General features: G+C 34.5%; 47 protein-coding genes, 1 tRNA gene, 3 CRISPR repeat arrays and 1 riboswitch (2 of these 52 running past the window's edge). Of the genes, 9 read left to right on the forward strand and 39 right to left on the reverse strand.

Annotation, left to right across the window (positions count from 1 at the left end):
• Positions 1–67 carry the end of a 6-phospho-beta-glucosidase gene (locus tag AC5LW9_RS09885; protein ID WP_086308982.1) on the forward strand. Its footprint begins 1370 nt before the window's first position, so the window shows 67 of its 1437 coding nt (coding positions 1371–1437); the start codon falls outside the window, past its left edge; its stop codon occupies positions 65–67.
• Between the two features lie 74 nt (positions 68–141).
• Here AC5LW9_RS09885 and dinB read toward each other — a convergent pair whose 3' ends face one another.
• The 15 genes from dinB to AC5LW9_RS09960 all read right to left on the reverse strand — a co-directional run bounded on the left by dinB (position 142) and on the right by AC5LW9_RS09960 (position 21583).
• Entirely contained in the window at positions 142–1197 is a 1056-nt protein-coding gene (gene dinB, locus AC5LW9_RS09890; RefSeq protein ID WP_493455808.1) for a DNA polymerase IV, read from the reverse strand.
• Positions 1198–1282: 85 nt separating this feature from the next.
• A complete protein-coding gene (cptA, locus tag AC5LW9_RS09895) occupies positions 1283–2995 on the reverse strand; it encodes a phosphoethanolamine transferase CptA (protein ID WP_493456617.1) in 1713 nt (570 codons plus the stop codon).
• A gap of 135 nt (positions 2996–3130) precedes the next feature.
• Positions 3131–3841, reverse strand: a complete 711-nt coding sequence (gene thiQ / locus AC5LW9_RS09900; protein WP_493455809.1) for a thiamine ABC transporter ATP-binding protein ThiQ — start codon at positions 3839–3841, stop codon at positions 3131–3133.
• The gene (gene thiP / locus AC5LW9_RS09905) at positions 3828–5396 is read right to left on the reverse strand and encodes a thiamine/thiamine pyrophosphate ABC transporter permease (protein WP_493455810.1); all 1569 of its coding nucleotides are present in this window, start codon (positions 5394–5396) and stop codon (positions 3828–3830) included. Before thiP ends, thiQ begins: the two co-directional genes overlap by 14 nt.
• A 33-nt stretch (positions 5397–5429) precedes the next feature.
• Complete coding sequence (thiB, locus tag AC5LW9_RS09910; RefSeq protein WP_493455811.1) at positions 5430–6437, reverse strand: thiamine ABC transporter substrate binding subunit; 1008 nt, start codon at positions 6435–6437, stop codon at positions 5430–5432.
• Positions 6438–6477: 40 nt separating this feature from the next.
• A riboswitch (TPP riboswitch) is annotated at positions 6478–6585 on the reverse strand.
• Between the two features lie 337 nt (positions 6586–6922).
• Positions 6923–7735, reverse strand: coding sequence for a DUF6708 domain-containing protein (locus AC5LW9_RS09915; protein WP_493455812.1), 813 nt, complete (start codon positions 7733–7735; stop codon positions 6923–6925).
• 45 nt (positions 7736–7780) lie between these two features.
• Positions 7781–8605: a DUF6708 domain-containing protein gene (locus AC5LW9_RS09920; protein WP_493455813.1), complete on the reverse strand. Its 825-nt coding sequence runs from the start codon at positions 8603–8605 to the stop codon at positions 7781–7783.
• Positions 8606–8656: 51 nt separating this feature from the next.
• Positions 8657–9469 carry a DUF6708 domain-containing protein gene (locus AC5LW9_RS09925; RefSeq protein WP_493455814.1) on the reverse strand — a complete coding sequence of 271 codons (813 nt, stop codon included), beginning with the start codon at positions 9467–9469 and terminating at the stop codon, positions 8657–8659.
• 45 nt (positions 9470–9514) lie between these two features.
• The gene (locus AC5LW9_RS09930) at positions 9515–10327 is read right to left on the reverse strand and encodes a DUF6708 domain-containing protein (RefSeq protein WP_493455815.1); all 813 of its coding nucleotides are present in this window, start codon (positions 10325–10327) and stop codon (positions 9515–9517) included.
• Positions 10328–10372: 45 nt separating this feature from the next.
• Positions 10373–11197 carry a DUF6708 domain-containing protein gene (locus tag AC5LW9_RS09935; protein ID WP_493455816.1) on the reverse strand — a complete coding sequence of 275 codons (825 nt, stop codon included), beginning with the start codon at positions 11195–11197 and terminating at the stop codon, positions 10373–10375.
• Between the two features lie 45 nt (positions 11198–11242).
• A complete protein-coding gene (locus AC5LW9_RS09940) occupies positions 11243–12070 on the reverse strand; it encodes a DUF6708 domain-containing protein (protein ID WP_493455817.1) in 828 nt (275 codons plus the stop codon).
• Between the two features lie 20 nt (positions 12071–12090).
• Positions 12091–16071, reverse strand: a complete 3981-nt coding sequence (locus tag AC5LW9_RS09945; RefSeq protein WP_493455818.1) for a toxin VasX — start codon at positions 16069–16071, stop codon at positions 12091–12093.
• A 56-nt stretch (positions 16072–16127) separates the two neighbouring features.
• Complete coding sequence (locus tag AC5LW9_RS09950) at positions 16128–17036, reverse strand: hypothetical protein (protein WP_334323901.1); 909 nt, start codon at positions 17034–17036, stop codon at positions 16128–16130.
• A gap of 2 nt (positions 17037–17038) precedes the next feature.
• Positions 17039–19699, reverse strand: a complete 2661-nt coding sequence (locus tag AC5LW9_RS09955) for a type VI secretion system Vgr family protein (protein ID WP_493455819.1) — start codon at positions 19697–19699, stop codon at positions 17039–17041.
• Between the two features lie 1812 nt (positions 19700–21511).
• Positions 21512–21583, reverse strand: a tRNA-Arg gene (locus AC5LW9_RS09960).
• 127 nt (positions 21584–21710) lie between these two features.
• Here AC5LW9_RS09960 and AC5LW9_RS09965 point away from each other — a divergent pair.
• Positions 21711–22469 (forward strand): MlaA family lipoprotein, encoded by a 759-nt coding sequence (locus AC5LW9_RS09965; RefSeq protein WP_198229098.1) that lies wholly within the window; start codon positions 21711–21713, stop codon positions 22467–22469.
• 67 nt (positions 22470–22536) lie between these two features.
• Here AC5LW9_RS09965 and AC5LW9_RS09970 read toward each other — a convergent pair whose 3' ends face one another.
• Both AC5LW9_RS09970 and AC5LW9_RS09975 read right to left on the reverse strand, forming a co-directional pair.
• Positions 22537–23385: a TIGR03915 family putative DNA repair protein gene (locus AC5LW9_RS09970; RefSeq protein WP_493455820.1), complete on the reverse strand. Its 849-nt coding sequence runs from the start codon at positions 23383–23385 to the stop codon at positions 22537–22539.
• A 3-nt stretch (positions 23386–23388) separates the two neighbouring features.
• Positions 23389–24654, reverse strand: a complete 1266-nt coding sequence (locus tag AC5LW9_RS09975) for a putative DNA modification/repair radical SAM protein (protein WP_493455821.1) — start codon at positions 24652–24654, stop codon at positions 23389–23391.
• A 293-nt stretch (positions 24655–24947) separates the two neighbouring features.
• Between AC5LW9_RS09975 and fabB the strand changes: the two genes are divergently transcribed.
• Positions 24948–26159 (forward strand): beta-ketoacyl-ACP synthase I, encoded by a 1212-nt coding sequence (fabB, locus tag AC5LW9_RS09980; RefSeq protein WP_110454832.1) that lies wholly within the window; start codon positions 24948–24950, stop codon positions 26157–26159.
• A 107-nt stretch (positions 26160–26266) separates the two neighbouring features.
• Here fabB and AC5LW9_RS09985 read toward each other — a convergent pair whose 3' ends face one another.
• From AC5LW9_RS09985 to fdrA, 8 genes are all read right to left on the reverse strand, one after another.
• Positions 26267–26989, reverse strand: coding sequence for an amino acid ABC transporter ATP-binding protein (locus AC5LW9_RS09985; protein ID WP_198229095.1), 723 nt, complete (start codon positions 26987–26989; stop codon positions 26267–26269).
• On the reverse strand, positions 26976–27737 hold the full coding sequence (locus tag AC5LW9_RS09990) for an amino acid ABC transporter permease (RefSeq protein WP_493455822.1): 762 nt from the start codon (positions 27735–27737) through the stop codon (positions 26976–26978). Before AC5LW9_RS09990 ends, AC5LW9_RS09985 begins: the two co-directional genes overlap by 14 nt.
• A 26-nt stretch (positions 27738–27763) precedes the next feature.
• On the reverse strand, positions 27764–28540 hold the full coding sequence (locus AC5LW9_RS09995; protein WP_198236913.1) for a basic amino acid ABC transporter substrate-binding protein: 777 nt from the start codon (positions 28538–28540) through the stop codon (positions 27764–27766).
• Between the two features lie 557 nt (positions 28541–29097).
• Positions 29098–30330 carry a pyridoxal-phosphate-dependent aminotransferase family protein gene (locus tag AC5LW9_RS10000; protein ID WP_493455823.1) on the reverse strand — a complete coding sequence of 411 codons (1233 nt, stop codon included), beginning with the start codon at positions 30328–30330 and terminating at the stop codon, positions 29098–29100.
• A gap of 64 nt (positions 30331–30394) precedes the next feature.
• Positions 30395–31318, reverse strand: a complete 924-nt coding sequence (allS, locus tag AC5LW9_RS10005) for an HTH-type transcriptional activator AllS (protein WP_198229091.1) — start codon at positions 31316–31318, stop codon at positions 30395–30397.
• A 3-nt stretch (positions 31319–31321) separates the two neighbouring features.
• On the reverse strand, positions 31322–32278 hold the full coding sequence (locus tag AC5LW9_RS10010) for an oxamate carbamoyltransferase subunit AllH family protein (protein ID WP_493455824.1): 957 nt from the start codon (positions 32276–32278) through the stop codon (positions 31322–31324).
• 3 nt (positions 32279–32281) lie between these two features.
• On the reverse strand, positions 32282–33538 hold the full coding sequence (locus AC5LW9_RS10015) for a YlbE family protein (protein ID WP_493455825.1): 1257 nt from the start codon (positions 33536–33538) through the stop codon (positions 32282–32284).
• Positions 33539–33551: 13 nt separating this feature from the next.
• Entirely contained in the window at positions 33552–35219 is a 1668-nt protein-coding gene (gene fdrA / locus AC5LW9_RS10020; protein ID WP_493455826.1) for an acyl-CoA synthetase FdrA, read from the reverse strand.
• 411 nt (positions 35220–35630) lie between these two features.
• On the opposite strand from fdrA, the gene allC reads away from it, so the two are divergent.
• The 5 genes from allC to allD all read left to right on the forward strand — a co-directional run bounded on the left by allC (position 35631) and on the right by allD (position 41115).
• Positions 35631–36857 (forward strand): allantoate deiminase, encoded by a 1227-nt coding sequence (allC, locus tag AC5LW9_RS10025; RefSeq protein WP_493455827.1) that lies wholly within the window; start codon positions 35631–35633, stop codon positions 36855–36857.
• Positions 36858–36869: 12 nt separating this feature from the next.
• Entirely contained in the window at positions 36870–38129 is a 1260-nt protein-coding gene (locus AC5LW9_RS10030) for an MFS transporter (RefSeq protein WP_411635854.1), read from the forward strand.
• Positions 38130–38287: 158 nt separating this feature from the next.
• Positions 38288–39067 carry a (S)-ureidoglycine aminohydrolase gene (gene allE / locus AC5LW9_RS10035; protein WP_493455828.1) on the forward strand — a complete coding sequence of 260 codons (780 nt, stop codon included), beginning with the start codon at positions 38288–38290 and terminating at the stop codon, positions 39065–39067.
• A gap of 41 nt (positions 39068–39108) precedes the next feature.
• Positions 39109–40032 carry a carbamate kinase gene (locus AC5LW9_RS10040; protein ID WP_493455829.1) on the forward strand — a complete coding sequence of 308 codons (924 nt, stop codon included), beginning with the start codon at positions 39109–39111 and terminating at the stop codon, positions 40030–40032.
• A gap of 33 nt (positions 40033–40065) precedes the next feature.
• Entirely contained in the window at positions 40066–41115 is a 1050-nt protein-coding gene (gene allD / locus AC5LW9_RS10045) for an ureidoglycolate dehydrogenase (protein ID WP_065738921.1), read from the forward strand.
• Positions 41116–41232: 117 nt separating this feature from the next.
• A CRISPR array of direct repeats spans positions 41233–41749; the repeat unit is 29 nt; unit sequence CGGTTTATCCCTGTGTATACAGGGAACAC.
• A gap of 525 nt (positions 41750–42274) precedes the next feature.
• Here the strand turns inward: allD and AC5LW9_RS10050 are convergent.
• The 8 genes from AC5LW9_RS10050 to AC5LW9_RS10085 all read right to left on the reverse strand — a co-directional run bounded on the left by AC5LW9_RS10050 (position 42275) and on the right by AC5LW9_RS10085 (position 51351).
• On the reverse strand, positions 42275–42976 hold the full coding sequence (locus AC5LW9_RS10050; RefSeq protein WP_493455830.1) for an OB-fold protein: 702 nt from the start codon (positions 42974–42976) through the stop codon (positions 42275–42277).
• A 495-nt stretch (positions 42977–43471) separates the two neighbouring features.
• A CRISPR array of direct repeats spans positions 43472–43867; the repeat unit is 29 nt; unit sequence CGGTTTATCCCTGTGTGTACAGGGAACAC.
• Between the two features lie 775 nt (positions 43868–44642).
• On the reverse strand, positions 44643–44978 hold the full coding sequence (locus AC5LW9_RS10055) for a DUF7079 family protein (RefSeq protein ID WP_198229081.1): 336 nt from the start codon (positions 44976–44978) through the stop codon (positions 44643–44645).
• Entirely contained in the window at positions 44963–45751 is a 789-nt protein-coding gene (locus AC5LW9_RS10060; protein WP_493455831.1) for an SH2 domain-containing protein, read from the reverse strand. Before AC5LW9_RS10060 ends, AC5LW9_RS10055 begins: the two co-directional genes overlap by 16 nt.
• Before the next feature lie 5 nt (positions 45752–45756).
• Entirely contained in the window at positions 45757–46353 is a 597-nt protein-coding gene (locus tag AC5LW9_RS10065; RefSeq protein WP_198236900.1) for a PAAR domain-containing protein, read from the reverse strand.
• 1239 nt (positions 46354–47592) lie between these two features.
• Positions 47593–47937, reverse strand: coding sequence for a DUF7079 family protein (locus AC5LW9_RS10070; RefSeq protein WP_039129687.1), 345 nt, complete (start codon positions 47935–47937; stop codon positions 47593–47595).
• Positions 47922–48710, reverse strand: a complete 789-nt coding sequence (locus AC5LW9_RS10075) for a hypothetical protein (RefSeq protein WP_493455832.1) — start codon at positions 48708–48710, stop codon at positions 47922–47924. The genes AC5LW9_RS10070 and AC5LW9_RS10075 overlap by 16 nt, the downstream gene beginning before the upstream one ends.
• Positions 48711–48715: 5 nt before the next feature.
• Positions 48716–49231 carry a PAAR domain-containing protein gene (locus AC5LW9_RS10080; protein WP_493455833.1) on the reverse strand — a complete coding sequence of 172 codons (516 nt, stop codon included), beginning with the start codon at positions 49229–49231 and terminating at the stop codon, positions 48716–48718.
• Between the two features lie 379 nt (positions 49232–49610).
• Positions 49611–50068: direct repeats of the CRISPR family, unit length 29 nt; unit sequence CGGTTTATCCCTGTGTATACAGGGAACAC.
• A 959-nt stretch (positions 50069–51027) separates the two neighbouring features.
• Positions 51028–51351 carry a membrane lipoprotein lipid attachment site-containing protein gene (locus AC5LW9_RS10085; RefSeq protein WP_198236702.1) on the reverse strand — a complete coding sequence of 108 codons (324 nt, stop codon included), beginning with the start codon at positions 51349–51351 and terminating at the stop codon, positions 51028–51030.
• An 847-nt stretch (positions 51352–52198) separates the two neighbouring features.
• Here AC5LW9_RS10085 and asnA point away from each other — a divergent pair.
• Complete coding sequence (gene asnA, locus AC5LW9_RS10090; RefSeq protein ID WP_198228116.1) at positions 52199–53191, forward strand: aspartate--ammonia ligase; 993 nt, start codon at positions 52199–52201, stop codon at positions 53189–53191.
• Between the two features lie 46 nt (positions 53192–53237).
• Here the strand turns inward: asnA and tenA are convergent, their stop codons facing one another.
• The 6 genes from tenA to AC5LW9_RS10120 all read right to left on the reverse strand — a co-directional run.
• Entirely contained in the window at positions 53238–53900 is a 663-nt protein-coding gene (tenA, locus tag AC5LW9_RS10095) for a thiaminase II (RefSeq protein WP_493455834.1), read from the reverse strand.
• Positions 53901–54230: 330 nt separating this feature from the next.
• A complete protein-coding gene (locus tag AC5LW9_RS10100) occupies positions 54231–54611 on the reverse strand; it encodes a DUF1161 domain-containing protein (protein WP_198228112.1) in 381 nt (126 codons plus the stop codon).
• Between the two features lie 130 nt (positions 54612–54741).
• Positions 54742–54966, reverse strand: coding sequence for a hypothetical protein (locus AC5LW9_RS10105; RefSeq protein WP_198228110.1), 225 nt, complete (start codon positions 54964–54966; stop codon positions 54742–54744).
• Positions 54967–55677: 711 nt separating this feature from the next.
• Positions 55678–55878, reverse strand: a complete 201-nt coding sequence (locus AC5LW9_RS10110) for a SemiSWEET family transporter (RefSeq protein ID WP_065739172.1) — start codon at positions 55876–55878, stop codon at positions 55678–55680.
• A 328-nt stretch (positions 55879–56206) separates the two neighbouring features.
• Positions 56207–57427: an MFS transporter gene (locus AC5LW9_RS10115; protein WP_198228108.1), complete on the reverse strand. Its 1221-nt coding sequence runs from the start codon at positions 57425–57427 to the stop codon at positions 56207–56209.
• 35 nt (positions 57428–57462) lie between these two features.
• Positions 57463–57671, reverse strand: the 3' portion of a protein-coding gene (locus AC5LW9_RS10120; RefSeq protein ID WP_493455835.1) for an aminotransferase-like domain-containing protein. Its footprint extends 1195 nt past the window's final position; the window shows 209 of its 1404 coding nt (coding positions 1196–1404); its start codon lies beyond the right edge, outside the window; the stop codon is at positions 57463–57465.

The raw sequence follows: 57671 nt of genomic DNA on the forward strand, positions 1-57671 counted from the left end.
CTATAAAAAAGATTCTTTTGATTGGTATAAACAAGTCATTAGCAGTAATGGTACTAATTTAAAATAGATTTAATATGAAGTCGTAAGTTTTGGGGGTGATGTGGTAATGCACACATCCTCTTTTTTTATCAATCTAGATAATTAAAAATTGAAGAGCAACTGTTTATCAAGTTGTGGATCGATTAAAGTGACATGAAAACCAATCAAACGCACTCCACGATCATTTCGACGTTCTTGCCAAACTTTATAGGCTTGTTCAATTAAATCCTGTTTATCAAGTTTAGACCAAACATGTTCTTGCGTAGTAAGTTGGAAATCATCAAATTTAAACTTAACACCTTGTCGAGCGATTGACAAATCAGAACGAACTTTACTCAACCGAGTTTTCAGCTCTTCAAATAACGGTTCAAACTGTAATAAACACTCATCCCAAGTATGAATATCGTTAACTAAGGTGCGCTCTACTCCTACCGATTTACGTTGCCTATCATTACAAACTTCACGTTCATCAATGCCTTGACATCGTTCATATAAGACTCGTCCAAATTTACCAAATTGATTAAGTAATTTACTCACATCATAATTAACGACATCCTGACAGGTGATTAGCCCTAATTCAGCTAATTTTTTCTCGGTCACTTTACCCACACCCGGAATTTTTTTAAGTGGTAATTGAGCGATAAAACCTGTAACAGCATCGGGTGTAATCACATATTGCCCATTAGGTTTATTCATATCTGAAGCAATTTTAGCTAAAAATTTAAGTGGGGCTACGCCTGCGGATGCGGTCAATTCAAGTTCTTTATATATCGCTTGGCGGATATCTTGAGCAATTAAAGTGGCAGAACCATGACAAAGCTTACAATCGGTCACATCTAAATAAGCTTCATCCAATGACAAGGTTTCAATTGCTTTAGTATAGCGCTGAAATATTTGATGAATTTGATTAGAAACTTCTTTATAAACAGCATGCCGACTTGGAATGACTTTAAGATTTGGGCACAATTTTAGGGCTTGTGACATCGACATCGCACTATGTACGCCATATTGACGAGCTAAATAATTTGCAGTAGCAACAACACCGCGTTTGCGAGGATCGCCCCCTACTGCTATCGGCAAATTACGATAACGGGGATTATCTCTCATTTCAACTGCGGCATAAAAACAATCCATATCAACATGAATAATTTTTCGCATAAATAACTGTTTCACTGCATTTAAAATATGACTGTATAAATATACAATATCATACCTTAAATGCTGGTGTAAACAGTCTAAAGAGTTACTTCGTTAATTTATCAAAATCAATTAAGCCATTTTTATCATAAGGATCACCAATCCAGCGTTTGCCCTCATAATAATTGGGGTTGACCAAACTTTTTTCTGGCACATATAAGTTATAATTGAGTCCAGCTAAATCAGACCAAGTATGGATCAAATCCTGAGTACTAAATTTTCGATTCACATAATCTTGATAGTGATTAAGGTGAGATCTGATCCAACTCGGTGATTGCCATAACATAAAAGGTATAGTATACATGGTGCGGGTTGGCACCTTTTCATTACGCCCTAAAATATCATGAGGAGCCGTTTGGTAGACATCTTCACCATGATCAGAAAAATACAACATAAAACCATTTTCATGACTGTTTTTAAATAGATTGAATAACGTGGTTGTCACAAAATCATTATAACTTATTGCATTATCATAAGAGTTATATTCATCCACGTTCTCATCATCAATTTTAAATGGGATACTCGCTTTGTCTTTAAATCGATCATATTCTCCATTTTCCGGATAACGGAACTCATATTTCATATGTGTACCGAGCAGATGAATAATGATAAATTTCTTTTCTTCTGGTTCAGCAAGCACTTTCACAAACGGTTCAAAGACCGATTCATCATATTGCCTTGAACTTTGATTACGATCGTTATTCATATAAAACTGTTCATCTGCTTGTTTAGAAAACATCGTCAACATAGTATTTCGTTTCGTCATTGTTTGTTGATTTGTTATCCAATAGATTTTATACCCTGCCTGTTTCATTAAATGTATTAACGAAGGTTGAGTAAGGTAAAGGTCAGGATGTTGTTCATCTGCAAAAGTTAAGGCTTGTTGTAAAACTTCTATGGTATAAGGCCTTGATGACACAACATCATTAAACACTAAAAATTCAGGATTATCCTTTTTAAATTGCTCGATTTGTGGCGTTGTATTACGTGGATATCCATAAATACTCATTCGATTACGTGTAGTTGATTCACCAATAATTAACACCAGTGTTCTGGGAGTATTACCATTGGCATCTTTTAGATTTTCAACGGGAGGTAAAGTATTTAAATGATGCATTATCTCCTCCATATTCAAAAGTTGAGTGCGATAAGCGATATAACTATTAATCAGTTGCCAAGGTACAGTGGTTTCCATTCGACCTAATAGATGTGTTATTGCTTTTTGCAATGAGGAATTTTTGATTGTAACACTAATAACCAGTGGCATAATGGCATAAATGGCAATTAATAATGATGTAACCCATTTGGTTGTGTTTTTAACATAGACAGGTCTTACTTTTCGCCAAAGATAAATACCAATCAAACAATAAATAATCACTATGGCCATTAATTTCGAACTGAAATACTGTTGAATAAACTCATTTGATTCAGTCAAATTCGATTCAGCCATGACAAAAAATACACTTTGAGAAAATTCCTGACGATAAATAATAAAATAACTTATTGAAATCAGTGATAAGCTTCCGACAATCAAACCATAGGCAGTGGCAATTTTTCGAGTCTGATTTGGAAATATTAAAACTGGAATCAACCAAATTAAACTATAGATGATTGAATCACGTAAACCTATCACATTGGCGTGTCCAGAAATGAAGATATAAAGTTGTAAACCACTTGAAAAAAAAGTAAAAAATAAAATAGTAAAGATAAGCGCTAACCAGCTAAACTTTTTGTTTTCTTTTATATTCGTCATGAAAATTTATTTGATATCATAGGTTATGGAAGTGTATAAATTACCCCTCCTACATTAATAAAACCTTAAGTGATAACAATTTTATATTTAGAAATAAATTAGCAGACAATCGTTTTATTTAGGCATTGAAATAAAATCGTTTTAGCTTTTATTTATTGGCAAACCTAATAATTGAGCAATAACCTTATTTTCAGGTTCATTAAGTTGATAAGGAGGATTATTAAATATGATCTTTCCATTATCAACAACTAAACAACGTGAAAAGTTTTCTAAAGACTCATCCAGATAATGTGAAACCATAAGTAACGTTAAATCAAATTCATCACAGATATGATTAACCAACGCTAGCATTTCAAACCGTAAAGCTTGATCTAATGCCGAAAATGGTTCATCCAATAATAAAATAGGACGATGTTGAATTAAACAGCGTGCCAAAGCAACTCGTTGACGCTGTCCCCCTGAAAGTTGATTGGGATAGCGTTCATTAAAGCCCGATAAACCAACTTTAGCCAAAATATCGGCGATATTTTGCTTCTCAAAAGTCGTTAGTTTTAATGACGGTTTAATGCCTAAAGCAATATTTTGCTCAACGGTTAAATGATCGAATAAGTTATTATTTTGAAACAGCATCGAAACTGGGCGCTTACCCGGTAAAGTTTGCGTCATATTTTGATTATTAAGAATGATTTGCCCGGAACTTGGAAAAATAAATCCTGCAATCAAGCTTAATAAGGTACTTTTACCCGCACCACTCGGTCCAACAATGACTACTTTTTCTTGGGCAGCAATTTGCATATTAAAATGCATTTTAAAATCATCATATTGATAATTAATTTGATTAAGTTCGATCATAATCCATCACAATTAATAAACTAAAAGATAAAATTAACAAAAATGCGGCCGTCACGGCACTCTCTTGATAATGATAATGAGCGATTTGTTGATACAAATAATAAGGTAATGTGGTAACGGCTTGCCCGCCAAACAACGCAATAATACCAAAATCCCCCATTGACAATAATGCCGAAAAGGCCAAGCTCAACGTAAAAAGTTTTTTTAATGATTTATATTCAATTAGATAAAAATGCCTAATACCTGCAATGTTTAATGATTGACATAATTGCCAATATCGTGATGTGACATCATACATTGGCACTTCAAGATTTTTTAAGATAAAAGGTAAGGCCATTAGAGCATTGCAAAGCATCATTAAACCACAGACAAACACGGCATTATCAGCATACTGAAATAACAAAATAAACAATCCTGATGCAAGTACCATGCTTGGAATGGTTAATATCAATGACCCCACTAACATTAAACGATTGCTCCATTGTTGCTGATTGCTAATCAATAGACGGCTATTGGTCCAAAGTATTAATAAAGCAAGTAACATAGCCACCACAGCTGAACCAAGGGCAATTATTAACGAATAGATAACCGCTTGCTGAAAAGCCCAATTTAACTGAGACCATTGAAAATAATCAATACCTTCAATCAATAACGTAATTATTGGCAAAAATATATACATTGCGCCCAAAATCACAATAACAGCACTAACCAAACCTATAGTCACAGTGTTGGGTAAACGATATTGGTAGCGAATATACTGCGCACTAAGATCGCGATAATGATTTGTTTTTCGCAGTATCCAAACAAAACTCATACAACAAATAAGCTGTATGATTGCTAACATAACAGCTTGCATCAAATCAAAATCGCGAATCGATTGGTAAATAGCAACTTCAATAGTGGTATACTTTGGCCCACCTCCTAATGCCAACACTACAGCAAAGCTGGTAAAGCAAAGCATAAAAATTAGTCCTGACATAGGTAAAAGCTGCCGACGCAATAATGGCCATTCTACTAATTTAAAATAAGTAAAATGAGAAAAATTAAGCTGAGCAGCCAGTTGCTTTTGTTCAACAGGAACACTCGTTAATGTTTGATAAAACAGACCGCTCGCATAAGGAAAATTCAAAAAAACATGAGCAAATAAAATCCCAACCAGTCCATAAATTGAAGTTGGAAAAGATAAACCTAAATAAGCAAAACACGTAGCAAATAAACCTTGTTGACCATAAACAGATAATAGCCCGGTTACAACAACTAATGTTGGTAATATAAAGGTAACGGGCATTATCCGTATCAGAAAGCTTTTTCCCCAAAAATCGATTATGGATAACGCTTTAGCCATAACAACGGCCAAAAATACCGACAAAAACGTCGATAATATCGCTTGCAAGAAAGTGATCCAAATAATGTGCAATAAATAATTATCAATATAGACCGTTAAATTATCGGACTTAATGGCTATATGACAAAGCGCAAACAATGCAGTGCCTAAAACTGCTATTATCAAACTAGCAGCGCTGATACCTGGCAGTAACGTTTTAAAATTTAACATTGCTTTTTATTATAAAATTAACAATCTTTTTTATTACTGACTAATGGCTGATTGCCATTCTCGTATCCAAGCTTTTTGATTATCAACCACGTTCTCTGCATCAAATTCAAGCGCTTTACTGACTTTATTAATCTGATCAAACGCAGGGGGTAATGGCGTATTTATAATAGGATACATAACATTTTTTTCAGCAAATTGCCGTTGTACCTCGGGTGTTAATAGATATTGTAAAAAGCGACGTGCTAATTGTGGTTGTTGACTATATTTGGTGATACCTGCTATTTCAACTTGACGATAATGGCCCTCATCAAAAATAGCGGCATTATAACGATAATCTTGATCATTAATTATATGTGCAACTGGCGATGTGCTATAACTCAGCACCAAATCAGCTTCACCTTTTAAGAACATACCGTATGCTTCACTCCACCCTTTAGTAACTGTAACAGTATTTTTAGCAATTTTTTGCCATGCAGATACCGCATCCTTACCGTAAATATTTTTTACCCAAAATAGCAATCCTAAACCGGGAGTACTGGTTCTAGGATCTTGATAAATAATTTTCCAATTGGCTTTATTGTCAACTAACTCATGTAATGAGTGGGGAGGATTCTTTATTTTTTCTTTATTATAGATAAAAGCAAAATAACCGAAATCATACGGCATAAAATCTTCATCCCACCAATCAGTGTTAAGATTGTTAGGTTTGGCTATTTGATGAGGTGCCATGATATTAGCCTGTTTAGCTTGTCCTAAAAGATTATTGTCTAAACCTAAAATAACATCAGCATTGGTTTTATTACCCTCAAGGCGAAGCCGATTTAAAATCGACACACCATCGCCTAGCGTTACAATATCAAGTTGGCAATCACACTGTGCTTCAAAGCCCTGTTTAATTGCTTCACCTGGCCCCCACCCGGAAATAAAAGAGCTATAACTATAAACAGTTAAAATAGGTTTTTCATGAATTTTAGCATTGGCAGAAGTTGCTACAAAAAATACAGAAAATAAAAATGACAGTAAGAATTTATTACAAAACATTTTGCCTCCAAAAAAGCGTATAAAAGACAAAAGGTTTGAGCAGACACGATAACTCAAATCCCTCCGCTGGCATGACCCAGTTCAGGTTCGACGAGTTGCATTAGTAAACCTAACACTCTCAGCCCTTAAGGCACCCCGTTGAGAACGATATTAGTTTAGTAGTTAGTTGGAAAATTGTAAATAAAGAAAGTGGTAAGTTATTTTTAAGGTATCATTTTCTGGTAAAAAATCATCAGAAAATCCATTATTTTTAGTTAAATTTAAATCATATCAAACATTAGTAACCAGTAGCTCCTCATCTAGGTATAAAAAAAACTTATGCTTAAAATAAAAATAGTGATTTTTGTAAAAAATATTCAGGAGTCTATACCGTTTCGTCTATTTTATTATTAAATTTATAATAGAATTTATGTGAATAAAATGACTTTTTATTACTGTTTTTATATTCAATCATCATTATCCATTCAAGTTATTTAAGTTCGTTATTATGGTTTGATATTATATTTTTGCTTAATTACAGCTAACTCTTCAAGTGATGTGGCATTAAAGGCTTCCACCATCCATTCTGGCCAACCTTCACCCTCTATTATATCTGTTTTAAATTTTCCTTCTTCATCTGTTTTGTATTCACCATCATCTATATTGGCTGATTTATAATTCACCATAAAACTATTGATCCATTCCCAAACAAAGGTACTACCTGTACCAGCGCGTGCAGGATCTAACATAACATGGTCAATAACTTGATGTGTACCGGGTTGACACACCATTAATACCGTTGAAGTTAAAGCATTGCGTGAAAAATTATGGATAATTACGCCATGCATATCATTCCAATCATACTCTTGTATTCGGCGCTTTTTCGGTTGTAAAAATACTTTTGGGTGCCGTAATACTTTAAAGTTAAAAAAGTAACTTTCATTAACATACACTTTACCCGTCTTACGATTAAATATAATGGGACTTCCAAGGCGTGAAAATGCATTTTGGTAGAATTCAGGAATAATTAGATATAAACCAAAACTACAAGTAATAAAACCAATTATTCCAATTAGTGCCAGTTCATGATCAAATCCAAAAATAAACATAACCATACCAACAATTAGAATATTCATCCCAATAATACCAGCAAAATAAAGGCATGTATAAAAAATTTGTTCATTATGTTCCTTACGAATAAATGCACAATAGTTATCATTGGCAAAAATTAAGCGATCATCATGTAGTGGTAGGCTATAAGGGCCTTTATCTAGATCTCCAAACCAACCTAAGATCTGGGGACGGTATTTTGATGGCATTACTGTTTTATTCCTTATTCCTTTGCGTTCTATTTAAGTTTGTTATTATGGCTTGATATTATATTTTTGTTTAATTGCAGCTAACTCTTCAAGTGATGTAGCATTAAAAGCTTCCACCATCCATTCTGACCACCCTTCACCCTCTATTATATCGGCTTTGAATTTTGCCTCTTCATCTGTTTTGTATTCTCCATCATCTATATCGGCTGATTTATAATTCACCATAAAACTGTTAATCCAACCCCAGACAAACATTCTACCTGTTGCAGCCCGTGCAGGATCTAACATAACATGGTCAATAACCTGATATGTACCGGGTTGACATACCATTAACACCGTTGAAGTTAAAGCATTACGTGAAAAATTATGGATAATTACGCCATGCATATCATTCCAATCATACTCTTGTATGCGGCGTTTTTTCGGTTGTAAAAATACTTTTGGGTGCCGTAGTACTTTAAAGTTAAAAAAGTAACTTTCATTAACATACACTTTACCCGTCTTACGATTAAATATAATGGGACTTCCAAGGCGTGAAAATGCATTTTGATAGAATTCAGGAATAGCTAGATATAAACCAAAACAGCAAGTAACAAAACAGACTATAACAACTAGATCAACAAACTCTATTTTAGAGTTATCATGGAGAACCGCTAGCCAAAGGCATCCAATGATAATTCCATTTGCCAAAATAATTGAGATAAAATAAAGACAAGTATAAAAAAGTTGGTCATTATGATCCTGGCGAATAAACGCACAATAGTTATCATTAGCAAAAATTAAACGACGGTCATGCAGTGGTACGCTATGAGGACCTTTATCTAGGTCGCCAAACCAACCAAAGATCTGGGGGCGGTATTTTGAGGGCATTACTATTTTATTCCTTATCCTTATTCCTTTGCGTACTATTTAAGTTCGTTATTATGGCTTGATATTATATTTTTGTTTAATTGCAGCTAACTCTTCAAGTGATGTAGCATTAAAGGCTTCCACCATCCATTCTGGCCAACCCTCACCCTCTATCATATCTGTTTTAAATTTTGCTTCTTCATCCGTCTTGTATTCGCCATCATCTATATTGGCTGATTTATAATTCACCATAAAACTATTGATCCATTCCCAAACAAAGGTACTACCTGTACCAGCGCGTGCAGGATCTAACATAACATGGTCAATAACTTGATGTGTACCGGGTTGACACACCATTAACACCGTTGAGGTTAAAGCATTGCGTGAAAAATTATGGATAATTACGCCATGCATATCATTCCAATCATACTCTTTTATGCGGCGTTTTTTCGGTTGTAAAAATACTTTTGGGTGCCGTAATACTTTAAAATTAAAAAAGTAACTTTCATTAACATACACTTTACCCGTCTTACGATTAAATATAATGGGACTTCCAAGGCGTGAAAATGCATTTTGGTAGAATTCAGGAATAATTAGATATAAACCAAAACTACAAGTAATAAAACCAATTATTCCAATCAGTGCCAGTTCATGATCAAATCCAAAAATAAATATAACCATACCTACAATTAATATACTCAACAAAATAATCGCAACAAAATAGAGACATGTATAAAAAATCTGATCATTATGCTCCTGACGAATAAAGGCACAATAGTTATTATTCGCATAAATTAACCGACTATCATGCAATGATAGGCTATAAGGGCCTTTATCTAGGTCGCCAAACCAACCAAAGATCTGGGGACGGTATTTTGAGGGCATTATTGTTTGATTCCTTATTCCTTTGCGTTCAATTTAAGTTCGTTATTATGGCTTGATATTATATTTTTGCTTAATTGCAGCTAACTCTTCAAGTGAAGTAGCATTAAAAGCTTCCACCATCCATTCTGGCCAACCTTCTCCCTCTATTATATCTGTTTTAAATTTTGCTTCTTCATCCGTCTTGTATTCGCCATCATCTATATCGGCTGATTCATAATTCACCATAAAACTGTTAATCCAACACCAAACATGCAGACTACCTGCTCCGGGTTGAGCCGGATCTAACATAACATGGTCAATAACCTGATGTGTACCGGGTTGACATACCATTAACACCGTTGAAGTTAAAGCATTACGTGAAAAATTATGGATAATTACACCATGCATATCATTCCAATCATACTCTTGTATGCGGCGTTTTTTCGGTTGTAAAAATACTTTTGGGTGCCGTAGTACTTTAAAGTTAAAAAAGTAACTTTCATTAACATAGACTTTACCCGTCTTACGATTAAATATAATGGGACTTCCAAGGCGTGAAAATGCATTTTGGTAGAATTCAGGAATAATTAGATATAAACCAAAACTACAAGTAATAAAACCAATTATTCCAATTAGTGCCAGTTCATGATCAAATCCAAAAATAAACATAACCATACCAACAATTAGAATATTCATCCCAATAATACCAGCAAAATAAAGGCATGTATAAAAAATTTGTTCATTATGTTCCTTACGAATAAATGCACAATAGTTATCATTGGCAAAAATTAAGCGATCATCATGTAGTGGTAGGCTATAAGGACCTTTATCTAGGTCGCCAAACCAACCTAAGATCTGGGGACGGTATTTTGACGGCATTACAGTTTTATTCCTTATTCCTTTGGGTTCTATTTAAGTTCGTTATTATGGTTTGATATTATATTTATGTTTAATGGCAGCTAACTCTTCAAGTGATGTAGCATTAAAGGCTTCCACCATCCATTCTGGCCAACCTTCACCCTCTATCATATCCTCTTTGAATTTTGCTTCTTCATCTGTTTTGTATTCGCCGTCATCTATATCGGCTGATTCATAATTCACCATAAAACTGTTAATCCAACACCAAACATGAAAACTACCTGCTCCGGGTTGAGCCGGATCTAACATAACATGGTCAATAACCTGATGTGTGCCGGGTTCACAAACCATTAATACCGTTGAAATTAAAGCATTACGTGAAAAATTATGGATAATTACACCATGCATATCATTCCAATCATACTCTTGTATGCGACGTTTTTTCGGTTGCAAAAATACTTTTGGGTGCCGTAATATTTTAAAGTTAAAAAAGTAACTTTCATTAACATACACTTTACCCGTCTTACGATTAAATATTATGGGACTACCAAGACAGGAAAATGCATTTTGGTAGAATTCAGGAATTGCATAATTTAAAGCAAAAAGGCTAGTAAAAAAACAGGCTATAACAACCAGATCAACAAACTCTATTTTAGAATTATCATGTAGAACCGCTAGCCAAAGACATCCTATGATAGTTCCAATCAACAAAATAATGGCAATAAAAAAGATACAAGTATAAAAAATCTGATCACTATGTTCCTTACGAATAAATGCACAATAGTTATCATTGGCATAAATTAAACGACGGTCATGCAGTGGTAGGCTATAAGGACCTTTATCTAGGTCGCCAAACCAACCTAAAATCTGGGGGCGGTATTTTGAGGGCATTACTGTTTTATTCCTTATTCCTTTGGGTTCTATTTAAGTTCGTTATTATGGTTTGATATTATATTTATGTTTAATGGCAGCTAACTCTTCAAGTGATGTAGCATTAAAGGCTTCCACCATCCATTCAGGCCAACCCTCACCCTCTATCATATCTGTTTTAAATTTTGCTTCTTCATCTGTTTTGTATTCGCCATCATCTATATCGGCTGATTCATAATTCACCATAAAACTGTTAATCCAACACCAAACATGAAAACTACCTGCTCCGGGTTGAGCCGGATCTAACATAACATGGTCAATAACCTGATGTGTACCGGGTTGACATACCATTAATACCGTTGAAGTTAAAGCATTACGTGAAAAATTATGGATAATTACGCCATGCATATCATTCCAATCATACTCTTGTATACGGCGCTTTTTCGGTTGTAAAAATACTTTTGGGTGCCGTAATACTTTAAAGTTGAAAAAGTAATTTTCGTTAACATACACTTTACCTGTCTTGCGATTAAATATGATGGGATTACCAAGACGGGAAAATGCATTGTAATAAAATTCGGGAATTGCAAGATATAAAACAAAACAACAAGTAATAAATCCAATTATTCCAACAATTGTTAATTTATCTCCGATTTCGGAATCATTAAATCCAAAAATACAAAAAGGAAAACCTATAATTAGTATAATTCCTAAAATAATTCCAACAAAATAGATACAAGTATAAAAAATTTGGTCATTGTGATCCTGACGAATAAAAGCACAATAGTTATCATTAGCATAAATTAAGCGATCATCATGCAGTGGTAGGCTATAAGGACCTTTATCTAGGTCACCAAACCAACCAACGATCTGGGGGCGGTATTTTGAGGGCATTATTGTTCTCCTTTCTAATATTAATCATCGTAAAATTTATTACTGTCTCGGTTAATTATCAATGGGATTTCGTTACAATCTGTGGTATCAGTGTAGATATTGATTTGATAACTTTTTACCAGATCACAAGCGAATGTGCCTGCTACCCATGTGATTACCGTTAAGTCACTCTTTGGCTGGTTAGGGGTTGAACTTTTCAATTCGACTTTTTCAATATCTTCAAAATTGGATTGCCATATCGCTTTACGGTTTATAATCGTTTTAAAGCTTTTACTTTCATAACGTTCAACAAAATAACTTTTTTGGGTAGTAACATAGTCTCTAATTTTTAAAGTTTCTTTATCTTTATCTTCATTTGAGTGAATTAGGATATTGTCATTTGGTACAGAGTGCTTATTTATCTTGGTGGAGTTGATATTAAAGTTGAATTCAATAAAATCGGCATTGCTTTGGTCATTTTTGCCAAATAAACGAACTGATGCCCGCAAAGATTTGTTGGAACTAGATGTGTAATCTAGGTATTGCAAATAAAAATAGATATGTCTATGATATAGCTTCATTCCATTATATAAACTTGGTTTTTTAAACATGATAAATGTATCAATGCCTGAGATTGCAACCAAGTAATCATTAACCGAATGACCAAAACCAACAAAGGAGTTTTGTTCTTCGTGATAGGCATCATACCCTAAAAAGTCAAACTCTTTTTGCACTCCAAAATAACAGCGGTTTAGCCAGTGATCGATAGGGGTAAAATTGTCATATTTTTTACTTATAGCAATTAGATATATACCAGCTAATAATAATAAAACTCCTCCGCCGATAACTAAACTTGAAGTAGATAATAAAAATATTGCCCCAAAACCTAAGGATAAAGAACCAATCAATCTAGCCACAAAATAACTTTTATCTTCCATATTCCACATGCCGAAAGCACTTTTTAATTCACCTAACGCTTCCAGTACAGTTATAAAGGCAAAAGCTCCTGCGATGCATTTGGAGATCATTTTATTTGTTTTCAACATATTTTTAATTTCGGGTACTAATGCTTTGGCAGCGGTTGAGCGCATGGCTTTTAACAATTGCATTTCCAGTTTTATGTTTTGATATATGGCAACAGTATCCACACTAAGTAACGCTAATGAGCTTAAGTCGATGGCTAGTTGAAGTTGTTTTTGTTTTTGGGTTTTACCCTCTTCAATTTTTTCCAATGCTTTAATGTCATCTAAAATATTTAGCATGGTGATAACACCCATTACCGCATTAACAGTGTAGTTAAGTTTGCCGGCTCTCGCATTTTGCTTAGTGATTTCTACTTGTTTATATTTTGCTTTACGACGCTCAATCTCAACTACTTTGTTTTCTTCTTGATTCATCGCTTCAGTTTCTTTTTTTATTTCATATTCACGAGTTTTATCATCTCTTTTATTTTGGTTTGATTGGTGAATCGCTTCATCATTGGAAGCTTTCTGCCGATTGGTGATGTCAATTTTGCCTTCTAAAACAGCTTGCCGATTGACTAAAGTGACATATTTAGGCATTTTTGTTGCTAAAAAATTCTTAAAATCATTTGGATTGACAATCTCTTTATTTTTCAAAAAACCTACAACTAAGCCTTTACTTACTTCATCAGGAAAACAAAGCGTAAATTTAAGCGTATGGGTTGTTGGTTTTTTTACACCAACATCATATTTTGCATCTGTCACATCAAATTTTTCTAAAAAAGCAATTTCTGGACCGGTCAAACTGTTTTCGCGGAAAAGCGCCCCTTGTAATTGAGTCAATAATGCATAAACTTGTCGAATCTTTTCCGGCCTAACTTTTTTGGTAAACTCAACTGGATAGGCACCAATGTCACCTAAGTAAGCAAGCGAATCAAGCTGTTTTAAACGAGGCTCAATAGGTTGGAATTGTTTATGTGTTCTTAAGACTGAATATTTTTTTAATGCTTGTTGATGCAGGTATCGATTTTTTCCTACATCTGTCATTACACTGTTTCCCTCTACCATCTCGGCTAGTTGGTGGTTGATGGATGCTAAATGCTCGTTTAATTGTTTGAGTTCTTTAATTTTTTGATCTCTTATTTTTTGTAGCTTTGCATGCTCTTGTGGATTATATTTTCGATTGTTGTTTAACTCTTCTTGTTTAGCGTTGATCTCTTGCCGTTTTTTTTCAATATCAAGTTCAACACGCTCTTTCGCTTTTTGCAGTTCTTTTTCTTTGTCGGTTTGAGTATTTTGAGTCTTTTCTGCCTGATAAGTGTTATAAGCTAAAACCAACCCCGTTGATCTACTGATTACATCACGCCATTTTAGTAATGTATTATTATCTAAATTGACAAATGCTGGCGCATCAAGATTAATCCCCTGATTATTCTGATGTTCAATTACATAAAAAATACTATTATGGTTACTCAGTAATTCGTCCCAAAGGGCGTTATCTTCATCAAGACGGACTTCCGCATGGGGAGAATCAAGCAGGATTTGCAAAACTTCTTTTATATAGCTTAGAGCTCTGATACTGGTAGAAAAATCAAATTCTTGTTGCCAAAAAGGCGCTTGATTGAACGTTGTTTGCTTTATTTTACTGTATTTTGAAACAAATTGTGCATTACCAAATAACCAACGCACATAAGTAAAATAGTCTTGCGACCATTCTTGATAATATTTTTCAATATCAGCAAAAGCGGTTTCTAATTCACCTTTGAAAGAATCAATTTTTTTATTATCAAGCTGTTCGTTTATTTTTTTTATTTTTTCGGCTTTCTCTGATTCGGCTTTTGCAATGTCATTTTGAGCTTTATCTAAAAAATCATTACCTGAATCATGTGCAGCGTCAATATCTTTTATATAGTCATACCATTCTTGTAACCGGGCAATTTCAGTGTCGTAAGCATTTTCAACTGAAGTACGGTAGTTCTCAATAAGCTGTAGGATAGTACGTTTTTTAAACATATCCGGCTGATAATACTTAAACCGTTTTTTTAAAATAGGATTAACACTTTTATACAGTTGTTCACCACGTTTTTGATAAACCTGTGTTGCATCTTTTAGAGAAACGACATCACATTGTTGGTCATTCAGATCACTTTTTTGGTTATTCTTATTGTCTTCTTGATTGGTAAAAATATGCAGTTGTGATAATCGTTGGGAGTTGAGTTCTTGAGCAATGCCAAATGTATCTTCTAATACAACACCACAAGATATCGGTTTATCCCCGCTATATAGTTGACTGGCATGTATAGCATATTTTTGTTTCTGACTTTTTAAACTTATAAAAGGATGTACCGATTCAAAATTATTAAGACCTTGCTCACCAAAACGAAACTCCAATACTTTGCTGTCGTCATTATTAGATTCTTGATAATTACTTCCAAAAATATCTTTGAATGGTACCGAACGATGACCTGTTGCTTCGGCCGGTGAGTTTTTAAATTGTTTTATATTAATTTTTGTAAAACGGGATAATATGTTGCTATCTTGTTGCTTTAAATAATCATTGATTGTTTTTTCGCTCCAAGGTTGCGAAGTGTAAGCCACCCATGCATAAGTATAATGTTCTTCAAGATTAATAAATGATGCTGGAATGGTATGACAGGCATTTTTGCATGCTTTTGATATCGGTCTTGGCTGGGTATTGGTCAATTCATAAAGTTTTTTTAATCTAAGTGCCCCTTCAATACATTCATAGGCATGAAATATTCGGCTATTAATATCATCATCAAGTTGATGCATAACGTAGACATAACCGTCACGCAAAGTACGAAGTACATAGCTATAATACTCTAATTCTATTTCTGGTTTGCGATTGTTAAAATCTAAGGTTTTAGTGTAATCGGCTAATTCTTGATAAATGGGGTCAATGCTTTTAGTTAACGAAGATTGGGTTTTTATAACTGCTTGACGCAGTAAAAATACCGGAATTCCGACTCGACCACAAGCAAGGCAATTTCCTTTTGCTTCGTTTTGATTTTCTTTAGCAATGTTTTCTGTTTTTTTCATCTTACACTCTATTATTCTTGTTTTATCTGTTTTTGCTATTCTTTATCAGAAAGTAATTAGCTTTCAAAATTAATATTGGCGTTAATAACATGTTTTGAGAATGTGCCTGGTTCTTGTTGCGCTTTCCTAATTTGCTCAAATATTTGCGGATGTTCAGTAAAAACTTGATGATACCTTAATCCGTTCAGTCCCCAAAATAAGATATCGGTAGCATGGGTTAAGCCTAATTGATAAGCCTGTTCAACCAGTTGTGTTGATTGCGAAATCACATTTTCATTAAGCGGTAAATTTTTTTGTTCATCAAATTGTGACCGGTTATTCGACCATGCATTAACAAGCGTTCGAATCATCCTGAAATTTTTTAAGCGTTGACAGTAATTTGAACTCCAACTGATTGGCGTTTCGAGTGTGTTATCAGCAGTGAAACGCATAAATTTGCCACTATCAATGGATGGATAATAGTAGTTTTCAATTTGAGAAAATTGCGCTTTTAGCCATGCATTGTCTTCTTTTGAACCCACTTCGTGTAAAAATTGCATTCGAAAAGGTTCAAAGAAAGGGTAATAAGGTTGTCGCAATGTTTGTGCGATGTTATTACCAATCTTGATCAGTTGTTTTGCCAGTACCGACGGTTTGAGATCAGAGATAATATAAGCACAAATATAACGTTTAGACCATAAACATTCAATTTTGGCTTGTTGGCTGATTTCATCAAGCATCGAATCGGCATAAAATTCATTTGGTTCAGCAAGTTTAATCAGTGTCGGGCATATACTTTGATCATAATCCAAATCTGTACGTAATACTTGCGTCAATTTTTTTTCGCCAAAGGGTTTATCTTCACCAAATAGATCTAATAATGAATCGCGTGATAATGGACTTAATGAATTAAGTACCACTAAATTATCTACTAATAAATAGCGATATTTATTAAAGTTATCTTGATTGTTTAATTCAGTTAGCATTATTAATCCGTTTCTGCACAGTGTTTAACATTCAGCTCACTTGATTTTAATGTTATCGTTCTGTTTTGAGTTGCTGGCCCCATCTTGTTCATCGCATTGCATTTCAAGTAAACGTTATTATTTGTACCCAGTTCAATCCCCGCACCGCTGATTTTTACGTATGAACCACCACATATTAAGGTGATTTCTTTTGCTGCTGACCAATCAACACTGCCATCTACACTGTCTATTTTAATATCTTGTTTGGCAGCCATATTCAGGTTGGCATTTTGTGCCTGCACCTCAACATCACCCTGATTGGCAAAGACTTTCATTCCTGATTTATGAGCAAACAGACCGATGGATTCACCGGATGAGACGGTAATGTTTTTTAACGCATTGATGTCAGTCTGGTTTTCACTGGTCACTGAAACACTATTCGACGTTGACAGTTGGATGTTTTCCGGGCTGGTTAAAGCAATGCCCTCTTGTGCATAAGCAATAATGCCACTTTGGGCTAATTGGGTTAATGTCGCTTTAAGTTGCTCTTGACTGTCGGTGTCCGCACCATGGGCTTCAGATGAGGTTGCTGCATTTTGCAGTGCTTTAGCAATTGATAACGCATTTTCAAGCTGGGTAATGGCACCTTGCATATCAAGCTGTTTACCCTGTGCCTTAGGCTCGGTCTGACTGGTCAGGTATAAGCCTTTATTGGCAGCAATTGCCCCCCACTCATCGGTGCGCAGTTCAAATCCCTCACCGCGCTGCTCTTTATTTTGGTCAACTAAATGCCCGATGTTAAGCTGGGTTTTACCGTATTCGGTCGCTAACTTGATGTGCTCTTGTCCGCGCTTATCATCCATCCGCAGTTTGTTGTTAGCAGGAGTACGAATTACATTACGGTGTTTGTTTATGGCGGTCACATGGTCAGGATGTTGACTGTCATGCATCGCATGTGCGATATAAGGTCGGTCCGGATTACCGTTAGTAAACGCTACCGCAACTTCTGTGCCGTCAATCAGTGGAAAGTGAAAACCATAGGTACTGCCCGCATACGGTTTAGCCAGTCTTAACCATAAGCTCTCTTCACCGTTTCGCCACTCTTTTAAATCAAAGTTAAATTTAACCCGATAGCGACCTTGTGTATCAATATAACCATAGGTGTCATTATTCGGACTGGTTACCCGTGCCGGTAAAGTACCGTCAATAGTCGGAAAAGGAATCGGCTCCGGGCGGTAAGGTTTTAATGGCTGGTAAGGTATAGCAGTAAAACTCAGTTCATAAGCCTCACTGCGGTTTCCCTGTCCTTGCACCGTTAATATCATTACCCCCTCATCTATTCCGGCAATCGTACTGCCTTTGATGCGGATATGTTGACCCGGGGCTAAATTGGCCTGATTACTTTTACCCCGGATAACAATTTGACGGCTAATAGCGTGTTCATGGCGAATGCGGGCATACCATTCTCCACTTTCAACACCATTACTCGCATTACCAGAATGAGTGCTAATATCACTGCTATTATCGTTATTATTGCCATTACTGTCGTCGGTATCAATATCACCACTGTTTTCATCATCATTGCCATCATTATTATTGTTGGTGTCACTATCAATTCCATTATTGCTGTCACCATTGCTATTTAACCCTTTATAGTGTTCATCATAACGGTAATCGGTGCCGTAAGTGGTGTTATCTTTCTGTTGGCTGTTAACTTCACCGAGTAAATTCGCCTGCGCATCTCGGTAGTTATAATCTTGTACTTGTACCGAAGATTCCACCATCTGACTGTGTAAGGTTATATCCCAGACACTTTCAACGCCGTTATCCAGTGTGCCGCTCGGTTGTTTATACACAATATCAGCCACCTGCTGATAACCTTGCTCATAATCACTGATGACCATCACATCACAGTTGTGTTCACCATGGGTTTCAAACCGGAAATAGACCCCCACATCAGCAAGCAGTCTTTGAATAAACTCAAGGTCACTCTCCTGCCACTGGGTGATAAATTCACGTTCAGGATATTGCTCTTTAAGTGCTAAACTATAATCAATCCCGGTATAACCATGACCACGCAAGACCTCTTCAACCACACTAATAACGCTTTGATTCTGAAAAATAGCACAGTTATGACTTAATGCCAGTTTGGCTAATTGCGAGGACAAGACAACCTGATAACGGGCCTCATCGTTACTGACTGATAATTGGCTGAACTGGGTTATCACACCATAAAGAGTGCGTGAGCCACCCTGAGATAATAGTGAATTTAACGGATTAAGCGGATTAAATTGGGTTAAAGAATTAAGCGAATCAAGTGGATTAGATTGTTTTAATGCATCTAATGGATTAGAAGAGGTTAAGGAATTAAGTGCATCAAGTCCTTGAGTTGCAAAGTCACTTAAACTACTAGAATTAGCAGGATTAAAACTCAAACGGGCATTTTGGTTAAGAAAGGATTCAACAGAAAGTTGTTTATCCGAGCTGGTGAAAGTAATCGTATAGTGCCAAGGCTGGTTAAGTTGCTCATTACCCTCAACCTGTAAGATTGAAATCTCAGCAGGCAACCCGTCCATATTTAATGTATAGCGATTGTGACCCGCGCCATTAACCAAACCATTCTTTAAACCACGACTTAAACCATTGCCTAATTGATTCACCAGATTGGTTAATCCTTTATTCATGTTATCCTCTTTTTGATACTTCATGATTACTGAAAATATTTTGTTATTGTTATAACTAATTTTTTGCATTGTTTTTTGATTGTTAGGATAATTTACAATTATCACACAAACCTTTTGATAAGTTCAGATCAAAAACAATCTAAAAAAGAGGTATAAAATACCTTTTTTTACGCAATTTGCAATATTTTTTTAAAGTTTTTATAAATTTAATTTTAATAGATAACTTACTGATATCACTAATAAATCATCAGAATATAAATAACAATTTTTCACCTAAACACTATCAAAAAAGGGAGGGTAACAAAATCTGAATTTTGGAAATTTATTTTGACTGTTTTACAAATAAATTTACATTAAGTATTTATAGCTAACATAAGATTTCTTTAAGAAATTTATAATTTTGTTGTACGAAAACTAATTTATTTATCAAATATTAGCTTTAATTTTCGATTAATTTACATTTAATGCTAAATATTTAACTAAAAAATCTTATAACTGCCCTATAAATTACATGAACATTAGGTATTAATGGATTAGCTATCAATTTCAATATTTTGAAATTTTTTTAACGATTTCTTATCAGATCAAATTTGACAAAATATCTTTAAAAATTTTATTATTTAACCACTTTCTCCTTATATGCGTCATCCCTTGCATATGATCCTCTGGTGTTTATCATCAGAGGAATTTTTCTTTCTAATCACCTCATTTAATAAAGTTTCTTATTATTACTTAACAACTTGTTACTATACAATAATTTTTATTCTATTATTTGATTTTTTTTAACAAATTCCTAAATATTATTAATTAAATTATAAGCAATCTTGATGATAGGATTACAAAACCTAGTGATAAAACTAAAATAATCTGCTCTAAAATATCATGTAATTAGATTAAAAATTAACCTTATGATAGTTAATCAACAATTAACTGCATTCTTTAAGGGTAAAAAATCAACAAAAGTTAATGCAAATTAGTAATCGGCTTTGCAAAACTAAATTTAGCTTGTATTGATAATTGTTAATTGAGTATTACACAAATTTGCGTTTATCAATAATGATTGACCTGCTTTGTAATTTCTCATATTTGGCAGAAGTACTTTTACTTAACGATTATTTTTAATACGCGATATATCCTGTTTTAACTACTGCTATGACATTACCCATACAGCAAGAACGTATTATTCAATTTCTTTACAGAGATAAAAAAAACGATAAACGATTTTGCTTATAAATTCATATCCTCCTAACAGTAGAAAATATTAAAACAAAAACTTAAAATATTTATTTTGTAATATCTTTAGCACTATTTTTAAATAAGATTAAACAATTTGCTTATTCCCTTTGATAAACGATGGTGGCTAGCCATTAAATAATACCTATAAACATTATCTACTCTTTTTAACAACTTTTCTTAAACTATAGAATTATTGATTCTATTTATCACTATGATATTGCTTACTATTTTATAATTTTTTTCAAATTAAATAATCTTACAAAGTATTAAATTGGTATGTCATATAAATAGCGTTTTTCTAAGAGAGATGAAAACACTTTTCATTAAATATACTGTTTGATGATTGACAGAAAATCAAAAAAGATGATTAAAATAGAGACAAGCAATGATAAATTATTTGGACTTCAATAGGATAATATATAAATAGAGGCTTTTTCAGTCTAGGCGTTTTTAGATTTTATGGCTTTTAGAGATTTTTGAGATTTTTGAGATTTTACAGTTCACATTTACGGTATTTTCTAAATGAGGTTAATAAAATACTGTCGTTTTCAATCGTGTAGCTTCTTTTCCTGGTTTTGACCCCAGCAGGAATCGAACCTGCAATTAGCCCTTAGGAGGGGCTCGTTATATCCATTTAACTATGAGGTCATAGTGGCAAGCATTTTAATAAATTTAAACAAACATTGCCATTTAATTCATGAAAAATTTTCTATTTTGAACAAACATGATACAATCATGCCCATTCAACACTTTATCATTTTTATTCGGTAACATTATGAAAAAAAGAATAATAGGTATGATGTTTTCGGTTTTAGCACTGACAAGTTGTGCAACCTATCAGCCTGAGACAAATAGCTACAGTGACCCATTATCTGGGTTCAATAAAACTATGTTTAATGTTAACTATTATGCGCTTGATCCTTATATTTTGCGACCTGCCGCAGTTGTTTGGAAAGATTATGTACCTACACCAATACGTAAAGGGGTTGTTAATGTTTCATCTAACCTTTCTGAACCCGCATCAATGGTTAATAGTGTGCTACAAGGTGAGGGGCATGAAGCAGGCAAACATTTAGCTCGATTCTTTTTAAATACCATTTTTGGTGTTGCTGGTTTATTTGATGTAGCCGGCATGGCTGACCCACAATTACAAAAAGGTTCTAAACAAAGTTTTGGTGATGTATTAGGCCATTATGATATGCCTTATGGTCCTTATGTAGTGTTACCTTTCTATGGTTCAGCTACCCTTCGCCAAGAAGGTGGTGATATTGTTGATACCTTGTATCCACCACTTGTCTGGTTAGATTGGGAATGGGCATTAGTTCGTGGCGTATTTGATGGTATTGAAGCACGTGCTGTAGCAATTGAGTATGAAGATTTACTCAAAAGTAGTGATGACCCTTATAACTTTATGCGTAATGCTTATTTCCAACGTAATGATTTTAATGCATCTGGTGGTAAAGTTGACGAGCAAAAACAACAGCAACGCCAAGAAAGCATTAATAGCATAATTAATGATATAGATTCTCAATAAGTTTAATTAGTTACATTCGTTAAGAAGCCGCCTTGATTGGCGGTTTTTTGTGTCTTATAAAAGCTTTTTAAATGCCGTTGTAGTCTTTTACGGCAAGTTTCATTTCGGGTAGATAGCGCCAAAACCGACTTGGCATATGTTGCCGTTGCAATTTTGGATTAATACGTTCTTTGATGGTTATTGCATTGCAATACCTTAGCCACATGGTTTGAAACAGTACCTCGTCCTCGGTTAGATAATTTTGATTAACTTGACTGTTAATAATTAAATCATCTTTATCAATCAATGATACCTGTTCTATACTATTCAAATCATAGACATAACCATATTGGCGCTTTTCATCATATATTGCCCATTTTTGGTCAGCAAAGCGTTCTTTGAAAAAAGTTAGTACCAAAGGTAGCACGTTATAAATAGGACCAATTACAGAAAAGTAGATCTTTTCGCATTCTTCGTTTTCGTCATTATCTGATGCTTGTTTATAAGGTTTGTTTAGTGGATTTTTTATAGCATTAAAACGAATAAACTCTAATATACGATGACGTTCATTACTTACTTTTTTTGCAATTTCGCGCACGATTAATACATCGGGATCGGCAAAATCAGTTTCGATAGATTTTGTGGCTTTAAATACTTTGCAAATATATCGAAAGATGATTAAGTCGCTATCGGGTAATTCAGATAACCATACATACATTAATTGTCGTAAAGCAGTTTTACTCAATTTTTTGATTAATGCAACACGCACCCGTTCATACTTAAATTCACAAAATTCTACATGATGCCTATCTGTTACAAGTAGTGGTTCTACCTGTCCTGTAGCTAATAAACATTCTGGCATTTTTTTGAGTTTAAAAGCATCAAATACCGCGCATAACACACCTTCAAAGCTTTTTTCGTAATAAAACGCTAACATACGTTACCACCCCATTACGAGTTGTTGTGGTTGATAAATTGCTTTATCTTCTAACAATGGTGTATCTTGCAAAGATAGCTTGATATATTCGGCTGATGAGTCAAGTATTTTAAATTTTTTCATATCATGACAAATAATAAAAAATTGCGCGCGCTTTAATACCACTCCGATCCGTTTAAGTGCTTCAAATGTTAACCGACGATGACGCCTTGCCATAACAATTAATTTGGCAGATTTTACACCGATACCGGGCACCCGTAATATTTTTTGATAACTATCACGATTAATATCAACTGGAAAAAACTGCGGATTACGGATCGCCCAAGAAAGTTTAGGATCAACCGTTAAATCAAGATCTGGATACCTATCATTAACAATTTCATCAACATTAAAGTCATAAAATCGTAATAACCAATCGGCTTGATACAGCCTATTTTCACGTACGCGCGGTACATCTTGCACTACTGGCAAACGTTTATCATAACCGTTTACAGGAACGAATCCTGAATAATAGACTCGTTTCATGCTCGGTCGCTTATAAAGTTTGGCTGTTAGTTGTAATATCTGTTTGTCCGATTCATCGGTTGCACCAATAATCATTTGTGTGCTCTGCCCTGCTGGTACAAATTTTGGTGTAGATTTAAATTTTTTACGATCTTCAATGTTCTCAAGTAAATTTTGATGAATTTGGCGCATAGGTTGGTAGATACTTTTATGATCTTTATCTGGCGCAAGTAATTTAAGATTTTCTTCGGTTGGAATTTCTAAATTAACACTCATTCTATCAACCAATAATCCAGCTTGATTAATGAGTTCATCACTGGCACCAGGGATCGCTTTCATATGAATATAGCCATTAAAATGATGCTCAGTACGTAGAATTTTCACTACGCGGATCATGCGTTCCATAGTGTGATCAGGACTGCGCACAATACCCGAACTTATAAATAATCCTTCGATATAGTTACGGCGATAAAATTCAATGGTCAGATCAGCCAGTTCGCGCGGAGTAAAACCCGCTCGAGGAATATCGTTACTTTGTCGGTTAATACAATAAGCACAATCAAACATACAGTAATTAGTTAACATAATTTTAAGTAACGATACGCATCGCCCATCGGCAGTAAATGTGTGGCAAAGACCACTTTTGTTTGCACTACCAATGCCTTTATTTTTATTGCCACGGGTTGATCCGCTTGATGAACACGAGACATCATACTTTGCCGATTCAGCTAATATCTCAAGCTTAGTAACCATTTTTTCATTCATTTTGAACCACCATAAACTGTATTTATATACAGTATATATTAACTGTGTTAGGCTCTGCAAGTATGTTGCGATTTAATCATATTAACTTGGTAAACTTGAGTCATTAACTATCAATAATTTAATAATTTTTAATCAATGTAAAGCTAAATTTACCTGAATAATATATTAATAATCAATTAATTAATTAAAAAAGAAAGATAAAAAAATTACTCAGGTATTGTTGAGCTTACAAGTGTACGCTATAATCACACTAATTTTTGTTAGAAGCAGATAATTTAGGAGCTAAATATTGTATGAAACGCGTTGTTATAACAGGGTTAGGAATTCTTTCAAGTATTGGAAATAATACCAAAGAAGTTTTGGAATCTTTAAAAATCGGCCGTAGTGGTATTACCTTTTCACAAGAAATGAAAGATAGCGGAATGCGTAGCCATGTTTGCGGAAATGTTAAATTAGATACGACAGGCCTTATTGATCGTAAAATAGTTCGCTTTATGAATGATGCTTCAATTTATGGTTATCTTGCTTTACAACAAGCTATTGAAGACGCTAAATTAACTCCAGAACAAGTCTCTAATCCACGTACTGGTTTAATTGCAGGTTATGGCGGTTCAACTAAAACTCAATATAACGTCGTTGCAGGTATGAAAGAAAAAGGATTACGTGGTGTTGGTCCTTATGCTGTGACAAAATCAATGTCATCGGCAATTTCAGCTTGTTTAGCTACACCATTTAAAATTAAAGGTGTGAGCTATTCTATGACCTCAGCTTGTGCAACGTCTGTGCACTGTATTGGTCACGCAGCTGAACTTATTCAACTAGGTAAACAGGATATTGTTTTTGCCGGTGGTGGTGAAGAGCTTTGTTGGGAGATGTCTTGCGAATTTGACGCAATGGGTGCGCTATCAACTAAATATAACGACTGCCCAGAAAAAGCATCACGAGCTTATGATGCTAATCGTGATGGATTTGTTATTGCTGGTGGGGCGGGTATGGTTGTCGTTGAAGAGTTAGAGCATGCATTAGCCCGTGGCGCTCATATCTACGGTGAGTTAGTCGGTTATGGTGCTACATCAGATGGTTATGATATGGTTGCACCATCTGGCGAAGGGGCAATGCGTTGTATGCAACTTGCTATTCAAGATTTAGATGTGCCAGTTGATTATATCAATACTCATGGTACATCAACCCCTGTTGGTGATGTAAAAGAGTTATGGGCGATCAAACAAGTGTTTGGTGACAATATTCCAGCAATCTCATCAACTAAGTCAATGACTGGTCACTCATTAAGTGCAACAGGCGCACAAGAACTTATCTATTCATTATTAATGCTTGAGCATGGCTTTATTACACCAAGTATTAATATTGATGAATTAGACGAAGCAGCAGTTGGCATGAATATTATTACTGAACCAACCGAACGTGAATTGACAACAGTTATGTCAAATAGCTTTGGCTTTGGTGGTACTAATGCTTCAATTGTAATGAAAAAATATAAAGCTTAATTGCTCAAATTTTATCAATAAAAAACCCCAGTAATTGGTTGTCCAACTATTGGGGGTCACTTCATGAAGAACAGTTTTTTTGTGCCAATCATTGACTACATAAACACCTAGAGTACTTTACTTAAAAATAACTGGGTACGTTCGTTTTGTGGATTTTTGAAGATCTGCTCAGGTGATCCTTGCTCTTGAATAATTCCCTGATCAATAAAAATAACTCGGCTGGACATCTCTCTAGCAAAACCCATTTCGTGAGTGACAACCACCATCGTCATACCCTCTTGCGCTAATGATTTCATAACGGTTAATACTTCACCGACCAATTCAGGATCAAGCGCTGAAGTTGGTTCATCAAATAACATCACTTTAGGATCCATCATCAAAGCTCTGGCAATGGCAACACGCTGTTGTTGACCACCTGAAAGTTGACTTGGGTAAGCATCAATCTTATCAATTAGTCCGACTTTTATAAGTAAACTTTCTGCCTTGGTAATAGCATCGGTTTTGGCCATTTTTTTGACATCACGAGGTGCTAAAATCAAATTTTCTAACACAGTCATATGTGGAAACAGATTAAAACGCTGAAACACCATTCCCACAGATTCGCGCAAGCGATTGATATTGATTTTAGGGACATGAACTTTAAAGCCATTAACTTCAATTTCACCTGAGGTGATATCTTCTAACCCATTTATGCAACGCAAAAAGGTACTTTTACCCGATCCTGACGGACCAATAATTGAAATAACCTCTTTTTCTTGGATATCGCACGTTATACCTCTTAATACATGAATATCACCAAATTGCTTTTGTAGATTATTAATGTGAATCACTTTTACCTAACCTTTTTTCCATATATTGAACCAGTAATGACAGCAAAAATGTCATAGACCAGTAAATTAAAGAGATAACTAAATAAGGTTCGGTATAGACAGCATTGGCTGCACCAGCCGTTCTTGCCGCATACGCTAAATCGATCAATCCGATAGCGGAACCTAATGAAGAATCTTTTAAAATTGCAATTGCATTATTACCTAAAGGTGGAAGCATGCGTCGAAAAGCTTGTGGTAAAATTACCTTACGCATGGTGCTACCATAACTCATGCCCAGTGATCGTGCTGCTTCCATTTGTCCTTTATCAATAGATTGAATACCCGCTCTAAAGATTTCAGAAATGTAAGCTCCAGCATTTAAAGTTATTGCTAAAACACAAGAGATAAATGCGCCATATTGCACTCGTAAAAAACGCGCGGTTTCAGGTGAGATCAAATAATCAGAGACTAAAATACCCTCTCGAGGATGTAACAGAAATGGCATGATAACAAAGTACATAACCATAATTTGTACAAATAACGGTGTACCCCGAAATGCACTTACATAAATTTTAACTGGCCATTTTACTACTAATAATAAAACATATTTATAAATGCCGTGCTTCACTTCAGCAACTCGACCAAGACCTAACATTAATCCCCAAAGTGTACCAAACACCACACAAACTATCGTACAGGTGATGGTCATTATTGCCCCATCAATAAACAGAGGCAAATAATCACTAATTACTTCCCAATTAAACTGCATAAATAAAATGATCCTGTAATTGTCGATTAATTAATGGGTAGAGTTGGTACATTTTCATCAAACCATTTAGCATAAATGGTTGCATAAGTACCATTGGCAATAATTTTTTTAAGTCCTTCGTTAATACTATTAAGTAATTTATCATTACCTTTAGCAACAGCTATACCAAAATATTGAGGCTCGAAGTTTTGATCAGCAATTAGATTGAAATCTTTTCCGGGATGCATTTTAATATAGAACTTAACCACCCCAACATCACTAACCGCAGCATCAATCCCTTCTTCATAAAGATCTTGTAATAAAAGAGGCGTATTATCAAAACGCTTTATCGCTTTGCTATTCATTCCTAAAACTTTTGAAACAACCACATCTGCTGTACTACCATTTACAACGCCTACTGTTTTGGTTTTTAAATCTTCCAATGAAGTAATACTGGAGTGTGCTTGCGTTACAACAACTTGTTCAGCAGGAAAGTAAGGTAATGAGAAATCTACCGATTTTTTACGTTTATCGGTAATAGTAATACCTGAAATAATGATGTCTCGTTCACCATTGTTCAAACTGGCAAAAATACTGTCCCAAGGTGTATTAATCAATTTGATATTAAAATTTTCCATATCAGCAATTGCTTGGATGATATCAATATCAAACCCCTCTAATTGGCGTTGAGTATTTTCATATTCAAACGGACGATATGTGCCCCCCGCACCGACGACATAAGTTATATCTTTATCAGCATAACTAAAATGACTAGTGAGTAATAAAAAAGCGGATAAAATTAACGAAAAACAAGACTTAATCATGGTTATTCCTATCTTTAAATAAATGTGAAAACCATAATAGCTTTTGAGACAAATAATGCAAATTAATATTCAGATTTTATTATACTATTTACTTTTTGAAGTGCATTAAATGATTAAAAAGTAATACGTAATCTTAGCGTGAGATCTTTTTTAAACTCAACAATAAAAAATCAGGACTTTACTTAGCACTTTGTAAAGTTACTATCTCGGAGTTTTATTGCTTCATTGTTTGGATAAAAAAGGTTAATATCGAGGATGCAATAAGTGATATCACTATAAACAAAAACGCATTATTATAGCTTCATTATAACTTCCTCCAGATTGGTCAGCTATAAAGCCAATTAATTTCCTTAAGTATAATATTATCCCTAATAAGCTGACACCAAGGGTGCTAAGCTTTTCAGTGTTCTAAAACACTATGCTTTGCCATGTAATTTTGCGATCAATAACGTTTTATGTTACGCAATGTGTTACACCATGGTTACATCCATCGCTTAGGTTGCAATGGATGTAAGGTTAACTCAAATAGATGAGCGTTTATTATCAATAGTACAATTTTACTTTTGATAAATATCCCAAGCAGCTTGTAATCCAGCGCCTTGAACGGTTTTAAAACCAACACGATTTAATACCGCTTCAAAGGCGGTTAATGTTTGTAAAACACACGGTTTTCTAGCGTTATAACCCATGGTGCCAATACGCCAAACATTACCTTTAAGAGGACCAAAAGACGCACCTATTTCAATACCAAAATCATTAAGCATTAAGTTACGCACTTCTTGATCGTTAATATGTTCTGGACGTATCACCCCAACTACATTATTCATTTTATGGTTAATATCGCCAAACAATTCAAGTCCCATTGCTTGTAAACCAGCCACCATAGCCGCACCATTTATGCGATGACGTTCTATAACATTATCCAAACCTTCTTGTAATACAATGCGAGCACACTCTCTAGCAGCATAAAGCATAGAAGTAGCTTCAGTATGATGGTTAATTCGTTCTGATCCCCAATAACGAATGATCATATCAATATCGAAATAGTTGGAATAAATCATTTCATCACTGCCACTACTATCGCCTTCAGCGCGAATACCAAGTTCAACACATTTGCGTGCTTGGATGATTTCAACCATTTTTGGACTTAACGTTAAAGGAGCCACACCCGGAGGTCCACTCAAACATTTTTGCAAACTAACAGATACCCCATCAAGTTGCCATTTATCGACTTCTAAAACGTTACCGACAATTGAAGCGGTTGCATCTACGTAAGACAGCACACCATGTCTACGACAAATTTCACCAATTTTATCTAATGGTTGAAGTAATGTAGTTGATGTATCACCTTGTACACAAAGTAGCAAACGTGGCTTAATTTTTTTAATCGCATCTTCAATTACATTAGGATCGAATATTTCACCCCATGGTACTTCGATAGTATGCACATCAGCTCGGCAGCGGTGAACGATTTCACAAAGTAATAAACCAAATCGACCAAATATTGGCACCAACACTTTATCACCTGGGCGAATTGTAGACACAAGAACGGCTTCAATCCCTGCTCTGGCTGTACCATCAATAACAAAAGTTTGTTCATTTTTGGTTTTAAAAATGTCACGATATAGCGCCATCGTTTGGTTCATATAATCAGTCATAACAGGATCGAATTGACCAATTAAAGGCGCAGCCATTGCTCGCGTTACGCGTGGATCAGCATTAATTGGACCCGGTCCCATCAATAATCGAGCTGGCGGATTAATTTGATCATATTTATCTAAATCTAACATGTGATTTTCCTTTAGTTATTTCTTGTTTATTTGTTAACAATCACGTTTAGTTGTGATGAATTATTTATCTTTTTATATCAATATTTTTTAAGAAACTACTGGCTAATGGATGGTGAAATTTAAATAAATTAACAATTTCACTCATCACTTTTCCCATATGTGACTTTTTCCAAGCTAAGGATAGAGGCGATGGTTTACGTTCATTAATCACTTGGCATTCAATTAAATCACCCGAATCCAAATACTTTTGACAAACCGAACGCGGTAAAAAACCTATCCCCAGCCCTTTTAAATGACACGATAATTTAGTTGTGATATTAGGTACAATAATTTCGGATTGGCTTGGCAGTAACCATGCTACGCGTTTATTCATATGAACTGATGTATCTTCTATATTGATTGCGGGATATTTGCGTAACGTTTCGTTTGATAACGGCCCTTCTAAATGAGTGATAGGATGATTTTTTGCGGCGACAAAAACCCAATTAATTTCACCTAATGGGAAAATATTAATCATATTATCTAATGACTCCGTTCCCGTTGCGCCAATAGCAAGATGATATTCACCATGCAATAACGAATCCCAAACGCCCATATATACCTGCCGATTAAAGGTAAAATTAGTAAATGGAAATTTTTCTTGCAAATAACTTAACAGATCCGTGACAGCATCAACATCATAGAGCAAATTATTGATGGTCAGATTGATTTTGCGTTCAACACCATCGCGGATTTGATGCAGTTCTTCTGGCATGGTGGTTAACCATAGTAGCCATTGGCTACAATGTTCATAAAGATGTTGACCGGCAAGTGTTAACGATACAGTACGTGTTGTGCGTTCAAACAATTGAGTATTAAGATCGGTTTCCAATGATTTGATGCGATAGCTAATGGCAGCGGGTGTTTTAAATAACAATTTGGCTGCTTTGGAAAAACTTTTACACTCAGCAACTTTTGTGAAAGTTCGCATAGTTTCTGTATCTAACATTATTCAGTCCTTTATAACAAAACGATCAATACCCAACCAAATCCCCAATAAAAGATCGGCGCCCGATGTGTGTCCATAATTTAAAAGATTATGAATAGCACAATGGTCATACTGATGCTGATTAAGCCGTTCAATGACATCCAAAACCGATAATGAGAATTGACCTTGTAACGCATATTTTAAAAACGTAGCACTAATTGTTGTTGTCAACGTCTCTAATGGTAAAGCCTGCATTGCTGTTTTTAGTTGTTGTATTTTGGGCTTAAAACGATGATCACTGACCAGTACCGCAATCATCCCAACAATAATATCATCAAAGCTAGGCGTTAAGCCGGGACCTAAACCAATAAATTGAGTAATATCCGCATGTTGCCCCAACATTAACTGATTCAACCTTTCACACAAAATCACCAGTTCTGGTGCGGGATTATCGACAATATTTTCTCTAAGAAAACCAAAGAAACCCGTTGGGTAATCTAGCTGCATGAATCGTTGCCTAATCGCCGTTTTATCTAATTGGGTATGTAATCTACGCTTTACCGTCATATGGCAAATATGTGTGTTATAACTTAACCGAATATCACCCAGTATTAAATCACCATTAATCTGTTGTGTTATGGTTAAATGACCATTAGCTAGCCTAGATTTAATTACATCAAAATCATTAGTCTTAAGAACCCAGCCCATAGGCGATAAGCCACTGCCATAACGATGTAAAGTGAGCAATTGTTGCTGCTGATTAATTAAATTAATGGTATGTTCATGCAAACTAAATAGCGATAAGTTGCTTTTTACGGTTGGTGCATGAGCACTAATAATTAAAGGTTTAATTTGCAGTAAGCCATTTTGGGGTAATGACAAGCAATACTGCCGATCCGCATCGGCAGTGAATGATGTTGCTGTAAGTGAAGTACTTATCGCTTTTTTTAGTAATTCATTTTCTGCATAACTACATTTCATAAATTAAACTTTAAGTTTTTTAGCTAATGCCTCAAGTGCTTTTTCAAAACAGGCTAATGGAGCACGTACCGTTCCTGCACCAATTTGACCCACACCTGCCTGTTTGTGGGCAATACCCGTATTAATCAAAGGAGTGATTCCCGTTTCAACAACACGGCGAACATCAAGCCCCAAACAACATCCTTGGAAGTTCCAAGATGGAATTTGTAACAGCATGTTATGGTCAAGATAGATTTCACTCATCTCTTCAGATACTTCATATGCAACATCCGCGCCACCAGCACCAACGAAGCGAGTTACCCCTGGCGCTGCTACCATGGCAGCACCACCGATCCCAAAGGTTTCAGTAATCGCACTATCACCAATATCTGGATTGGCTTCGTTTTGTGAATAACCCGTGAAAAATAGTCCTTGCGGAGTGTTAACTGGGGCTGTAAACCATTCATCACCTAAGCCACTCACTTTAATACCAAAGTCTTTACCATTACGTGTCATAACAGTAACAATAGTACCTTCTTGAATTTTTGCTGCACTGTCCATAACCGATTTACAATACGCCATCGCTAGGTTTAAAAAGAATTGATCAGTGACACTTAAAAAGTCGAAAATTTTCGCCATTTCTGTTTTATTACGATCAAGTAAAGCTAATTTGGGTGACAAGGTTCTAAGCAATAAAGCTGAAGCTGCAATATTACGTTGGTGAAACTCATCCCCCATAGTAATGGCTTGCGCCATTAACGCAGTAAGATCAATGCCATTTTCAAATAGTTTAAGGGCATCATTTAATGCTGGTCCTAAGGACTCTTTCATCCAATGGTGACGATTAAGCACTTCCTTACCATAGGCACCAAAGCGCATGACTTTACCAATACCTTCGTTTAAATTGCAGTATGCTTGATTACCATGAGTGATGTTTTCAACAACCAACATTGGCATATTTGCCGAAGTTATTCCTCCCATTGGTCCAACTGCATTAACGCTGTGACATGGAATGAATTCAACCTTACCATTTGCCAGTAAATCTAAAGCGTGTTTTTCATCGCTCGCCCAATTTTCAAACAAACATGCACCAATGCAAGCCCCCTGCATTGGACCAGTCATATCTTGCCAAGTAATGGGAGGACCTGCATGTAATAATTTAAAACCTTGTGCTAAAGTCGGTACAGCTTCTTTCGCAGCAACTACCCCAATCCAATGTGGTCTAGCGGCTCTAATTCGCTCAATAATGGCTTGGTTTGCTTCATTAATTGCTCTATTCATACGTCAAAACCTCTTAATTTAATTTTTTTAAAATAGCCGCTAATTTTTGATTTCCGCCAGCTATTGGCGCCCATTGATAATGCACAACAGGCACATTGGATGATTGAAGATCTTCCGCAAAACTGCGCAGTCCAGCATTGATTACACTTATATGATTAAGCAATGGATATGATTTAAGTGAACCCGTTGATTTTGTTGGCGTAATTAATTTTTTAGCTAATAATACCGCTTCTGGCAAATTGTCCATTACCACAATGTTATTTTCAGTTAAGGCAGTTATTTGTTGGCTACGGCATTGTGGATCTTGCTGTGAGCCGGTTACTGTTGCAATAGCGATTAATGGATTATCGCTTGGACGCTGTGCGCAGGCCGCTTTATAACCAGCAATAATTGATTCAGCAGGATTAGGATTAGCACCATAACCAATCACCAAATCGAGTAATACTACGCCAACTGTCTTTTGTGCCCCTAACTTACTAATTTCTTGTTCACGAATTGAGGGGTCGATCATTGGATGAGGACGCCCAACAGTATAAAAATCATCACCAAGATCAATAATTTTATGACCATTTTCATCAAGCATTATGCCTTTATCATGATTTTCATTGATTGATAAATGCAACTCCTGTGCAAGTAACATCGCGGCTTCTGACGCCAACGTTCCACCCGTATACAGTCCTGAAATCGTTTGCTTGGTTACTTTTGGTAATGCGCGTGCTGCCACTTCTACTTTGGCTAGTAGACAAGCTAAACGTGCTGCTTGATCTAATGTTTTGACAAAATAGATATTCTCATCTTGTACTTTGTCGATAGCTGATCCTAAAAACAGTGCCACAATTGGCTTATTAATCAGCTTCATGGCAGTAATAACTTTTTCACGCACACTTTCAGCAGGTGGTTTTGAAATAAAAGTAATGACTTGACTTTGCTCATCTGCAGCGAGCATCTTTAAGGCTGTCAGAGCACTTATTCCCCCTACCTCTTGTGATAAATCGCGCCCGCCCAAACCAATAGCTTGCGTAATACCTTGGTTTAATAAAGCAATTTGTGAGATGACTTCTTGAATACCTGTACCCGATGCACCAATTACACCAATATTCCCCTTGGGAATTACATTTGCAAAAGCTAGCGGTGCACCAGCAATAATAGCCGTACCACAATCAGGCCCCATCACAATCAAATCTTTACTCGAAGCCTTAGTTTTTAGGCGAATTTCATCATTCACAGGCACATTATCGGAAAATATCATGACATTTTTATTATCATCTATGGCTTGTTCGGCAAGTTCTGCTGCGTATTCACCAGCAATCGATATCAAAACTAAATTAGCATCAGGTAATTTTTGGGTCGCGCTAGCATAACGCCTTGCTTTAAGTAATTTACTGCCACCTTGTTGTTGCTGGGCGATATTTTTTAAAGCATCTTCAAGCTGTGCACTGATTAAATCCACAACATTAATTGAATCGTTATGCGTTTTAATAGCAACGCAAATATCATTGGGTGTTGCATCATTAAACTTATCACTCCAAAAACCCGTTGCTGTAAGCAAGGATTTATTGGCTGGAGTCCCCATCATGACAGAAACCTCATCAACTTCATCAAGATTACTCAGTTTTTTTGAAATTAACATTAAACTGACTGAATCTTGAAAGCTCCCTTTTTTTATGAAAGATTGAATCATGAGAATTGCCTCTCAATTATTTAGTAATTATTTATTTTTAAATATGCAATAAATCTAAAATGATAGATATCGATTACAAATGGTATTTACTATAAGTCGATAAATCGTTATACCTTTATCTATCAAATTTAAAATCACACGCTATTTATATATTACGAAAAAAACGGCGAATAAATAGGTTAAATGTCACAATTCAATAACTTATTATCAGAAAAAATTTACATAAAAATCATAATGATACTTGATTATTAAAAAATTTTTTATAATAGTAACTTATTAATTTAATTAAATTTTATAAAACTAAAAAAGAGTGTTTGATCACATTATTATTTGCTATTAATAGTATGTTACTTAGCAAACATAACCAGAATAATTCTTAAGAATAGAAAGATTAAAAACAGGTAGATGCTTATGAAAATCTTATATGATGATGTGGCAAACGCAGTGGAATGGATATCAAGTTTTGGGGGACTAGAACAAGGTGGAACCACGCGTTTACTTTATACGCCTCAATGGCTGGCAGCACAAAATGCATTGAAAGAACGCATGACCAATATCGGTATGCAAAGCTATTTTGATGATATTGGCAATTTATATGGTCGCTTTGAAGGTAGTAAATATAAAGATCAGATCATTATGTCAGGTTCGCATGTTGATACAGTTGTCAATGGTGGAAAGTTAGATGGGCAACTCGGTATTATTGCCGCCTTACTTGCCATGCAATACCTAAAAGAAAACTATGGTCAACCTCTTCGTACACTTGAGATTATCTCAATGGCTGAAGAAGAAGGCAGCCGTTTTCCATATGTATTTTGGGGCAGTAAAAATGTTTTTGCGATTGCAAACAAAAAAGATGTTGAAAATATCACTGATGTGGAAGGCGTCAGATTTGTTGATGCCATGCAAGCCTGCGGATTTCAATTCAGTACTCAACCTGCACGCAGCGATATCAAAGCTTTTCTAGAAATTCATATAGAGCAAGGCGGCGTACTTGAAAAAGAACAAAAAAGCATTGGAGTTGTGACCAGTATTGTCGGTCAGCGCCGTTATAACATCAGACTGATTGGAGAAGCCAACCATGCAGGCACGACTCCAATGGGATACCGTAAAGATGCGGTGTATGCCTTTAGTCGTATATGTCATGAATCCATTAATAAAGCACTAAAAATAGGTGATCCACTCGTGCTTACTTTTGGTCATGTTGAACCAAAACCCAATGTGGTTAACGTTTTACCAGGTGAAGTGCTATTTACCATGGATTGTCGCCATACCAATAAATCCGAATTAATTGGATTTACTGAAGAAATCGAAGCCGATATGGTGCGTATTGCCAAAGAGCTAGGGCTTGAAATTGAAATAAATTGCTGGATGGATGAAGATCCCATTCCAATGAACGACAAATTAATCCATATGTTAGAAGACATCTGCAAAGAAGAAAAGCTCAGCTATCGTGTAATGCACAGCGGTGCAGGTCATGATTCACAAATTTTTGCGCCACGAGTACCTACCGCTATGCTGTTTGTACCAAGTATCAAAGGCATTAGCCACAATACCGCCGAAGATACCAAAACTGAAGATTTAGTCGAAGGTATCAAAGCGTTAACCTATGCCCTTTATAAATTAGCTTACCAAGAGTAATGAGGAGTTGACATGACAACCGTTGACACAACAGCCAAAACAGGTGGTATCCAATACTGGCATAAAATCGTGGTATTATTATGCCTTGGTTGGACAGTGATGTGGATCTATCGTCCTGTTCTAACCGCTATTTTTCCAGAAGTTCAACAAACTATAGGTCCGCAATCCAATACTGAGTTAGGTTTAATTGCTAGTTGCTATTTTTTTGCTTATACCGCTATGCAAATCCCAGCAGGGATGTTAGTTGATAAGTTTGGTAAAAAAGCAGTGGTGATTCCTGGTTTCTTATTATTTACCATCGCCGCTTTAATCATTGGTAATGCACATTCTATTATGATGATTTATGTTGGTAGTTTATTAGCTGGCTTAGGTTGTGGCTCTTATTATGGTTCGGCTTGGTCACTTTCAGCTGAAAATATCCCATCTGAACATCGTGGCTTTGCTTCAGCTATAATCAATACTGGCTCAGCTTTAGGGATGGGTATAAGTTTACTGGCAACCAGCTTTTTAGTTAAATCATGGGGTATGCCATGGGAATACATGCTCTATATTATTGCTGCGCTGTTACTTTGTTTAGTTGCAGGCTTTGCTATTATCATCAAAGAACAACCAAAGCTTAAACAAGCAGTTCAAAATGACACAACGAATAACCAAACGACAACATCGCCAATTAAATCTGACCAAAAACATAGTTTCTTTAGTATTGAAATGATTGCCTCTTACATTATGTATTTTGCAACATGTTATGGCTACTACATGATTGTCAGTTGGTTACCAAACTTTTTAGAAACTGAACGCGGCTTTACGGGAGGCAGTATTGGCTCAGCATCATCATTGGTCGCTTTTGCAGCTATTCCGGGAGCATTAATCATTAGTAAAATATCCGATAAATTTAGAAGTAAACGTCTATTGTTTATTATCGTATTAGAACTGATTGCTGCTGGAACCTTATTTATTACCGTACAATCTGCAACCATCACTTTTTTACTTGCGGGATTAATCTTTTATGGGTTATTTGGCAAACTGACTGTCGAACCAATATTGATTTCACATGTTGCCGAAACCGCACCAAAAACCAATTATGGTACCTCCTTTGGTGTCTTTAATTTCTTTGGCATGAGTTCGTCAGTGATTGCACCACCGCTAACGGGTTATTTAGCCGATCTTACTGGCACTAAAATCACTGGTTTTTACGTAGCCATAGTTATATTGATCGTTGCTACGCTGATCTTCACGCTGATTAACTCGAAAAAAAAGGCTAACAACCAATAAACACCATTACCGGTGAGATGCCTATGACCGGTTAAACCAATATAAACAATGACTGCTTTTTACAAGTTGGGATTGCTATTACCTAAATAACGATAAACAGATAGTTTAATAACCAAAAAGTTACGTAAAAACAGCAGTATGTTACAAGGAGAATAAAAATGGGGTATATCAATAATAATACTGGTTATCCAAAAGATCTGCTTGCATCCAGAGCCATTATTAAACGCCATAACTACGCATTGATACCGCCAGATGGGTTAGTCAAAAATATCATTCCAGGTTTTGAAAACTGTGATATCACAATTCTATCCACACCCAAATTAGGGGCATCATTTGTCGATTATCTTATTACTATGCATCAAGATGGTAAAAATTTACAAGGTTTTGGCGGTAAAGAGATAGAAGTATTTGTCTATGTGATCAGTGGCGAAGTAAAGGCGAAAGCTGACGATCAAGTCTTTAGTCTAAAAACGGGTGGTTATGTTTATTGTCCAGCAGGAATTAAATTGTATTTGCAAAATGACACTGTTTTATCTCGATTATTTTTGTATAAACGTCGTTATATACCGCTCGCTGGTTATCAAGCACGTATAGTAAGCAATCATGTCGAAAAACTGGATTGTATCTGTTATGAAGATATGGATAACGTCTTTGTGCAAGATCTCCTGCCTAAAGAACTTGGTTTTGACATGAACTTTCATATATTAACTTTCAAACCTGGTGCGAGCCATGGTTATATTGAAACCCATGTCCAAGAACATGGCGCGTATTTGCTTAGTGGCGAAGGCATGTACTTGCTTGATAATGAGTGGATACCTGTCAAAAAAGATGATTATATTTTTATGGGCGCTTATGCACTGCAAGCTTGTTATTCGGTTGGTAAAGAACCATTGAGCTATATCTATTCTAAAGATTGCCATCGAGATATAGAAATATAAACAAAATACAAGACACTAAAAATCATTATCAAGGAAACAAAATGGAACTTATTGTCATTGCGTTAGGTGGTAATGCCATTGCCAAACGCAATCAACCTTTAACCGTCGATAATCAATATGAAAATATTGATACAACAACAAAAATTATTGCCAAACTTGCGGGTAAATACCGCTTAGTTGTCGTACATGGTAATGGACCACAAGTAGGATTATTGGCTTTGCAAAATCAAGCTTATTCTCAAGTACCAGCCTATCCCCTAGATATTTTAGTTGCCCAAACCCAAGGCATGCTAGGTTATATGATTGGGCGCAGTTTGCAACAACACAACAATATTAATAAAGTTGTGACGGTATTAACACAAGTCGAAGTGGATGAGCATGATCCCTCGTTTAGTCAACCAACTAAATTTATCGGGCCTATTTATCAATCCGATCAACAGCAACAATTACAAGCACAATATGGTTGGACATTTAAAAGAGATGGTCAATATATTCGCCGAGTAGTTCCATCACCAAAACCAAAAACAATACTCGAAATTGACACCATACAACAACTGCTGACCGATGATGCCATTGTGATATGTAACGGTGGTGGTGGTATACCAGTAATTAAAGATGTGAATGGTTACAAAGGTATTGAAGCAGTGATCGATAAAGATCACTCAGCTGCAATACTTGCAATTCAGCTTAAAGCCGATCATCTGATGATCTTAACAGATGCCGATGCCGTTTATGAAAACTGGGGCACACCTGATCAAACCGCATTACGCCATGTCACCCCTGAACGACTAAAACCGTTAGCGGTTGACGATGGTGCAATGGGTCCAAAAGTAAAATCTGTAATTGAATTTGTCGAAAAGACGGGAAACAGAGCTTACATCGGTACATTAACCGATATTGAAGCGTTATTAGATACCACTAAAGGCACCATTGTCAGCCCATCAAATCAACAAAGTAATGAGTGAATAGACATATCTGGAAAAGATAGGAGTTTTAATATGAGAGTTGATAGACAAACCTTACATCATTTAATCGCCAAAAAATTACATAAAGCGGGTTTAACAAGCGAACACGCGGATATTGCTGCTGATGCCCTAACTTTTGCTGATGCTCGTGGCATCCATTCGCATGGCGCGGTGCGCGTTGAATATTATGCTGAACGTATTGCCAAAGGTGGAATGACACATAACCCTAATGTCACGTACCAAGAGACAGGCCCAGCCAGTGGCATATTGGATTTCGACAATGGGTGTGGTTTAGTGGCCGCTAAAGTAGGCATGGATAAAGCGATTGCTATGGCGAAAAAAAATGGTATTGCAGTGGTAGGTATTCGTCGTATGTCACACAGTGGTTCACTTTGTTATTTTACCGAAATGGCCGCTGAACAAAATTTAATTGCGGTATCGATGTGCCAATCCGATCCAATGGCGGTACCTTATGGTGGCGCAGAAGAATTTTTTGGTACGAACCCTATCGCCTTTGCTGCACCAACAGCCGATAATCGTCTTGTTTCGTTTGATATGGCTACCACAGTACAAGCTTGGGGGAAAATATTGTATGCCAAATCCAAAGGTGTGCCAATTCCACCGACTTGGGCAGTTGACGAACAAGGTGAACCAACAACCGATCCACACAAAGTCAATGCTCTATTACCAATAGCGGATGCCAAAGGTTATGGGCTAATGATGATGGTGGATGTGTTGTCAGGCATTTTATTAGGTGTACCATTTGGCAAAAACGTCTCATCCATGTATGCCGACTTGTCTAAAGGACGCGATCTTGGACATTTGCATATTGTTATCAATCCTGATTATTTTATCGGTCTTGAAACGTTCAAAAAGAACATGTCAGCCATGCTGGATCAACTAAAACACGTTAAACCCGCCAAAGGAAATAGTGAAGTCTTTTTTCCTGGTGAACGAGGCAAAAAACGTGAAGCGGATTACTTAAAAAATGGGATAGAAATTGTAGATGAAATTTACAACTACTTAATAAGTGATGCTATCCATTACAATCGATATGATCACAAAAATAAGTTTGCAGAATAAAAATTCCCCCTGAGTAGGCATGGGGTATGAAGATTGACTTTCCAGAACTTTCTTAATAAAGAATCCCTGTATAAACAGGGAACAGAGGATAGGATTAGTACAGAATCAATTCCATTACGGTTTATCCTTGTGTGTACAGGGAACATTAGCAGGATAGGTAGCGCACCAAATTCGATCACGGTTTATCCCTGTGTGTACAGGGAACATCTGTTTTAACACCTATCGCGGTGAATGTAACGCGGTTTATCCCTGTGTATACAGGGAACACCGTCCGCCGAAATAGAAATGACCACGTCAGGTCGGTTTATCCCTGTGTATACAGGGAACACACAACAAAATCAAACCACGACTATTTAAGGCGCGGTTTATCCCTGTGTATACAGGGAACACATACGTTCAGCACATGAATAACCTGATTTGAACGGTTTATCCCTGTGTATACAGGGAACACTTGGCGACCGTTATTGGTTTAAATGAGGCAATCGGTTTATCCCTGTGTATACAGGGAACACACCCATAATTTTTACCTCATGAATTATTAATGCGGTTTATCCCTGTGTATACAGGGAACACATTTAAAACTGAGCCATTTAGCATGTCGATAACGGTTTATCCCTGTGTATACAGGGAACACTCCAATTATAACATACTGTTTTATAATTAAAATATTGACCACCAAATTTCTACCGATTTTTTTGGCTATTTTTTATCAAAATCTGTATTTATAACACTATGTTTTTATTTAATTAATTAAAATTGATGGAAATTAAAATTCGATTCTACGGAATTCTACCAATAAATTCATATTTTTCATGCAATTAAATAAATGATAAACAATGAAATATAGAATTGCGATTATTTGAATAGCAAAAAAATGCTATGTAATATTGACGCATCCCCCGATTTATCCCTGTGTGTAGGGAACATCAGACATGTGACGATGGGGGAATAACATGGCGCGGTTTATCCCTGTGAATACAGGGAATACAAAAAACCGTATATTATTATAGATAAGTGATAAATTAATGCATATGCCAATAACCTTAATTAGGTTAATTTACAAATAAAGCTGTTTTATCTATATGTATAAGAAATACTTTTCTAGACTAATCTAACGTAGAAATTAGTCTGTTTAAAATTGGATCGTTTCAGGCCTTTTTTATGGATTAGGCATTGTAAATTCTATGTATTCTTCTTTGTATTCTTCAAAGATATACGCCACAGCGTCTAAAGTCTCATACATATAATCTAGATCATTATCAAATTTTTTTTCATCTAACTTACCAGGATTTCTAATATCAAATTCTTTAAAACTCAAGTAAACATATTCAAAAAAATCTTTTGGAGTGTCCCCTACTTTTAGTTGACTCATATTATTCATTGTCATTTCAAAAAACTTCTGGAAATAACTGTCAGTAGTCACACAATCTTTTAACACAGGAAATCTAACATTATCTTTTGTACCTAAACAGATCAAGTCTAATTCACTTCCCTTTTTGATATTCGCAGCATCATCTTTATTTTTTAATTCGATGGAAACTAATTCAGATTGATTATCACCATTTACAACAATATATTGATTGCCATTTAAATCCGTTTTAACTTCTGATGCTTGTGTTATAATATTAACCAGTTGTTTACCGTATTTTTTTTCGTATTTAGTCTGATCTTTACTGAATTCTTCATTAAGAATTGATGCAGATACCCTTAATATTTTTTCACCAATCACTGATTCATCGGGTGTTCTAAAAGCAGCAATATCATCATTTATAACCACCGCAGTAAATTTTTTTGCATTATCATTAGCAAATACGTTGAAACCGATCAAAGTTAATATTGAAATAGCAATTAATTTTTTCATTCCTTACTTCCATTTATCATTGAATAATAACAGATGATAAAATAATTAAATTTTTTAATACTTTAAATTTCATTTTGGGTAATAGTATTTTATTTAGATGATTTGGGCAATAAAAAACCGCCGAAGAAGTTAAGTGAATAACTTATTAATTCCTTTTGAAAAGAAAGCTTTTTCTAGACTATTTTATGGAAAGGGATCGTAATATTCAGTTATAAACAAAACAAATTCTGTAAGCGCTATTTAGCATTATCAGTGAAATAACTAGGTATTTATGAGGTTAATTGCTTCTTCATATTAATAAGTGAAAATTCATTTACTTTATACTTTTACCATGCAATCCTTAAAAAAACTCATTAATCAGTCAAATCTGTGTCATATAAATAATACTTAGAAACCATTCTATCCTTAGAAAGTTAACAACTTCTAATCTAATATGATTTGTCCCTGTGCATACAGGGAACATCCATCTTCATTGATGTATTGGGTAGACCATTGCGGTTTATCCCTGTGTGTACAGGGAACACGCGTTTATGTCTGAGGGGTATGCTGCGCTAAAACGGTTTATCCCTGTGTGTACAGGGAACACCAGCCTGTCGATCTGGTTATTTCTATGTCGCCCGGTTTATCCCTGTGTGTACAGGGAACACGACAAATCCAGACTACGCCCTCTTGTCAGAATCGGTTTATCCCTGTGTGTACAGGGAACACATTATTTGCCATTTATATCGAACCTCATTTAACGGTTTATCCCTGTGTGTACAGGGAACACATTAAGATGAATTGTGACATAAGACTCAACACCGGTTTATCCCTGTGTGTACAGGGAACACACAACAAAATAAAACCACGACTATTCAAGGCGCGGTTTATCCCTGTGTGTACAGGGAACACACCAATTATAACATACTGTTTTATAATTAAAATAATGAACACCAAATTTCTACCGATTTTTTAGGCTATTTTTTATCAAAATCAGCATTTATAACACTATGTTTTTATTTAATTAATTAAAATTGATGGAAATTAAAATTAGATTCTACGGAATTCCACCAATAAATTTATATTTTTCATGCAATTAAATAAATGATAAACAATGAAATATAGAATTGCGATTATTTAAATAGCTAAAAAATACTATGTAACTTTGATGCATAGCCTGTTTATCCTTGTGTGTACAAGGAACATTTATCATAACTTATTATTTATTAATTAAAATAATTAAGTATAAATTTCTACCAACTTTTTTACTGTTTTTTTGCATGATTTTATTGAAATGTTTTTAATGTTTTGTTGTTATCAAAATGACTCTTTTTTTGGAGTTGTTTTCTTATTTTGCTCGGTTACAAAATTTTCATAGGTTAGATTCAAGTTGTGTTTTTTAGTTCATATAATTTCAGTAATTTTGCGTAATCCAATATATTTTTTTAATGAAAATAATTTTATAAGCGCTGTTATTTGTGATCTATTACTCAATATTAAAAATAAACGTTTATGTCAGCTCAACATGGTATTTTGTCTATAATCATAGATTTAAAATAAATTATTTATTGATTTTTATACTGAAACGTATAGGTAACCTGAAACTTTTTGACAAAGTTTTGTCCCTGTGTTTATAGAAAACTCATATTATCAATTTGATTCAAATAAGATTTTAAAACGGTAATAATCATAATAAGCTTTTTAATTTTTGCCATTCATCCTTAAATTCAAACTTAAAATAGACAGCAAAAATATGCATTTTGATTTTATTAATAAAACGATTTTCATGTTTTTTGATGTTATTAACCGCATGAATTATAGAAGTTGAATCAAAAGCCATACAATAAGAAGTGATAACATTATAATGACAAATAGGAGCAATATAATTAAATAAAACATACTCAACATGCTTTATAGGGAATTGTCTAGCTACTGAGGCAATGTTTTCATAGTTAATATTACTTGCCGCGAAAAGATCTGAAAGAGCTACATAAAGATCTTCTTCATCTAATGTATGTTCCACCTAGTAAACTCCTCTATTTCATCATCAAGGCTATCTGCGACTGCTGAACCAATCATTGATCCTCCAATACTGCCAGCTAAAACAACAGCAATAGCACAAATTGGAGCGCCTGGACCACATATTGTTGATGCACCTAACCCTGCCAACCAGCCTCCTGCCACCGCTCCTCCAATTCCCATTCCTTGTTTTATAGTTTCTTTCGGTTTATTTTCAGCATTAATAATCTCATAGGTAGCAAGCGATGCCGTCACTAAAATACCAACTTTACCTATAATTTTTAATCGTTTATTTATTGTTGTAAACTTTGGATAATCACGACCAGAAGATTCAATCAGTTCATAGTACACAAGATTTCGTTGTTTAGATGAAAGATTTTTAAAGTTTGATTTAAACTTTTCCTGTGAATATTTTTCTAATAAATCTTCAAATGATTTAGGTTTTAATTTATGTTTTTCAGCTATCGCTAATCCAGAGGCTGATGTGTATTTTCTATGCTCTGCCATAATTTGATTTCTCATTTCGTAACAAAATGTAGCAGCCTCTTTCACTGATACTTTCTTCGCGTCAACTAATCCTTTAATTTCTACGCTCATTCTTTTTATATTACTTGCATAACTCTCTCTTACTTTTGCATCGTTGATTACATCTTTTGAGAATTTCATTGCAGTATCATTCAGTGCAAACAAAGCATTGTATAATATTTGATTTGGATCTTCGATTAAATTGTCAGTTTCCGTAGGAAATTGACCACCCACCATAAGTGTAACCACCATAATTATCAACCTATTATTGTTTTTAATAAATTTTCAGTTATGCTTGATATATTATTATCATCCCCTAAATTCTCTAAACTTTCTATCTCTATTCTTGCACTATCACATTGTGTATCAATAGTTAGTCTTGCCTTATTATTTTGATCAAAAGTTCCTTTTAATAATTGACCATTATTTAAAGTAACAATGAAGTTCAAACCTGAATAATCTTTATTTGAATCTATTTGGAATCCAATCCAGTTATCAGCTATTTTTTGGTTGATTTCTTGTTTATTTATAATGGAATTTGATTGAGATGAATTCGATAGACTATTATTAGAGATATTAATATACACCGTACTTTTTAATGCAATGATTCTATGACCACCAACTGGAGTGCATTTACACGCAATAATACAACCATCATAAGCAACGGGTTTTCCGTCGATAACAAAATCGTTTGCTCCCTCTATGATTCTTCCTGTACTTCTACATTTAGGGCAAGATGCTAAATCACCCAATAAGGCGATACCATCAATACCACAATAACCGTTCCCTGAGGCTGTAATAATCCTTCCGCCATAATTGGTTACATCACCCAAAACAGCTATTTGTTGAATCATGCTATATTCTCAAGTGCTTTATATTCATTTTTAATATGGAAATATTTTATACAATATAACTATATAAATCCTATTTTTTATATTAATGAATGTAAATAGATATTTGGTTATGAACGGATATCTGAGAAAGTAAAAGATTTGACGAATCACATTTGTGCGCCTGTAATTCTTTAATGGTGATATAACATAACCGTTTTAATACTGGCGATTCTATTTTTTCTCGCAAATCATTCAACGGGTCTATGGTAATGGCTAATGTTTGTTTACAAATACTAAACAGCTGTAAGTCAGTAAGGTTAAAATTCATGTCTACAATTGATTAATCCCTGTGTGTACAGGGAACGTCTCCCGCCGATCTGACTGTAATTGAGCGTCCGCGGTTTATCCCTGTGTATACAGGGAACACTGCAGAGGTATGCTTGTTTACTGACAGTTTCAGCGGTTTATCCCTGTGTATACAGGGAACACTCCAATTATAACATACTGTTTTATAATTAAAATATTGACCAGCAAATTTCTACCGATTTTTTTGGCTATTTTTTATCAAAATCATTATTTATAACACCATGTTTTTATTTAATTAATTAAAATTGATGGAAATTAAAATTCGATTCTACGGAATTCTACCGATAAATTTATATTTTTCATGTAATTAAAAAAAGTTTAAACAATGAAATATAGAATTGCAATTATTTGAATAGCTAAAAAATACTATGTAACTTTGATGCATAGCCTGTTTATCCTTGTGTGTACAAGGAACACTTATCATAACTTATTATTTATTGATTAAAATAATTAAGTATAAATTTCTACCAACTTTTTTACTGTTTTTTGCATGATTTTATTGAAATGTTTTTAATGATTTGTTGTTATCAAATAACTCTACTTTTTAAGTTGTTTGCTTACGTAGCTTGGTTATAAAATTTTTACAAATTAATCTCAAGTACTCGTTTTTTGTAAGTGCATTTCAGTAATTTTGCGTAATCCAATATATCTTTTTAATGAAAATAATTTTATAAGCGCTTTTATTTGTGATCTATTACTCAATATTAAAAATAAACGTTTATGTCAGCTCAACATGGTATTTTGTTTATAACCATAGAGTTAAAATAAATTATTTATTGATTTTTATACTGAAACGTATAGTTAACCTGAAATTTTTTGACAAAGTTTAGACTTGTTTTTTTAGGGAATTCATATTACAAATTTAATTTAAATAAGATTTAAAAACGATAATAATCATAATAAGCTTTTTAATTTTTGCCATGCATATTTAAATCTAAACTTAAGATAAAAAGCCAAAATACGCATCTTGATTTTACTTATTGAGCGATTTTCTTTTTTTTTGATATCATCAATTGCACTCAATAACTCATCTTCATCAAAAAAGTAGCAGACAGATGGAACAGGTGTGAGCGCATTGTGGTAACAATAAGGTGCGACATAATTAAATAAAGCATGCTCAACATAGGATGTTGGAAATAATTTTGCTACTGAAGCAATATGGTTATAATCGACTTCATTATCAACAAATAGATCTGAAAGAGCTACATAAAGATCTTCTTCATTTAACGTATGTTCCACTTTGTAAACTCCTCTATTTCATCATCAAGGCTATCTGCAACTGCTGAACCAATCATCGATCCTCCAATACTGCCAGCTAAAACAACAGCAATAGCACAAAATGGAGCACCTGGACCACATATTGTTGATGCACCTAACCCTGCCAACCAGCCTCCTGCCATCGCTCCTCCAATTCCCATTCCTTGCTTTATAGTTTCTTTCGGTTTATTTTCAGCATTAATAATCTCATAGGTAGCAAGCGATGCCGTCACTAAAATACCAACTTTACCTATAATTTTTAATCGTTTATTTTTTGTTGTATAGTCTTTATTATCACGACCAGAAGAGCTAATTGTTTCATAATATATGATATTTTTTTGTTTAGGTGAAAGATCTTTAAAGTTTAATTTGAATCTTAGCTGTGAATATTTATTTAAATAATATTCATGTGTCTTAGGTCCTGATTTATATTTTTCTGCTCTCGCTAATCCATAAGCTGATGTGTATTTTCTATGCTCTATCATAATTCGATTTCTCAATTCATGACAAAATGTAGCTGCCTCTTTCACTGATACTTTCTTCGCGTCAACTAATCCTTTTATTTCTACACTAATTCTTTTTATATTACTTGTATAACTCTCTCTTACTTTTGCATCGCTGATTGCATCTTTTGCAAATTTCATTGCAGTATCATTTAGTGCAAACAAAGCATTGTCTAATATTTGATTTGGATCTTCGATTAAATTGTCAGTTTCCGTAGGAAATTGACCTCCCACCATAAGTGTAACCACCATAATTATCAACCTATTATTGTTTTTAATAAATTTTCAGTTATGCTTGATATATTATTATCATCCCCTAAATTCTCTAAGCTTTCTATCTCTATTCTTGCACTATCACATTGCGTATCAATAGTTAGTCTTGCTTTATTATTTTGATCGAAAGTTCCTTTTAATAATTGACCATTATTTAAAGTAACAATGAAGTTCAAACCTGAATAATCTTTATTTGAATCTATTTGGAATCCAATCCAGTTATCAGCTATTTTTTGGTTGATTTCTTGTTTATTTATAATGGAATTTGATTGAGATGAATTCGATAGACTATTATTAGAGATATTAATATACACCGTACTTTTTAATGCAATGATTCTATGACCACCAACTGGAGTGCATTTACACGCAATAATACAACCATCATAAGCAACGGGTTTTCCGTCGATAACAAAATCGTTTGCTCCCTCTATGATTCTTCCTGTACTTCTACATTTAGGGCAAGATGCTAAATCACCCAAAACAGCTATTTGTTGAATCATGCTATATTCTCAAGTGCTTTATATTCATTTTTAATATGGAAATATTTTATACAATATAACTATATAAATCCTATTTTTTATATTAATGAATGTAAATAGATATTTGGTTATGAACGGATATCTGAGAAAGTTAGAGATTTGACTAACCACATTTGCGCACTCTGTCATTCTGTAATGGCAATAAAGCATAACCGTTTTAACACTGGCGATTCTGTTTTTTTCTCGCAAATTATTCAACTGGTCGATGAAAGTGGCTAATGTTTATTTACAAATACTAAACAAGTGTAACTCAGTAGGGTTAAAATTCATGTCTACAATTGATTAATCCCTGTGTGTACAGGGAACGTATCTCCCGTAACGTGTCACCGAGAATGTCCCCCGGTTTATCCCTGTGTATACAGGGAACACAATACTCATCGAGATAAACATTCCCATGATAACGGTTTATCCCTGTGTATACAGGGAACACTATTACGTTACGCCACAGGGAATAATCTAGACCGGTTTATCCCTGTGTATACAGGGAACACTTATTATTTTTTATCGATAGCTACTCTGTGGGCGGTTTATCCCTGTGTATACAGGGAACACACAAGGCACGGCGGCGACAGTTGGATCATCTTCGGTTTATCCCTGTGTATACAGGGAACACAAATTTAACCGATCTCTGTTTGATTTAATCCCCGGTTTATCCCTGTGTATACAGGGAACACTGTTTGACCTAACGCGTCCCGCCGCCTGATTTGCGGTTTATCCCTGTGTATACAGGGAACACTGATAAACCTTGATGACGCTCTTGAAAATTGTCGGTTTATCCCTGTGTATACAGGGAACACTCCAATTATAACATACTGTTTTATAATTAAAATATTGACCACCAAATTTCTACCGATTTTTTAGGCTATTTTTTACCAAAATCTGTATTTATAACACTATGTTTTTATTTAATTAATTAAAATTGATGGGAATTGAAATTAGATTCTACGGAATTCCACCAATAAATTTATATTTTTCATATAATTAAAAATTGGAAAACAATGAAATATAGAATTGCGATTATTTGAATAGCAAAAAAATGCTATGTAATATTGACGCATCCCGGATTTATCCCTGTGTTTACAGAGAACATGTCAACCCTGCCACAATATTATCTTGGCGACCCGGTTTATCCCTGTGTGTACAGGGAACATGTTTCAAGCTTCTCTTTAGCCTCTCGGTGAGACGGTTTATCCCTGTGTATACAGGGAACACATATTAATCATTGATTCCACACCGTCTGAATCCGGTTTATCCCTGTGTATACAGGGAACGTTCTCCTAATAATAGTGATTCGGGAAAAGAGCGGTTTATCCCTGTGTATACAGGGAACACCAATTATAACATACTGTTTTATAAATAAAATATTGACCACCAAATTTCTACCGATTTTTTTGGCTATTTTTTATCAAAATCATTATTTATAACACTATGTTTTTATTTGATTAATTAAAATTAATAAAAATTGAAATTCTATTCTACGGAATTCTACCGATAAATTCATATTTTTCATGCTATTAAATAAATGGTAAACAATGAAATATAGAATTGCGATTATTTGAATAGCAAAAAAAGCTATGTAATATTGACGCATCAAAGATTTATCCCTGTGTGTACAGGGAACATAATCTCAAAAACAGCACCAACAGATCGACCAGCGGTTTATCCCTGTATACAGGGAAAACACAAAGCTGACATATATAATCAATCCTACTAATTTAAACTTTAAATAAACAATTTATATTTTTAACACTTTAAAATTATTCAACTTTTTTATAAACTTTTCCTCTTTTGGTTACAAATTCTTTGTTTTCATTAAATTCACCTATATAATTTCCGCGTAAATCATAAATTTGATTACTATTTTTTATGTTTACGATATGTTTTTCTCTCCCCATTTTAAGGACTTTATCAAGATGATCAGGTTCTACAGTAAATGTATACTCAACATCATTTATTTTTTCTAGTGTTATAACTCTTTCGCCAGTTTCTTGTGGTTCATATTTTCCTTGAAAATTGGTTTTTTCACCGCATGCGGCTAACATAAAAAATAAAACAAAACAAAATATTATCTTTTTCATCATTACTTTACCTTTTCTTTTTTATAAACTCTTGTGTTATCTGTTCTAACGTCTCGTTATTTAAATGCCTAACAAGAATAAAATTGATAATTTCACTAACTCTTACTATTCTTCTGCACTTATTACTTATATTTAAAGCGATTGTTGTTGCTATTTTGGTTTATCTCTGTGTATCTCCTTACTCTTAAAAGACTTTAAAAGGCCGGTTTATTCCTGTTTATAAAGGGAACACGATAGTGTATACGTTATACATTGTACAGCTAACCGGTTTATCCCTATGTATACAAGGAAACGTATTATAACTTATTGTTTATTAATTAAAATGATTAGTTGAAAATTTCCATCAACTTTTTTGCTGTTTTTTTATATAATTTTATTGAGATGTTTTTGATGCTTTGTTGTTATTAAAATTACTCTATTTTTAGAGTGATTTGTTTGTATATCTTAGTTACAAAATTTTCATAATCTATGATTCATATACGCTTTTTTAGTTAACATGATTTCAGCAATCTTAAAGTAATCAACTATATTTTTTTAGTAAAAACCATTATGTAAGGCTGTTACTTCATATCTATTACTCAATTTTAAAAGTAAATACTTATGTTGACCTAATATTATGTTTTCTTTATAAACATAAATTTAAAATAAATTATTTATTGGTTTTTATACTGAAACGTATAGTTAACCTGAAACTTTTTGACAAAATAGAAATACCTATCATTTGTTAGTAAACAGACTATAAGTTGTTGATTACTATTGTCACTAATTGCATTTGGCTGATTGTGTCTTGCAAATTTTTATTTTCTAGTTTAATTTACCTGCACAAATTATAAATAATTAGAGACGAAACATGCAGATATCATTTAAAGAACAACAGCAGCGAATTAGCTTTGTAAAACAATTTTTTGCCGATAAATTAGCGGAAAATTTATCATTAATCGAAGTTCAAGCCCCTCTACTGAGTAAAGTTGGTGATGGTGTTCAAGATAATTTATCTGGAACAGAAAACGCAGTGCAAGTTAAAGTGAAAACAATTAATGATGCCCAATTTGAGGTGGTACATTCACTTGCTAAATGGAAACGTAAAATTTTAAGTGATCACCATTTTGCTGTTGGTGAAGGCTTATATGCTAACATGAAAGCACTGCGTCCTGATGAAGATCGCTTATCGCCTATTCATTCTGTCTATGTTGATCAATGGGATTGGGAAAAAGTAATTCGACCAGAAGATCGTAATCTAACTTATTTAAAACAGACGGTTGAAAAAATTTATTCAGCCATTAAAGCGACTGAAAAAGCAGCATCCGAAAAATATCATCTTTCCCGTTTTTTACCTGAATCAATTACCTTTATGGACAGTGAGCAACTATTAAAACGTTATCCAAATTTATCCCCTAAAGAGCGTGAAAATGCGATAACTAAAGAACTTGGCGCTGTATTTTTAATTGGTATTGGCGGTAAGTTGGCAAATAACGAAAAACATGATGTGCGTGCTCCAGATTATGATGATTGGAGCAGCGATAATGAAATGGGTTCAAAAGGGTTAAATGGTGATATTTTAGTTTGGAATCCAATTTTAAACAGTGCTTTTGAAATTTCATCTATGGGTATTCGAGTCGACCCAGAAACATTAAAACGTCAATTGAAAATCACTGGCGATGAGGATCGTTTGCAATTTGCTTGGCACCAAGCTTTAGTCAATGGAGAACTATTGCAAACCATAGGTGGTGGAATTGGTCAATCCCGTTTAGTTATGTTACTTCTACAACAAAAGCATATTGGTCAAGTTCAAGCTAGTGTTTGGGACGATTCAACCAAACAAAATTATTCACAATTGCTTTAGTTGGCAGTCAACATACTTTACCTTAAATGGTAAAGTATGTTTGTTATTAAAAACTTCTATCTAATCCCATTTGCCAAAAATTAGCTTCAAGTTGAGTAGCCTGCTTAAATATTGTCGTTAAATGTTCAAATCGGCTCGTATCGATATTTATTAAACGTTGATCAATCCATGCAATTTCATTTTGCATTGTCTGTTGAAACGCCTTACTGGCATACATTTTAATCCAACTGGTATATGGGTTATTTTTAGCATCATACCAAAGTTGTTTTCTCAACCATTTGGCAATCATACCATAACCGATTAAACAAGGAGACAATACAATATGTAAGTCTAAAATATCACCTTGCAATCCAACATCAAGCACATACTGCGTGTATGCCTTATTTGCTTTGGCTTCCGTTAGCGTATTGAGTTCATTTTCATTTATTCGCCATCTTTTACAATATTCAATATGTAAATCAAGTTCTATTTCAACAATCGTTTTTAAACTATTTAAAGATTGCTTAATTTCTGAAATATCATGACTTTTATAGACAGCAAGTCCCCAAACTCGTGAAAAATTGATTAAAAATAGATAGTCTTGCTTTAAATAGTGCTGGAAACAGCCTATATCTAATGTTCCCTTGCCTAATCGCTGAATAAATTCATGTTGAATATAGTGATCCCAATCAGTTTGACATGATTGAATAAGTGAGTAAAACGATGACATAACAGCTCCTTTTTTTAACAACTCAGCTACTGACGAGTAAAGCAGACTTGCAGAAAAAGCCTGTTTTAACCCCTTTTCTTCGCTATTAAACGAATCAGATTCGGCTGGTATAATTTCAGCTTATAGCACCCCAATTAAATAAATATCCAGAATAATAAACAAAACTTTTACATAAGTAATAATTTATTACTAAGTTTTACTTTCTTTTTGTTCACTTATTATCAACTAAAAAATTAATTTTTATTTTTATTATTGAAATTGAGTAGGCTTATTCGATCGCATTGTAGATTTAGCTTATTGAGCCTACTCTATTTATTTTATTAAAAGTGGTTATCTGTTTTCTGACTCAATTTGGGGTTCCTGATTTTCTGTAGCGAGTGGAGCTGCTTCTTGTTGAGCTAATGTATCAGATTGAGTTTTTGAGTTCTGGTTTTGGGGTGTTGGTGTTTGTTCGGTTGTTTGAGTCGCTACGGGTATATCTTTAAAGCGCACATAAACAATCTTTTGTTGACCACGATCACAAGATCCGACAATTTTACCTTCAGTTTGTTGATCGGCTTGTTCGATTGGAATGAGTTTCAATTGAAATTTAGAAGGATCAACACCATTATTTTTTATTTTTTCAGCTATATTAGAGCTAATGTCTTCACAATTAGATGCTACAGCCATCATTGGTAAACTTAATAAAAGAACCAAGACTAACTTTTTCATTTCCTTTCCTTTTAGTATAAAACTACTAACATTATAAAACTATTGGTGAATCTGTCTACAACTGTTGTACGTAATTACTTCATAATAGTGAATGAAGATAAACCGAATTTAGGAAAAAATGGAATAATGATTACTGATGTTGGTTTTCCAATAATTTTAATCGATTCAAAATCCAAGAGCGAATATCGTTTAATTCATCTTCAGATAAACTATTCACAAAATCTCTTTTTTCATGCAATTTTTTGCGATCAGCTTCTGTTAATACTACTCCTTTTAAATTTAACAATACTTCTTTACGATATACGGAGTAGATAAATTCTTTTATCAAGTCATCTGAAAAATTTATCTCAGTCATAATATTCATTCCTTTTGTGTCATCATTACCTTCTTCACAACTATTAAATTAAAATAGCTGGTCTTTTTAGGTAAGTATCATCAACTACATCGGATAAAAAATGCCATCTATTCTAAAATTTAAATCATTATCAAAATATCACTGGTACTTTTTACTATAATATTATATTAAAGCCTTTACAATGGACAAATATCACTCATTCATAAAAATTTTTTAATTTTATATCGCCAAAATTATTCACTATACTATTTGATAAGTATTTAACAAACCTGTTGATAACTCTTTACTAAATTGATTTATATTGTTATTTTTACTAGGTTAAAAATTAACCAGCCAATTTTTTAATTTTATTCCCTTAAAAAAAGCAAGTGTTTTTTTACTTTTTTCTTTTACAAAATAAGCTTTTTTATCGTCTAAACTGCAACAAAAAAGCAACAGCCCAATATTAATATTGTGATTGTTGCTTTAACTGCTTTAACATTATTGGTATTTAAAACGCAGTAAAATTCCAAATAGCAAATAATAAATCTAAATAGTTAATACTTACAATAGATAAACTTTATACCTTTTAAAATAGGTAGGTTTAAAGTAAACAGATAACTGCGATAATTCCGTTATTTTGTTAATTATTGAAATTGTTAGGATAAGTTTTTCTAATTAAACAGCAAAACCAAATATTAAGATTGATTGTCACATTATCATTATTAGAATTTATAATGCGGTTAGAAATGCGATAAAACCAAATATGACGCCAGGAGAATTAGCGATTGCAATTGGCCAATCTTTCTTTTCTCGTAATAATCCATAAAACACCCAAAGCAAACAGTTGATTGCAGCCGCTAATGGTTGAGTTGGATTAGATTTTAACCCATGAAGATTATCAATAATTTGTGGAATATAAGAAATATACATACATAACGAAGCTACTGTTGCAATAATACCTAAATAATGGAAAGCTTTTTTTGATAGTTTCAAAATTGTCCCCTTTTAAATTTCTAAAGATATCTAAATGATTATAATCAGATGTGGAATTACCTGCAATTACACGATCTTGCCCCAAAGTATTCATTATCGTTAAGACAAATCAATGAAATAATAAGGAATGTATGTGTTAAAAAACGATATTATAGTTATTCATCAGGTTATAAAACGCACTGTGTAGTCTATTAGCCAATAAGGTAAAAACTACACAATGCAATTTATTTCTAAGATTGGTGATATTGTTACAAATTACCTGTAATTATTTAAGTTCAGTCTGTTTTGTTTCATAACCTAAAAATATAATACTGATAATTGCAACTAAGATCGATAAACTAAAAAGCCCGAAAATGGTACTGATTGATACATTATTTGCCATTAATAACCCAACCATTAATGGACCTAAGATACCGCCAATACGACCAATTGATGCCGCCATGCCGGCACCCGTTGCCCGAATATTGGTGGTGTATTGTTCAGGCGTGTAAGCATACATCGCACCCCATGCACCTAAATTAAAGAACGAAAGTAATGCACCAAAGAATAATAACTGGTTAGCGGATTCAGACAAACCAAACAAATAGGCGCTTATTAATGTACCAAGTAAATAGGTAACTAACACCCATTTGCGCCCGACACGTTCAATTAGCCAAGCCACCGTGAAATAACCAGGTAACTGTGCAAGAGTCATTAACAAAATATACTCAAAGCTTTTAACCATACCAAAGCCTTTCATCATCATAACGCTAGGCAACCATAAAAACATGCCATAATAGGAAAACACTACGCAAAACCAAACAATCCACAGCATTAATGTTTGACGACGAAACTTTGTTGATAACAATGACTGTACTTTATGAAGGATGGAATCTTTTTTAGCATTGGAATTTAACTGTATATAGGTCGGAGAATCCGGTAAGCTAAATCGTAAATAGAGCGCATAAAAAGCAGGAGCGGCGCAAATTATCATAGCTCCACGCCAACCAATGGCAGGAAGCGGGATAAGAAAATAAGCAATCAATGCCGCAAATACCCAACCTACAGCCCAAAAGCTTTCCAATAATACCACGACTCTACCACGTACCTCTGGTGCAACGCTTTCACTAACTAATGTGGATGCAACGGGCAATTCGCCACCTAATCCCATACCAATGAAAAAACGTAATACAAGCAAGCTACCCAGTCCCCATGCAAAGGCACTTAAGCCACTGGCAATACTAAACATGAGTAAGGTAAATAAAAAGGCCGATTTACGTCCTTTTTGATCAGCATAAATACCAAATACAAATGCACCCACTGCCATGCCGATAGAGTTAACACTACCTATCCATCCCAGTTGAGCTGGTGAAAGCCCCCAATCTTGCTTTAATGCAGCTAAAATAAAAGATAATAGGCCAACGTCCATTGCATCAAACAACCAACCTGTGCCGGCAACAAGTAATAATTTATTAATCGATAATGATGATACTTTTAAATTTTCCATAATAACTGATAGATAAAATAACTTGAGTTTGTTCATCAAAGCAGATTCTGAACAAAATGTCCATAACTTAATCTGACTTTACCCAAGCTATCCCCAAAATCTGAGCCTTGTGCAACAATAATACCTTGAGATAATAGGTGATTTAAAAACATTAGTTCTTGAGCCGTATTTGTCACAGGTAAGTTTGCATACAAATGGAAACCACCTAATGATGGTTGATAAGTTATCTCACCATTAAATTTGG

It is taken from the genome of Gilliamella sp. LMG 34360, from assembly GCF_984568995.1.

What these genes read in the sequence shown, in the direction of transcription:
- thiP (WP_493455810.1), bottom strand. Translation starts at nt 5,396, where the DNA reads ATGTTAAATTTTAAAACGTTACTGCCAGGTATCAGCGCTGCTAGTTTG.
- AC5LW9_RS10115 (WP_198228108.1), bottom strand. Translation starts at nt 57,427, where the DNA reads ATGGAAAATTTAAAAGTATCATCATTATCGATTAATAAATTATTACTT.
- AC5LW9_RS09945 (WP_493455818.1), bottom strand. Translation starts at nt 16,071, where the DNA reads ATGAAAAAAACAGAAAACATTGCTAAAGAAAATCAAAACGAAGCAAAA.
- AC5LW9_RS10075 (WP_493455832.1), bottom strand. Translation starts at nt 48,710, where the DNA reads ATGGTGGTTACACTTATGGTGGGAGGTCAATTTCCTACGGAAACTGAC.
- AC5LW9_RS10000 (WP_493455823.1), bottom strand. Translation starts at nt 30,330, where the DNA reads ATGTTAGATTTAGATAAATATGATCAAATTAATCCGCCAGCTCGATTA.
- tenA (WP_493455834.1), bottom strand. Translation starts at nt 53,900, where the DNA reads ATGTCATCGTTTTACTCACTTATTCAATCATGTCAAACTGATTGGGAT.
- fdrA (WP_493455826.1), bottom strand. Translation starts at nt 35,219, where the DNA reads ATGATTCAATCTTTCATAAAAAAAGGGAGCTTTCAAGATTCAGTCAGT.
- AC5LW9_RS09975 (WP_493455821.1), bottom strand. Translation starts at nt 24,654, where the DNA reads ATGAATGAAAAAATGGTTACTAAGCTTGAGATATTAGCTGAATCGGCA.
- AC5LW9_RS09935 (WP_493455816.1), bottom strand. Translation starts at nt 11,197, where the DNA reads ATGCCCTCAAAATACCGCCCCCAGATTTTAGGTTGGTTTGGCGACCTA.
- allD (WP_065738921.1), top strand. Translation starts at nt 40,066, where the DNA reads ATGAGAGTTGATAGACAAACCTTACATCATTTAATCGCCAAAAAATTA.
- AC5LW9_RS10015 (WP_493455825.1), bottom strand. Translation starts at nt 33,538, where the DNA reads ATGAATAGAGCAATTAATGAAGCAAACCAAGCCATTATTGAGCGAATT.
- AC5LW9_RS09955 (WP_493455819.1), bottom strand. Translation starts at nt 19,699, where the DNA reads ATGAATAAAGGATTAACCAATCTGGTGAATCAATTAGGCAATGGTTTA.
- AC5LW9_RS09970 (WP_493455820.1), bottom strand. Translation starts at nt 23,385, where the DNA reads ATGTTAGCGTTTTATTACGAAAAAAGCTTTGAAGGTGTGTTATGCGCG.
- AC5LW9_RS10060 (WP_493455831.1), bottom strand. Translation starts at nt 45,751, where the DNA reads ATGGTGGTTACACTTATGGTGGGTGGTCAATTTCCTACGGAAACTGAC.
- AC5LW9_RS10040 (WP_493455829.1), top strand. Translation starts at nt 39,109, where the DNA reads ATGGAACTTATTGTCATTGCGTTAGGTGGTAATGCCATTGCCAAACGC.
- AC5LW9_RS09940 (WP_493455817.1), bottom strand. Translation starts at nt 12,070, where the DNA reads ATGCCCTCAAAATACCGCCCCCAGATCGTTGGTTGGTTTGGTGACCTA.
- AC5LW9_RS10050 (WP_493455830.1), bottom strand. Translation starts at nt 42,976, where the DNA reads ATGAAAAAATTAATTGCTATTTCAATATTAACTTTGATCGGTTTCAAC.
- AC5LW9_RS09920 (WP_493455813.1), bottom strand. Translation starts at nt 8,605, where the DNA reads ATGCCCTCAAAATACCGCCCCCAGATCTTTGGTTGGTTTGGCGACCTA.
- AC5LW9_RS10010 (WP_493455824.1), bottom strand. Translation starts at nt 32,278, where the DNA reads ATGAAATGTAGTTATGCAGAAAATGAATTACTAAAAAAAGCGATAAGT.
- AC5LW9_RS09925 (WP_493455814.1), bottom strand. Translation starts at nt 9,469, where the DNA reads ATGCCCTCAAAATACCGTCCCCAGATCTTTGGTTGGTTTGGCGACCTA.
- asnA (WP_198228116.1), top strand. Translation starts at nt 52,199, where the DNA reads ATGCAGATATCATTTAAAGAACAACAGCAGCGAATTAGCTTTGTAAAA.
- AC5LW9_RS09915 (WP_493455812.1), bottom strand. Translation starts at nt 7,735, where the DNA reads ATGCCATCAAAATACCGTCCCCAGATCTTAGGTTGGTTTGGAGATCTA.
- fabB (WP_110454832.1), top strand. Translation starts at nt 24,948, where the DNA reads ATGAAACGCGTTGTTATAACAGGGTTAGGAATTCTTTCAAGTATTGGA.
- AC5LW9_RS09995 (WP_198236913.1), bottom strand. Translation starts at nt 28,540, where the DNA reads ATGATTAAGTCTTGTTTTTCGTTAATTTTATCCGCTTTTTTATTACTC.
- allS (WP_198229091.1), bottom strand. Translation starts at nt 31,318, where the DNA reads ATGTTAGATACAGAAACTATGCGAACTTTCACAAAAGTTGCTGAGTGT.
- AC5LW9_RS09930 (WP_493455815.1), bottom strand. Translation starts at nt 10,327, where the DNA reads ATGCCGTCAAAATACCGTCCCCAGATCTTAGGTTGGTTTGGCGACCTA.
- AC5LW9_RS10030 (WP_411635854.1), top strand. Translation starts at nt 36,870, where the DNA reads ATGACAACCGTTGACACAACAGCCAAAACAGGTGGTATCCAATACTGG.
- AC5LW9_RS10110 (WP_065739172.1), bottom strand. Translation starts at nt 55,878, where the DNA reads ATGTATATTTCTTATATTCCACAAATTATTGATAATCTTCATGGGTTA.
- AC5LW9_RS10085 (WP_198236702.1), bottom strand. Translation starts at nt 51,351, where the DNA reads ATGATGAAAAAGATAATATTTTGTTTTGTTTTATTTTTTATGTTAGCC.
- AC5LW9_RS09990 (WP_493455822.1), bottom strand. Translation starts at nt 27,737, where the DNA reads ATGCAGTTTAATTGGGAAGTAATTAGTGATTATTTGCCTCTGTTTATT.
- AC5LW9_RS10080 (WP_493455833.1), bottom strand. Translation starts at nt 49,231, where the DNA reads ATGATTCAACAAATAGCTGTTTTGGGTGATTTAGCATCTTGCCCTAAA.
- allC (WP_493455827.1), top strand. Translation starts at nt 35,631, where the DNA reads ATGAAAATCTTATATGATGATGTGGCAAACGCAGTGGAATGGATATCA.
- dinB (WP_493455808.1), bottom strand. Translation starts at nt 1,197, where the DNA reads ATGCGAAAAATTATTCATGTTGATATGGATTGTTTTTATGCCGCAGTT.
- AC5LW9_RS09950 (WP_334323901.1), bottom strand. Translation starts at nt 17,036, where the DNA reads ATGCTAACTGAATTAAACAATCAAGATAACTTTAATAAATATCGCTAT.
- AC5LW9_RS09965 (WP_198229098.1), top strand. Translation starts at nt 21,711, where the DNA reads ATGAAAAAAAGAATAATAGGTATGATGTTTTCGGTTTTAGCACTGACA.
- thiB (WP_493455811.1), bottom strand. Translation starts at nt 6,437, where the DNA reads ATGTTTTGTAATAAATTCTTACTGTCATTTTTATTTTCTGTATTTTTT.
- allE (WP_493455828.1), top strand. Translation starts at nt 38,288, where the DNA reads ATGGGGTATATCAATAATAATACTGGTTATCCAAAAGATCTGCTTGCA.
- thiQ (WP_493455809.1), bottom strand. Translation starts at nt 3,841, where the DNA reads ATGATCGAACTTAATCAAATTAATTATCAATATGATGATTTTAAAATG.
- AC5LW9_RS10065 (WP_198236900.1), bottom strand. Translation starts at nt 46,353, where the DNA reads ATGATTCAACAAATAGCTGTTTTGGGTGATGTAACCAATTATGGCGGA.
- AC5LW9_RS10105 (WP_198228110.1), bottom strand. Translation starts at nt 54,966, where the DNA reads ATGACTGAGATAAATTTTTCAGATGACTTGATAAAAGAATTTATCTAC.
- AC5LW9_RS10100 (WP_198228112.1), bottom strand. Translation starts at nt 54,611, where the DNA reads ATGAAAAAGTTAGTCTTGGTTCTTTTATTAAGTTTACCAATGATGGCT.